We start from the raw sequence: 56429 nt of genomic DNA on the forward strand, positions 1-56429 counted from the left end.
CGCACCTGCGGCGGATAGAGGGGTCCCGGGCACAAGGCCCGGGATGACGGTGATTATTGGTAACGCTACAGCAGAATACTCGCCCGCACGGCCTCGCGGCCCGCGGCGTCCAGGCCCACGGCCTGTTCCAGATAGCCGTCGAGCGAGCCGTGGCGGGCCTTCATCTCGGCCAGGGCCGTGGCCAGGTACTGGGCCTCGACGCCCATGGCCGCGCGCATGGCCGCGTCGGTGGGGCGGCGGCCCAGCTCGGCCTGCAGGCGGTCGGCCAGCTGCGGTCCGCGCCGGGCGAAGCGCTCCTCGTTGTTGGTCAGCAGGTAGTCGTCGACGATGTCGTCGTCGCCTACCCCGGCCAGGTGGTGGGTCAGGGCGGCCAGCAGGCCCGTGCGGTCCTTGCCCGCCGCGCAGTGGATCAGCACCGGGCCGCGCGCCGCGCCCAGGGCCTGGAAGTAGCGGCGGAACAGGTCCAGGTGCCGCTCGGCGAACGGGGCGCGGCGGTAGTACTCGACCAGGTAGCCGCGGATCGAGGCCTCCGACAGGTCGGACTCGCGCAGGAAGGCGTGCCAGGGGTCCTCGCCAGTGACGCCTAGGTCGTTGTCGATCACCTCGGCGGCGAAGCCCTCCCAGCGCCGCGACGGATCGCGCTCGCGCTCGTTGGGCCGGCGCAGGTCGACGATGGTGCGGAGGTTCAGCCCGGCCATGGCGACGAGGTCGTCGTCGGTGGCCTCGGCCTGATGGGCGGCGCGGAACAGCAGCCCCTTCTTCAGCCGGCCCTGGCCGGCGGCGTAGTCGCCGAAATCGCGGAAGTTCTCGACGCCTTGCAGGACGATGTGACGGGTCATGGCGCGCTTGTTAGCGCCCCAGGGTGACGAAAGCGAGACGGCCGTTACGGCACGCCGTCACCCGCCGCGGGTGACCTCGACCGTGCGCCAGGCCGAGCGCGGATCGTGGGCGTAGGCGACCGAGCTCCAGCCGTCCTTTCGGGAGACATGCCAGCCGACGAACGGCCAGCCGGCCGGCTGGGTCAGGGTCCCCTGGTCGTCCGGCCGGCCCAGCGGCGCGCCCAGCACGATCTGGCCCGGAAGCGCGCCCGCCATGGCCCGGACGTCGTCCTGCTGGAAATAGACCCGGCACATCGACGTGCCGCCCGTGTCGCCGACCGCGATGAACGCCGGCCGGCCGCCCAGGGTCACCCGCTTGACCACCCGCCAGTGGTCGGCGCCGTTCCCCCGCACCAGGGCGGGCACGGCGTCGCCGCGCACGGTCTCGCCGACCGAGCGGCGGGCCTCGCGCAGAATCGCGCGGGGCGAGGCCGGGGCGAAGCAGACGTCGCGCACGACGGCGACGGCGCTGGACCGCGTCACCTTGGGCGCGAGGTCGTCCATCCTGTCGGAGGCGAAGCCCACGCCCACGAACACGACGGCGGCGACGGACAGGGCGAGGGAAAGGACGTATCGGGCCATGAACCGGAGGTTGTTCCGGCCCACCCTGGAAATCAAGAGGCTGGACCGTTCGGCCCCGGCCGCGCCACTCTGCCGCCATGACCGACCTGCACCGCTTCCAGAGCTTCGACGGCGTCTCCATCGGCTACCGCGTGCTGGGCGACCCGGCCGGCTGGCCGACCCTGATGCTGCACGGCTTCCTGGCCAGCGCCGAGACCAACTGGTTCCTGCCGGGGATCGCCGCCGCCGTGGCCGGTTCCCTCGCCAATGGCGGCCGACGGGTGATCGCCCCCGACCTGCGCGGCCACGGGCGCTCGGACGCCCCGACCGATCCGGCCGCCTGGCCGCGCGACGTGCTGGCCCTGGACCAGGCGGCCCTGATCGCCCACCTGCATCTGAGGGACTACGACCTGGTCGGCTATTCGCTGGGGGCGCGGACGGCGGTGCGGATGCTGGTGCGTGGGGCGCGGCCCCGCAAGCTGGTCCTGGGCGGCATGGGCGACAGCGGGCTGATGGCGGCCGGGGCCCGGGCGGCGATGTTCGAGGACAGCATCCGCCACGGCGACGCGGCCAAGGACCCGCGCGCCGGCCGCCGGGTCCACGCGATGATGGCGGCGGGCGGACTGAAGCCCGAGGCCATGCTGGGCGTGCTGGCCTCGTTCGTGGCGACCTCGGCGGAAGAGATCGCGGCGATCGACGTGCCGACCCTGGTGGTGGCGGGGCAGCGCGACGACGACAACGGCTCGGTCGAGGGGCTGGCGGCGATGATGCCGGACGCGCGCGGGGTCAGGGTCCCGGGGGATCACCTGAGCGCGGTGATGGAGCCGGCGCTGGCGGGGGTGATCACAAGCTTTCTGGAGGACAGCGGCGGCTAACACTTGCCCCCTACGGACCGCTTCGCGGTCGTCTTCCCCCGGAGGGGGAAGAGCGCTCCGCCCCCTACGGGGGCGGACAGACGGCGAAGCCGTCAGGTGGGGGCAAGTGGGTGAGCCACCTGCCCCCTTCATGATCACCTGAACGGCGGCTCGTCGAACGCCCGCAGTTTCCGCGAGTGCAGGTTCGGGCCTTCTTCCAGCAGCAGCTTGCAGGTCAGGATGCCGATCTGCAGGTGCTGGCTGATCGCCCGCTCGTAGAACGCGTTGGCCTGGCCCGGCAGCTTGATCTCGCCGTGCAGCGGCTTGTCCGAGACGCACAGCAGCGTGCCGTACGGCACCCGGAAGCGGTAGCCCTGGGCGGCGATGGTGGCGCTTTCCATGTCGATGGCCACGGCCCGGCTCTGGTTGAAGCGCAGGGCCGAGAGGCTGTGGCGCAGTTCCCAGTTGCGGTCGTCGGTGGTGACCACCGTGCCGGTGCGCAGGCGCTTCTTCAGCTCGGGGCCGGTGTCGCCGCTGATGGCCTTGGACGCGTCGTAGAGGGCGCGCTGGACCTCGGCGATCGACGGCACCGGGATCTCGGGCGGCAGCACCGCGTCCAGCACGTGGTCGTCGCGCAGATAGGCGTGGGCCAGCACGTAGTCGCCGATGGTCTGGGTGTCGCGCAGGCCGCCGCAGTGGCCGATCATCAGCCAGGCCTGCGGGCGCAGCACGGCCAGGTGGTCGCAGATGGTCTTGGCGTTGGACGGGCCGACGCCGATGTTGACCAGGGTGATGCCCCGGCCGCCCGGAGCCATCAGGTGGTAGGCCGGCATCTGGTGCTTGCGCCAGGTCGACTCCGCCACCGCCAGTTCGGGATTGGCGGTGTTGGCGGTGATCATCAGCCCGCCCGAGCACGACAGCGCCTCGTAGGGCGAGCCCTCTTGGCCCAGCTGCTCGATGCTCCAGCGCACGAACTCGTCCACATAGCGATGGTAGTTCGTGAACAGGATGAACTGCTGCACGTGCTCGGCCGGGGCGCCCGTGTAGTGCTTCAGGCGGGCCAGGGAGAAGTCGGTGCGCAGGCCGTCGAACAGGGCCAGCGGCCGGGCCTCCTCCATCGCCGGGTTCCAGACCCCGTCGGCGATCTCGTCGCCGATGAAGGCCAGGTCGGTGGTCGGGAAGAAGCGGGCGATGTCCTCGCTGCGGACGTCGGCCTGGTTCAGGTCGATGCTGGCGTCCAGCACGTAGGGATAGGGGATCTCCTGGCTGGAGCGGTCGATCTCGATCTCGACGTCGAAATCGTTGAGCAGCAGGGTCAGCTGCTCGACCAGGTAGTCCTTGAACTGCTCGGGCTTGGTGATGGTGGTGGCGTAGACGCCGGGCCGGCTGACCCGGGCGTACGACCGCGCCAGCTTGGGCGGCAGGGCCTCCGGGTCGTAGACCAGCCGAAGCTCGGGATAGGCGAACGTGCCGTCGAACCGCGTCTGCGGGTCGGGCCGGGTTCCATGTTCGAGATAGGCGCGAAGCGCGGTCCGCAGGGCGTCGACGGCGCGTTCGTATTCCTGATTGAGCCGCTCGACCGCGGCGATTGCTTTTTCTTGGTTTGACATGGCGCCCTATATCAGCGTTCCGCCGCCTTTTCCACCCAAGGCGCGACCGGACCCCCGTCGGAGGCTCCAAGGCATGGACGAAGCCCAATTCGTCGGCCACAAGGGGCGCAATGACCCGCACGGGGACGTGAGGAGAAAGGCTTCTCCCACGTCTTACCAAGACGCCAAGACCATACGGTCGAGCCCGCGCGCTCGCCCCGGGAGCCATTTGGGGGAGTCCATGAATAGACGTTTCGCCTTCCTGATCATCGCCGCCATGGTCCTCGGGGTCCTGGTGGGCTGGGCCTGCAACCAGTACCTCGACGCCGCCCAGACCGCCGAGGCGGTCAAGTGGTTCAAGATGGGCACGGACCTGTTCCTGCGGCTGATCAAGATGATCATCGCCCCGCTGGTCTTCACCACCCTGGTGGCCGGCATCGCCCACATGGAGGACGCCGCCGCCGTCGGCCGGATCGGCTCCAAGACCATGGGCTGGTTCATCAGCGCCTCGGCCGTGTCGCTGCTGCTGGGCCTGCTGATGGTGCACCTGCTGCACCCCGGCGCGGGCCTGGTGCTGAACGAGATGACCGACGTGGCCGCCAAGGCCCCGGCCGCCTCGACCGAGACCTTCACCCTGCAGGGCTTCATCACCCACCTGGTGCCGGTGTCGATCTTCGACGCCCTGGCCAAGAACGAGATCCTGCAGATCGTGGTGTTCAGCGTGTTCGTCGGCACCGCCGTCGCCTCGCTGGACAACAAGGCCCCGCAGATCATGGAGCTGGCCGAGCAAGGCGCCCAGATCATGCTGAAGGTCACCGGCTTCGTGATGAAGCTGGCCCCGCTGGCCATCTTCTGCGCCCTGGCCTCGACCATCGCCGATCAGGGCATCTCGATGCTGGTCGTCTACGGCAAGTTCGTGGTCGGCTTCTACGCCACCATGGGCACGCTGTGGCTGCTGCTGTTCCTGGCCGCCCTGCTGGTGCTGGGCAAGCGCGCCCTGCCGCTGTTCGGCGCGATCCGCGACCCGGCCCTGCTGGCCTTCTCGACCGCCAGCTCGGAAGCCGCCTATCCGCGCATCCTGGACGCCCTGCCCAAGCTGGGCATCCGCCGCCGCATCGTCTCGTTCGTCCTGCCGCTGGGCTATTCGTTCAACCTCGACGGCTCGATGCTGTACTGCACCTTCGCCACGGTCTTCATCCTGCAGGCCCACGGCGTGCACCTGACGGTCCAGCAGCAGATCTTCATGCTGCTGCTGCTGATGGTGACCTCCAAGGGCATCGCCGGCGTGCCGCGCGCCTCGCTGGTGGTGATCATGGCCACCCTCACCTATTTCGGCCTGCCCGAGACCTGGATCGCCCTGGTGCTGGGCGTCGACCACCTGCTGGACATGGGCCGCAGCGCCACCAACGTCGTCGGCAATTCGGTGGCCGCCGCCGTAGTCGCCAAGTGGGAGGGCGAGCTGGACGATCCGGAGCCGGAACCCGGGCCCGCAAAGGCCTAGAACCCGTTAGCGTGGCAATTGACTTCGGGGGGGAGAGGACCAATCTCTCCCTCGAGGGACATTCGGTCAGGGAGACCGCCATGAACACCAAGACCATGATCCGGGCCGGCCTGCTGACGACGGTCCTGCTGGCGGCCGCCGCCCCGGCCCTCGCCGCCGACGAACCGGCCGCCAAGGCCCCCGCCGCCAAGCGCAGCTGCTTCTACATGTCCGAGTGGGACAACTGGTCCGCTCCGGACCGCGACACCCTCTACCTGAAGGTCCGCAACCGCGACGTCTACCAGGTGGACCTGTCGCACGGCACCAGCATGCTGACCTCGCCGGGCGTGCACCTGGTGTCGATCCAGCGCGGCGTCGACTCGGTCTGCAGCCCGCTGGACCTGGACCTGCGGGTCTCGGACGGCTGGGGCATGGCCATGCCGATCATGGCCAAGAGCATCACCAAGCTCACGCCCGAACAGATCGCCGCGATCCCGAAGAAGGACCGGCCGTAAGGCGTTCGCGGACGGGGACATGCATTGTGCGTGTCCCCAGGCTTCGAGCGCTTGAGTGGGGACACGCACAAGTGCATGTCCCCGGCTCGGAAACACACCCCTACTCCGCCGCCGCTTCCAGCAGCGCCACCACCATCGCATTGACCGGCGTGGCGATCCCATGACGCGCGCCCAGGCGCACGATCACCCCGTTGCGGGCGTCCAGCTCCATGGGACGCCCCGCCGCGCGGTCGGCGTGCAGCGAGTTGACCCCGTCGGCCGGGCCGGCGCGATAGCCCTCGACCACCGCGTCGGGCAGCTCGTCGGGCAGGTCGGCGCCTTCGGCCCGGCCCACCGCCACGCATTCGCCCACCAGGGCCCGCATGATCCGGGCGATCGGCTCGCGCCGGGCCACGCCCGAGGGCTTGAGGGTCAGGGCGTTGACCGCCCCGGCGCAGTTGAGGGCCAGCTTCTTCCAGGCGGCGGTCTTGAAGTCCGGCGTCGTGGCCACCTGGATCGGCGTGTCGGCGAACAGCTCGACGAAAGCCTCGCCGTCGAATCCCTGCGGAACCAGGATCGAGCCGTCGCGGCGCTGGCGCACGCGGCCGGGGGCGCTGCGCTCGGCCGGGATGTCGACCACGGCCGGGGTGATCCGTTCGGCGGGCACGTACGGCGTGAAGCGCTCGACGTGCTCGACGCCGTTCTGCAGCACCGCCACGCGGGTCTCCGGCCCCACCAGCCGGGCCAGCCAGGCGCCGGTGGCCGCCGCGTCGTAGGTCTTGGTGGTGACGATGGCCCAGTCCACGGGCGAGGCCTGGTCCGGCGCGGTCAGCACGCGCGGCGTCGCCGTCAGCGTCCCGCCGGGCGTCTCCACCTCCAGCCGGTCGAAGGCCGTGCGGGCGCAGACCTCGACCGTCAGCTCCGGGTTCTGGACGAGCCAAGCCGCCACCGTGGCGCCCACCGCGCCGGGACCGATCACCGCAATCCGCATATCCGCACTCCAGACAAAGAAACGCCGCCCTCTCTCGAGGGCGGCGGCATGTTATCCCCGTTGTCCCTGCTCTTATTCTGCCGGCAGGGTGTTCTCAGAGCGCTTTTGCAGCATGGTGTCGAAGCTCGACCACACGCCGTCGGCGCCGTGCCATTGGCCCTGGGTGGCGGCCTTGGAATATTCCGTGGCCCGGGCCTCGAAGAAGTTGGCGTGCTCCACGCCCGACAGCAGCGACTGCAGCCAGGGCAGCGGGTTTTCCTTGATGCCGTAGACTTCCGGCAGATGCAGCTGGCGCAGGCGCCAGTCGGCGATGAAGCGGATGTACTTCTTGATGTCGTCCGGGGTCATGCCCTGGATCTCGCCGGCCTCGAAGGCCAGGTCGATGAACTTGTCCTCCATGGTGACAACGGTCTTGCAGCAGTCGACGATGTCGTCGGCCACGGTCTTGGTCACGGCGCCGGTCTCGGCGTTGAAGGCGTGGTACAGCTTGATGATGCCTTCGCAGTGCAGGCTCTCGTCGCGGATCGACCACGACACGACCTGGCCCATGCCCTTCATCTTGTTGAAGCGCGGGAAGTTCATCAGCATGGCGAAGCTGGCGAACAGCTGCAGGCCTTCCGAGAAGCCGCCGAACATCGCCAGGGTGCGGCAGATGTCGGCGTTGGAGTCGACGCCGAACTTCTGCATGTAGTCGTGCTTGTCGCGCATGGCCTCGTATTCCATGAACGCGCCGAACTCGCTTTCCGGCATGCCGATGGTCTCGAGGAGCAGGGCGTAGGCCGCGATATGGATGGTCTCCATATTGGCGAACGACGACAGCATCATCTTCACTTCGGTGGGTTTGAAGACCCGGCCGTAGCGTTCCATGTAGTTGTCGGCCACCTCGATGTCGGCCTGGGTGAAGAAGCGGAAGATCTGCGTCAGCAGGTTCCGTTCCTTGTCGTTCAGCTTGACGGCCCAGTCCTTGAGATCCTCGCCCAGCGGGATCTCCTCGGGCATCCAGTGCACCTGCTGCTGCTTTTTCCAGAACTCGTGGGCCCACGGATAGCGGAAGGGCTTATACGCGGCGGACGGAGTCAGGAGGCCGGGGGTGGTGATCAGCTTGGCGGACATCGAGGACGGCTCCTGGGCAGGCGGACGCGAATCGGACGGACGATTAGACTCTCTTGGTAGCGCAGTCGTCGGGATCATCTAGTGGCCACGACGTCGCAGCACACAACATGTTGTGGGCAGATTGGGTAACGAAAGATGAATCAAGCTTACACCATCTATGGCGCGCTTGGCTCGGGCTCCGTGCCCGTCGAAGCGACTTTGACGCTTCTGAGGCAGCCCTACGCGGTCGTCGAGGCGCCCACCTGGGAGGGCGCGGCCCAGCAGGCCAAGGTGGCGGAGGTCAATCCGCTGAAACAGATCCCGGCCCTGGTCACGCCCGACGGCGAGACGATCACTGAGAGCGCCGCCATCCTGATCTGGCTGGCCGACCGCCATCCGGAGGCGCGGCTGGCTCCCTCGCTCGATTCGCCCCTGCGCGGCCAGTTCCTGCGCTGGATGGTGTTCGTGCCGGCGGCGATCTACTCGCTGTTCTGGGTGCGGGACGACCCGTCGCGGCTGGCGGGGCCGGACGCCGAGCTCGGCGCGCGGATCAAGGCCGCGACGGCCGACCGGATCGCCGAGTGCTGGGGGATGATGGAGAGCCAGCTCACGCCCGGGCGCTACCTGCTGGGCGACGAGCTGACGGTTCTGGACCTCTACGTCGCCGTCGTCAGCCGATGGGGGGCGCGGCGCAAGCGGTTCTACGAGGTGGCGCCGCGGATGGCCGAGGTGGTGCGGCGGGTGGACGCCGATCCGAGGCTGACGGCGTTCTGGGCGGAGCGGTTTCCGTTCGTGGACGGGTGGGAGAGCCAGGGGGCGGCGGGGTGACGGCATAGGCCAGTCCCTCCCCCTTGCGGGGAGGGTGTCGGCGAAGCCGACGGGTGGGGGATCGGTGCAGGGTTCTGGACATAAGCTGACTTCAAGACTCAGCAGTCCCCCACCCGACCCTGGCTCCGCCAGGGCCACCCTCCCCACAAGGGGGAGGGACAGCCTGAAGGCTACGCCCCCAGCCCCTTCAACAAGAACCCCCGCACCTCGCGCGCCGTGGTCTCGCTCAGCTCGCCCAGCACCCCGCGCGCCTCCACCGGCAGGTGGGCCGCCGGGTCGCCGTCGGCTTCGAACACATAGTGCTCGAACAGGGCCCGCCACGCCTCGCGCTGCGGGATCGGCAGGTGTCGGACATTCTTGAGGGCGTGGACGAAGGCGTCGAACGGCGAGCCGGCCAGGGCGGGCGCCTGGCTCCACCAGTAGTTCACCAGCAGGTTCAGCGCACCGAGCGCCTGGACGTGGTGCCACCACATGGTCGGGATGTAGATCGCGTCGCCCGGCCCCAGCTCGGCGACCAGGGCGTGGTCCATCGCCTCGGCGAAGCGTGGGTATCGCTCAAGGTCGGGTTCTTCCAGCGACACCATGCTGATCGGCCGCCCGGCGGGGGTGAAGTCCAGCGGACCGATATAGAGATTGGCCACCTGGTCGGGCGGGAACAGGGTGAAACGCCGCCGCCCGCCCACCACGCAGGCGAGGTTGTCGGAAAAGTCGTGGTGGGTCTGGATCGTGGTGGCGTTGCCCAGCCACAGGCGCGGCGTGACCTCGGGACCCAGCAGGTCCAAGGCGTTCTCGCGCTCGAAGCCGGGCAACAGCGGCGGGATCGGGGTGGAGCCGACATAGAGGCACGGCGGCGCCGGATCGCCGGCCACGTTGAGCAGGCCGGCCAGCACCTCGCGCAGGGTTCCCTGCCAGGTTTCGAAGTTCAGGCCGCGCGCCGTGTCGTCATAGAAGAACCGCCCCCGGATCTCCGGCTGACCGATCAGGGCGGCCACCCGCGCGCCTCGGTCGAAGCCGGCCAGGTAGCGGGCCAGGCCCATGTCCGTGGCGGCGGCCCGCACCGCCGGCCAATCGGCGACCAGGCCGCGCAGCACCACCGGGCGCTGGGCCGCGACGACCTCGTCGGCGAACCGGGCGGCGTCGATGTGGGCGAGTTCTGGAACGGGACGCAACGGACGCATTGCACGGCTTCGACGCGGGAAAGGCGGCACGCTAGGGCGATGAGCGCATCGCTCGATTGCAGATTGTTTCCGCATGGAAACAACCTTGAGCGTCAACGCCGTCTTCCGATCTGGACCCGCCCGGCCAAGCTGCTAACACCTCTCCCATGCTGACCGATCCCCTGTTCTACGCCGTCGCCATTCCCGCGGTGATCCTGCTGGGCCTGGCCAAGGGCGGGTTCGCCGGGATCGGGGTGGTGGCGGTGCCGCTGATGGCCCTGGTGGTCTCGCCGGTGCTGGCCGCCTCGATCACCCTGCCGATCCTGCTGGTCCAGGACGTGGTCAGCGTCTGGTCGTTCCGGAAGACCTGGGACAAGGGCCTGCTGATCCTGATGCTGCCCGCCGCGGCGGCGGGCATCTTCCTGGGCTGGCTGCTGGCGGCGCGGGTGTCGGTGGCGGCGGTCGAGCTGTCGATCGGCGTGATCTCCATCGCCTTCTCGCTGCAGCGCCTGTGGGCCGAGCGCGCGGTCAAGGCGGCGGAAGTGATCGAGGCCGGGCCGGCGCGGCCCTGGCTGGGCGCCCTGTGCGGGGCGATCGCCGGCTTCACCAGCCAGGTGGCCCACGCCGGCGGTCCGCCGTTCCAGATCTACGTCCTGCCCCGCCGCCTGCCGCGCGACGTGTTCATCGGCACCAGCGCCATCTTCTTCGCCGTGGTGAACTGGATGAAGGTGCCGGCCTATGTCGCCCTGGGCCAGTTCACGCCCCAGGTGCTGACCACGGCGGCCGTGCTGCTGCCCCTGGCCCTGGCCTCGACCTGGGCGGGCGTGTGGCTGGTGCGCCGCGTGCCGGCCGAGGGCTTCTACCGGGTGATCTACGTCCTGCTGATCGCCGTCGGGGCCAAGCTGGCCTGGGACGGGGCCCACGGCCTGATCGGCTAGGGGCGATCCCGGGGCCGCTCGTCGATCGTCCGGCGCTGGGTCACGCTATAGAGCCAGGCCAGGCTGGCCGCCGACACCGCCAGGCCCAGGCCCAGAGCGGTCCGCGTGGGGCCCAGCCACAGCCACGCCCCCAGCAGGCCGACAACGCAGACCGCGAAGCTGGCCAGCAGGGCGGCCGCGCCTTTCCAGTGGATCAGGTTTAGCGAATAGCCCTCGCCCAGATCCCGGATCGCGAACCAAGGTCGTCGGGTCATCAGGTCGCTCCGGCCGCTCGCCCCGACCCTAGCATGCGAACTCTGACGGAATCATCGCGGCCGGACGCGCCTGGCCCTTTCCTCGCCACGATGATCGGCGTTTATATGTCACTGATCGCGCGTAGAGTTGGGGCCATGACCGAGACGACCAGCATCATTCCCGTCACGGACGTCGCCCAGGTTCCGGCGGTCGCGCCCGCGACCCACTATCCGACGGCCGGCGCCAAGTGCGCCGACCTGGTGGTGCACCTGGCCGGCCTGGCCTGCGCCCTGCTGGGCGGCGGCATCCTGCTGGGCCTGGCCTTCGGCCTGGGCTCGCTGAGCCAGGTGGCGGCCATCGCCGTCTACACGGTGGGCCTGATCACCATGCTGTCGCTGTCGACCGCCTACAACTTCTCCAAGGCCCGCTGGCGGCCGCTGCTGCGCCGCTTCGACCACGCCGGCATCTTCGTGATGATCGCCGCCTCCTACACGCCCTTCACCACCCAGAACCTGCACGGCTGGTGGGCGATCGGCATGACCGCCGCCGTCTGGACGGTGGCCGGCGTCGGCGTGCTGGCCAAGCTGTTCCTGCCGGGGCTGGACAAGCGCTTCTGGGTCGGCCTGTACCTGGCCCTGGGCTGGCTGGTGCTGGTGGCCATCAAGCCGATGATCGCCGGCATGGGCTGGGTGGCCCTGCTGCTTTTGGCCATCGGCGGCGTGATCTATTCGACGGGTACGGTGTTCTACCTGATGAAGCGGCTGAAGTTCCGGCGGGCGATCTGGCACGGTCACGTGATCGGCGGCGCCGGCCTGCACTACGCCGCCGTGCTGGTCGGGGTGGTCCTGGCCTCGAGCGGACACCCCTGAGCCTGCCTTGAACACCCCCTCTGATCCCAAAAACGCCGTTTCGAACTTCTTCCGGGATCGCGCCGCCAACAGCCAGCGGGGCAAGCGCCTGCCGGCGCCCCTGACCCAGCCGGACAACCAGGTCGAAGCGCTGGGCTTCCCCGGCGTGCGGCTCAGCGTCGACGAGGCCGACGAGGCCCTGCGCAACGTCGCCGACCGCCTGGCCCCGGCCCGGCCGCTGCTGGGCCGCGACGACTTCAACATCCTGGCCCTGTCGGGCGGGGCGGCCGGCGGGGCGTTCGGGGCCGGCGCCCTGGTGGGCCTGAGCAAGGCCGGGACCCGTCCCCACTTCGCCATCGTCACCGGCGTCTCGACCGGGGCCCTGATCGCCCCCCTGGCCTTCCTCGGCCCCGACTGGGACGACCGCCTGACCGACGCCTATGTCGGCGGCCACGCGGCCGAGCTCCTGAGCCTCAAGCGCCTGGGTCCGACCCTGGGCCCCAGCCTGTTCCGCGGCGACTCCCTGGACGGGCTGGTCGCGCCGTTCATCGACCTGGAGATGATCGAGGCCGTGGCCCGCGAGCACGCCAAGGGCCGCCGCCTGCTGATCGCCACCACCAACCTGGACAGCCAGAAGGCCACGATCTGGGACATGGGGGCGATCGCCACCCAGGGCGGCGACGGGGCCGTGAAGCTGTTCCGCGACGTGCTGGTGGCCTCGGCCACCCTGCCCGGCCTGTTCCCGCCCAAGCTGATCGACGTCGAGGCGCCGGACGGCGAAGGCGGCATGGCCCGCTATCAGGAAATGCACGCCGACGGCGGCATCGCCGCGCCGCTGTTCCTGATGCCCGACGCCCTGCTGCGCTGGCGCGAGCTGGGCCAGCGCCTGCGGCGCGGGCGGGTCTATGTGATCTTCAACACCGTGCTGGATCCCGCGCCCCGCACCACCCAGCCGGGCGTGACCTCGATCATGGGGCGCAGTTTCGAGACCATGCTGCGGTTCTCGTACCGCCAGGCCCTGAGCGTCGCGGCCGGCTTCTGCGCCCGCCACAACCTGCCGCTCTGGTCGGCCTCGATCCCGACCAGCTTCGAGAACTTCAACATGATGAAGTTCGAGACGGCCCAGATGCGCCAGACCTTCGACGACGCCGAGGCCCTGGCGATCAGCGGCCGGCTGTGGTCCAGCGCCATCCCCGCGTCCGAGCCCCTGTGGCGGGGCCTGTTCAAGCGCCAGCCGACCGCGCGGGACCGGACGGTCAAGGACCCCATCCTCGTGCCTTCGGCCGACCTGACGCCGGCGGAGGATCCCGTGGCGAACAGGGGCCCCGACCTGGAAGAGCCTATTTCTTGAGGTAGCGGGCGCGCAGCTTGTCGACGTTCGGCGGCGTGGCGCGGAAGTCGGACGCCAGGCCCAGGCGGGCGTTGCACGACGGGCAGCGCACCGAGTCCGTGTCGGCCAGTTCGGCCGGCGGGTCGAAGCGCGTGCCGCAGGGCTTGCACTTGAAGTCGCCGGTCGGCGGCGGCGCGGGGGCCGGCGGCGGCTCGGGCGCCATCACCACCACGCGCTTCTTCGCGTCCGGCCGCTGGATGCGCTCCAACGGCGGCGGGCCGCCCGGAGCGGCGACGCCGCTCTTCAGGCTCAGGATCTTGCGGGGGCGAGGGGGCTCGCTGTCGCTCATGACGCTTGACGGCTCGGTGAAGGACTTGGGGCGGGAAGGATCGGCGCTAGCTGCATGATCTGGACCCGAAACTCAAGCGCCCAGCGCGCCAATCGCCGCCGACGGCCTACCAGTGCGGCTTCAGACTGAACGAGAAGGCCACCATTTCGTCCTTCTGGGTGGCCATGCCCATGATCTGGTCCTTGGCCCTGATCTTGCGGTGGACATAGCCGAACGAGGCCTGCATCGGGCCCTTGCGCCAGGCCACGCCGGCCTGGCCGTCGCCGACCAGCTTGCTGGAGGTGTCGGTGCTGACCCCGGCCCCGCTCCAGTCGCCGTCGCCGCTGCGCAGCATGTTCATGCCCACGGCCTGGCCGCTGGCGGCGGCGAATAGGTACCAGCGGCCCTGCTGGCCGAACTCGCGGCCGTCCTGGACGCCCAGCGAGTTGACGACCTTGTCGCCCATCTTCTTGCCGAACCGCACCGTGGCGCCCGCCTCGGCCGAGCCGCCGGCCCCGCCGAAGCCGAGGCCCGCGTGCGGGGTGACGTCCAGGGCGTACTTGCCGGCGTCCACCGAGACCGCCGCCGGCCAGCCGCGGGTGACGGTGACGTCGACGTCGCGGTCCTCGAAACTGTCCTCGTCGGGGCGGACCAGCGACAGGGGCCGGGTCCGGCTGGCCGAGGCGACGCTGGCCACCGAGACCCGCACCGAGTCGACGGCGTGCTCGCCCTCGCCGACCACGACGGCGTCGGAGCGGTAGCTGACCGCGCCGCGGCCCGCATAGTAGCGGTTGGCGTCCAGCAGGGCCGCGTCGCCGTAGGCGCCGGCGGGCGACAGGGCGAAGGTCGGATCGGTGGCGCGCTCGGTCCGGGCGGTGGGCGCCTCGGCGAAGCCGACGGCGGCGGGCCGGACGCTGCGGACGCCCAGATCGACCGGCGCGGCGGCGCGCATGTCCACGATGAAGCTCGGCGGGGTCTTGCGGGCGGCCTCGGACGACTTGGCGGGTTTGGACGGTTTCGCGGTCTCAGCCTGCGCGGCGATCGCCACGCAGCTGATGGTCACTCCCGCCACAAATGCCGTGCAAGCACGCATTCCGGTCCCCAGAACCCTTTCCCCACGAAGAGCCTAGCCCGAATTCGGCCGGCGTCCATGGGACAAAACCCCACGTCATCAACATTTCGCACTGGGGTATGGTTCCCGACGAAAAAACGGCGCCGCGGAAGCCGCGACGCCGTGTTTCTTCAAGGAATTCTTAAGGTTTGCCGTCGGCGGCCTATTGGCAGGCCAGGCATTCCTCGTAATCGGTCTTGGCCGGGGCGTCGAAGCCGTTGGCGGGACCCGCCAGCGCCACGTCCGAACCGGCGTAGGCGGCCCGCTGAACCGACTTGGAGCGCAGGTAGTACAGCGACTTCACGCCGCGCTCCCAGGCCTGCCAGTGCAGCATGTGCAGGTCCCACTTGTCGACGTCGCCGGGCAGGAAGATGTTGACCGACTGGCTCTGGCAGATCTCCGGCGTACGGTCGGCGGCCAGTTCGACCACCCAGCGCTGGTCCAGTTCGAAGGCGGTCTTGTAGACGTCCTTGTCGTCCTGGCTGAGGAAGTCCAGGTGCTGGACCGAGCCCTCGTTCTCCAGGATCGAGCCCCACACCGCGTCGGTGTTCTGGCCCTTCTCCTCGAGGAGCTTCTCCAGATAGGGGTTCTTCACCGCGAACGAGCCCGACAGGGTCTTGTGGGTGTAGATGTTGGCCGGGATCGGCTCGATGCCGGCCGAGGTGCCGCCGCAGATGATCGAGATCGAGGCGGTCGGGGCGATGGCCAGCTTGTGCGAGAAGCGCTCCTTGGAGCCGCGCTCGGCGGCGTCCGGGCACGGACCCTTCTCCTCGCCGATGGCGATCGACGCCTTGTCGGCCTCGCGGCGCAGGTGCTTGAACATCCGCATGTTCCAGCTCTTGGCCAGGGCGCTTTCGAACGGCACGTTCTGGCTTTGCAGGAAGCTGTGGAAGCCCATCAGGCCCAGGCCCACCGAACGCTCGCGCATGGCGGCGTAGGCGGCGGTCGAGGCGGCGTCGGGCGCGCGGTCGATGAAGTCCTGCAGGACGTTGTCGAGGAAGCGCATGACGTCCTCGATGAACGTCGGGTGGTCGCGCCACTCCAGGAAGGTCTCGGCGTTGACCGACGACAGGCAGCAGACGGCGGTCCGCTCCTGGCCCAGGTGGTCGGTGCCGGTGTGCAGCATGATCTCGCTGCACAGGTTCGACTGGCGAACCTTCAGGCCCAGCTCCTGCTGGTGCTTGGGCATGGCGCGGTTCACGGTGTCGGAGAAGATCAGGTAGGGTTCGCCGGTCTGCAGGCGGAGCTCCAGGACCTTCTGCCACAGGGCGCGGGCGTCGACCTCGCGCAGGACTTCGTTGGTCTTGGGCGAGCGCAGGCCGAACTTGTGGCCGTCACGCACCGCATGCATGAACTCGTCGGTGATGTTGATGCCGTGGTGCAGGTTCAGGGACTTGCGGTTGAAGTCGCCCGACGGCTTGCGGATCTCGAGGAACTCCTCGATCTCCGGGTGGTGGATGTCCAGATAGACGGCGGCCGAGCCGCGACGCAGGCTGCCTTGGCTGATGGCCAGGGTCAGCGAGTCCATCACGCGGATGAAGGGGATGATGCCCGAGGTCTGGCCCTGGCCCTTGACCTTCTCGCCGATCGACCGGACGCCGCCCCAGTAGGTGCCGATGCCGCCGCCGTTGGCCGCCAGCCAGACGTTCTCGTTCCAGACGCCCAGGATGCCGTCCAGGCTGTCGTTGACCGCGTTCAGGAAGCAGCTGATCGGCAGGCCGCGCTCGGCGCCGCCGTTCGACAGCACGGGCGTGGCCGGCATGAACCACAGCCTGCTCATGTAGTCGTAGACGCGCTGGGCGTGATCGGCGTCATCGGCGAAGGCCGTCGAGACGCGCGCGAACATGTCCTGGTACGACTCGCCCGGCAGCAGGTAGCGGTCCTCCAGCGTGGTCTTGCCGAAGTCGGTCAGCAGGGCGTCGCGCGAGCGGTCGACCTCGACCTTGCGCACCAGCGCCAGCTTGGGGCGTTCGCGCATCTCCGAGGCCGGGCGCGCTGCGGACGAAATCTTGGTCGCTTCACTAGCCGACATGAGCAAAACCCGTTGAATGACGTGCGTTTTCCGGAAGCGTCAGCTTCACTGGAACTCGCTACATATTGTGGGCCTTGAGCCCCCTGAACCCATATATGGGGCCACAGAGACCTCATCTTCGTCAACGGGAAGTAACGCTCTTCAGGCGAGTTTTTCGTTAACAACTCACTAACGCCCCAAGGTTCCTGGGGTCTATCAAGGGGTTGCACCGCAAAGAAAGTTTGGCCCGATTTTTGCGTCACGGCGTTCGCCCAAACGCTCCGCCACCGGAGGGCCGGGGCGTCTCGATTCCAGATTCGAGGAAAGGGGCGCGCGGGAAAAAAGCTGGGGGCCGAAAGGGGACCGATCCGCCTTGCGTTCGCGCCGCCCCGGTCGCCAAATGGCCAGGCTTGAACCGAGGGGACCATCGCCATGCGCCGCGCCCTGCCCGCCCTGCTGCTGGCGGCCCTGCTGGCCGCCCCGGTCGTCGCCGCCGCCGCCAAGGCCCGCGACATCGGTCGCCACAGCACCCTGGCCCAGGTCGACGCGGCGATCCGCAAGGTCGCGCCGGTCGGCGGCGACGTCGATCCGGCCCTGGCCTATCTGCGGGCCAATCATGTCGAGCACAGCGACACCCCCAGGACGCGGACCGTCTACGCCATCGTCCGGAACATCCGGGGCGGATCGATCCTGTCGCTGGTCGAGAAGTCGGCCTCGATCCGCATCCTGTACGACGAGCAGCGGCACGTGACCGAGGTCGACGTCCACGCCGACTACACCAGCCTCTGAGGCGGGACCTGGGCCCGGCGCACGGCGCCGCCCCCTCCGTCACGCCGCGTATCCTCAGCGCGCCGCCTCCCCCGCTGCGCGGGTGAGGACGCAAAGGAAAAGGGCCCGGCCTTTCGGCCGAGCCCTCAACTTCAGTACCGGATCGCGATCTTAGAAGTTGATCGAGATCGTGGAACGGCGGTTCAGCGGTTCCTTCACACCGTCGCCGGTGGCGACGGCCGGGGCGCTTTCACCCTTCCAGTCAACGGCCAGGGTGTCGGCGGCGACACCGGCGCCGACCAGGGCGTCAGCCACGGCCTTCGCACGACGCTCCGAGAGCTTGGCGTTGTACTTCGGCGAGCCCGAGGTGTCGGTGTGACCGACGACCACCAGCTTGGTCGCGTGACCGTCCGTGGCGTACTTCGCGGCTTCCGAAACCACCGACTGGGCTTCCGGCGTCAGCACGTACTGATCGAACGGGAAGTAGACGATGAACTCGCGAGCCTCATACGCCGGCGGAGGCGGCGGGGGAGGCGGCGGGGGCGGAGGCGGCGGCGGCGGGGGAGGCGGCGGCGGCGGCGGGGGAGGCGGCGGCGGCGGCGGCGAAGCGAAGGAGTAGCGCAGACCCACGGTCAGCGATTGGTCCTTGTACTCGCCGGCGAAGGCGCCGGGTTGGATCGCGCTGCTGCCGACCGACTGCCAGCCGTGCTCTTCCGTGGCGAACCAGCGGTAGGTCACGTCGACCTTCAGCTTGTCGGTCGCCTTGATCGAGGCGCCGGCGATGGCTTGCCAGGCGATGGCGATGTCGTCGTCATCGACGGTCAGGTTCTGGATGGCCGGGTTCGAGGCGGTGATCGGGCCCACGCCGCTGAACTGACCCAGGGCGCTGACGTCCAGGCGGTTGATGCCGAGACCGGCGCCGATGTACGGGTTGATCCACGAGTCCGGCGCGAAATCGTACAGGACGTTGACCATCAGCGACCACGAGTCGATCGAGCCCGAGGGGCTGCCGCAGGTCGGCGAAGCGGCCGAGCGGGTCACGCCGGGGGTGCAGAGGCCGATCGGCTGTTGACGGACCGGGTTGCCGCGAACCGAGGTCAGATCGCCGGGGCGATAGCCGCCTTCCAGTTCAGCGCGCCAGTTCGGGTTGAACTGGTAGCCCAGGCGGACGAAGCCGGCCCAGTCGTCGTCCGTCGACCAGGTCCAGTGCGCGTGGGCGCCGTCCCGCAGGTTCAGGTCCGATTCGGTGGAGATGCCCTCGGGCCAGTGGTAGCCGAGGTCGACCGCGCCGTACCAGCCGGTCTCTTGGGCCGAAGCGGCGCCAGCGGCGAACACCGCGGCCAGAGCCACTCCCGCCAGGAGTTGGAGTTTCATATCAAGAGCCCTCTATTGCCCTGCAACGGCCGAGACCGACCGAGCATTGTTATACCAAGGCGCACGATCCGCGAAAGTGTCAGCAGAGCAACACCCGTCCGCTTTCGAGCGCCCTTTAGAGATGACGCCGCGAAAACGTGCCGCCCCCACGAAATCAACTTCCGAGCGTATCCGCTGACTGTCTCGGAAAAAGCGCCAGCATAATATCGGTTCGCACGTGAATCCGCGCAGCGCAAGGCCTTGAGCACGTTTTGGACCTCGCGGCCGCGTAAAATCGTCGCAGCCGTGCACGAACTCCACAGTTCCCGCACACGGGCGCCGGGTACCTCAGTCGAGGGTGCGCCGATAACGCGACATGGCCGCCGCGGCGATCGCCACGACAAATACCGCCAAGGCGACAAGACTAGTCCACAGGTCGTGAACATCCAGTCCTTTAAGTAATGAGCCGCGCACCACCCGCAGGAAATGGGTCACGGGAATCACGGTCCCCAGCATCTGGGCCCAGCCCGGCATGCCCCGGAAGGGGAACATGAAGCCCGACAGCAGGATCGAGGGCAGGATGTAGAAGAACGACATCTGCACGGCCTGCAGCTGGTTGCGGGCCACGGTCGAGATCAGGAAGCCCAGCGACAGCGAGCCCAGGATGAACAGCACCACGCCCAGGGCCAGGGCGTCCCAGCCGCCGCTCATGGGCACCGAGAACAGCACCCGCGCCAGGACCAGGATCACCACCGTCTGGATCAGCCCGACCACGACATAGGGCGACAGCTTGCCGATCATCACCTCGATCGGCCGGGCCGGGGTGGCCAGCAGGCTCTCCATGGTGCCGCGCTCGTATTCGCGGGTCATGCCCAGCGAGGTCATCATCACCAGGGTCATCGACAGCACCACGCCCAGCAGGCCGGGCACGATGTTGTAGGCGGTGATGGCCTCGGGATTGTAGCGCCGGTGGATCACCACCTCGAACGGGTCCTCCCCCGTCTTGGCGGCGGCGCCGACCAGGTCGCGGGAAAGCGCCGTACGCGGAAGGTTGGCCAGGGCGGCGATCGCCCCGCCGGTGGCCCCGGGATCGGAGGCGTCGGCCTCGACCAGGATCTGGGCGTCGTCGCCACGCACCACGCGGCGGGTGAAGTCAGCGGGGATGGTCAGGGCGAACTGCACCTCGCCCCGGGCGATGGCCCGGTCCAGCTCCTCGGGCGAGGCGGCCTCGTGGACGATCTTGAAATAGCCGTTGTGCGCCAGGGCCGAGAGGGCCGAGCGCGCCATCGGCCCGTGGTCCTGCACCAGCACGGCCGTGGGCAGGTCGCGCGGGTCGCTGTTGATGGCGTAGCCGAACAGCAGCAGCTGGACGATCGGCATGACCAGGATCATCGCATAGGTCAGCCGGTCGCGGGTGAGCTGGATGAACTCCTTGGTCAGCACCGCCAGGATGCGGCTGGCGGACAGGCCCCGGTCTGGAGCCCCCGGATCGGACGACCGGGCGCTCATTGAAAGTTGTCCCGCGAGGCGGCCATCAGCTGGATGAACACGTCCTCCAGGGTGGGCGAGACCTCGCTCCAGGTGAACGGCGGCTTGCGGTAGGGGGCGATGGCGGCCTCCAGCGCCGCGCGGTCCCGGCCGCTGACGTGCAGGGCGGCCCCGAACGGCGCGGCCATGGCCACGCCCGGCGCCTTGGACAGCTCGCGGCCCAGGCGGTCGGCGCCCGCCCCCTCGGCGCGGAAGGTGACCAGGCCCGACTGGCCGATCACCTCGTCGAGGGTCCCGCGCGCCATCAGCTTGCCGTAGGCGATGTAGGCGATGTCGTGGCAGCGCTCGGCCTCGTCCATGTAGTGGGTCGAGACCATGACGGTCAGGCCCTCGGCCGACAGGGCGTGGATCTCGTCCCAGAACTCGCGCCTTGCCTGGGGGTCGACGCCGGCCGTGGGTTCGTCCAGCAGCAGCAGGCGCGGCTCGTGCAGCACGCAGGCGGCCAGGGCCAGGCGCTGCTTCCAGCCGCCGGAGAGGCTGCCGGCCAGCTGCTTCTGGCGGTTGGCCAGGCCCAGCCGCTCCAGCGCCTCGTCCACCCGCGCCCGCCGCCGGTCCAGGCCGTAGATGCGGGCGGTGAAGTCCAGGTTCTCGCGGATCGACAGGTCCTCGTAGAGCGAGAACTTCTGGGTCATGTAGCCGGTCTGGCGCTTGATCTCGTCGGCGTGGCGACGGAAGTCCAGGCCCAGCACCGTGCCCTCGCCCGCGTCGGGGGTCAGCAGGCCGCACAGCATGCGCAGGGTGGTGGTCTTGCCCGAGCCGTTGGGGCCCAGGAAGCCGGTGATCTTGCCCGCCCCGACCTGGATGGTCAGGTCCTGGACCACGTGCTTGTCGCCGTACGACTTGTCCAGCCCGCGCACGTCGACGGCCAGGTCGCCGGCCGATCCCTCGATGGGCTTGGCGACGGCGGCGGCGCTCACTTGCCCGCGCCCTTGAGCGGCACGACGTCGACCGGCAGGCCGGGCGGCAGGTCGGTCGGACGATCCGGCAGGGCCTCGACCAGGAACACCAGCCGGTCGCGGGCGTCGCGGCTGTAGATCACCGGCGGAGTGAATTCGGCCCGGGGGCTGACGAAATTGATCCGGGCCTGGAGGCCGCTCTTGCAGCCGTCGCATTCGAAGGCGATCCGGGTCCCGGGGCGGTAGAGCGCGACCTCGGCCTGGGGCACGTAGAACCGCAGCCGCACCCGGTCGTCGGCCAGCAGGGCCACCACCGGCTGGTTGGCCGCCACCCATTCGCCGGGCTGGTAGAAGACGTCCTGCACCCGGGCCGCGGTCGGGGCGCGGGGGCTGATCTGGTCGAGGCGGTCCTGGGCCAGGACCAGCTGGTCGCGGGCCGCGGCGGCCTGGCTGCGGGCGGCGCGGACGGCGTCGGGCCGCGCGCCCAGGGTCCCGACCTCGCGCTGGCGCTCCACCGTGCGGACATTGGCCTGGGCGGTGCGGAGCGTCGCCCTGGCCTGGTCGAGACGGGCCTGGGCGTAGAAGCCCTTGGCCGCGAGCGGCGCCACGCGGTCGTAGTCGGCCTGGGCCTGGGCCAGCTGGGCGGCGGCGGCGGCGCGCTGGGCGTCGTAGACCGCCAGCTCGGCCGGCCGCTGGCCCTTCTCGGCGTCCTGGGCCTGGCTCTCGGCGGCGGACGCCTGCGAGGCGGCCTGGTCGCGGGCGGCGACCAGCTGGGCGGCGTCCAGGGCGAACAGCGGCTGGCCGGCGGCCACCCGCTGGCCGCGCTGGACCGACACGGTGCTGACCGGCCCGGCCGCCGAGGCCCCGACATAAAGCGTCTCGCCCTCGACATAGCCCGACAGCCGCCGGGGATGGGCCGTGCCCGGTCCCCACAGCCGCCAGGCGACGAACCCGACCAGCCCGACCGCGACGACGGCCAGGACGATGCGAACCTGAGGCTTCATGCGCGCCCCTCCCCCGTTTCGACCAGCATGCCCTTCAGGACGGTGTCGGCGTGCTGGGCCAGCAGGGCCTTCAGGTCGATCGGCTTGACCCCGACCGGCTCGAACACCTCGCGCCACAGCACGCCCAGAAGCAGCGGCCCGGCCAGGCTGAACACGTAGAGCTGGGGATCGCCGGGCTTGACCTCGCCCCGTTCCTGGGCGGCGGCCACGGCCCCGCCGACGGCGCCCAGCATCACCGACACCACGTCCTCGTGCCAGACCTTGGCCAGCTCCGGGAAGTTCCGCGACTCGCCGATCACCATCTTGGCCACCGCGCCCAGCCGTCCTTCGGTCAGCACCTCGGCGACGCGGGCGAAGACCAGGCGGATCAGGTGGTCGAACGGCATCTGGCTCTGGCCGACGAAGCCGGCCACGGCCTCGAGGTTCGGGGCGATCGTCTCGCGCACCACCGCCCGGAACAGGTCCTGCTTGGTCTCGAAATAGAGATAGAGCGCGCCCTTGGAGACCCCCGCCCGGGCGGCGATGTCGTCCAGCCGCGCGGCGGCGAAGCCCTTCTCGGCGAACACGGCCAGGGCCGCGGCGATGATCTCGCCGGGCCGGGCCTCGCTGCGTCGTCGCCACTTGGGTTGGCCGGGCTGCATGGGCGGCCTCGATATATAACTGACCCGTCAGTTATATATGAAAGCGGGACGCCTCACAACCGTTCCCCCAGACACTCGAAAAGCCGCGCGGTCAGGGCCGGCCGGGCCGCGTCCGTGGCGCAGGCCGCCACCGGGGCCAGGACGCCGATCTCGCTGGTCGCCAGGAAGGCCGCGTCGCTGGCGTCGCCGCACGCCCAGTCGTAGATCGCGCCCAGATAGTTGGAGTAGATCGCCCGCCCCAGCCGGTCCGGATCGACGGCGCCCGACACCTGGCCGGCGGCCTGGGCCTGGACCATGGCCAGGACGGCGATCTCGGCCGCGTCGCGCCCCAGATGCGTGCCCTCGAACAACACGCGGGGAATGCGGACCAGGACCTGCCGATAGAGGCGCGCGTCGTCGACATACATCCGCGCCGAGACCCGCCCGGCCTCCAGCGCCAGGTCGACGCCGGTGGCGACCGTGCCCGACAGCGCCGCCTCCACCTTGTCCAGCGCCACGTTCATGACGGCCAGGGCGATCGCGTCCAGCCCGCCGATCAGGTTGTAGATGGTCTGGGGCGAGACCTCGGCCGCGGCCGCGATCTGGCTCAGCGGGACCTTGTCGATCCCGTGCTCGCGCCACAGGTCGCAGGCGGCGGCGATGATCTTGGCGCAGCGGCGGGCCTTGCCCCGCGCGCGCAAGGCGAGGCCCAGATGTGGATTGGGGCCCAAATGTGGATTGGGTTCCATTTTCATTGCCGTGGCCATTTTTGGATTGTATTCCAATTTTCAACAAACGGAACCATACGGCGATCCCTGGGACGCCGATTTCGGGAAGCACGTCCTTGGGAATCTTCGACACCCACGCCGGCCTGGCCGCCCGCTATCAGGCCGCGCGCGCCGCCGGCCGCATGCCCACGGGCGTGGTGATGGAGCGGCTGCTGTCGGCCAGCGAGGCGATCATCGACGGCCGTCGGGTGGTCACGGCCGGCACGCACAACTATCTGGGCCTGGCCTTCGACGAGGCCTGCATCGAGGCGGCGGTCGCGGCGGTGCGGCGCGAGGGCACCGGCACCTGCGGCTCGCGGATCGCCAACGGCTCGTTCTCGGACCACGTCGCCCTGGAGCGCGAGCTGGCCGCCTTCCACGGCATGCGCCACGCCATGATCTTCTCGACCGGCTACCAGGCCAACCTGGGGGTCATCTCGACCCTGGTCGGCGCGGGCGACTTCCTGCTGCTGGACGCCGACAGCCACGCCTCGATCTACGACGCCTGCAAGCAGACCCAGGCCGGCGCCATCCGCTTCAAGCACAACGATCCCGACAGCCTGGACGCCCGCCTGCGCCGCCTGGCCGGCGAGCCGGGCTTCAAGCTGGTGGTGGTCGAGGGCATCTATTCGATGCTGGGCGACATCGCGCCCCTGAAGGCGATCGTCGAGGTCTGCCGCCGGCACGGCGCCTACCTCTTGGTGGACGAGGCCCATTCGATGGGCGTGCTGGGCGCGCGCGGCTGCGGCCTGGCCGAACGGGAGGGCGTGCTGGACCAGGTGGACTTCATCGTCGGCACCTTCTCCAAGAGCCTGGGCGCCGTCGGCGGCTACTGCGTTTCCAACCACGACCAGTTCGAGATCCTGCGGCTGGCCTGCCGGCCCTACATGTTCACCGCCTCGCTGCCGCCGGCCACGGTCGCCTCGACCCGCGCCGCCCTGGCCGCGGTCCAGGCGCGGCCGGAGCTGCGCGAGAAACTCTGGAGCAACATCCACCGCTTCCACGACGCGCTGAGCGCCGCCGGCTTCCAGCTGGGCGCCGCGCCCAGCCCCATCGTCGCCGTGCGCCTGGAGTCCGAGGCCGCGACCCTGTCGATGTGGCGCGCCCTGCTCGACGCCGGCTACTACGTGAACATCGGCCTGCCGCCCGCCACGCCTTCGGGCGAAAGCCTGCTGCGCTGCGCGATCTCGGCCGGACATTCGTCCGCCCAGATCGACGGCCTGAGCGCGCGACTGATCAGCCTGGCCCAGGCCCACGGCGTCCTGCCCAACGCTCGACCGAGGGTGGCGCTTGGTCTAGCTTGACCTTATGCGCGCCTTCCCGATCCTCGCCGCCGCCCTGGCCAGTCTCGCCTTCGTCGGTCCCGCGTCGGCCCGGGACGACGGCGAGGCCGCCCGCTGCGCCGGCTACGCCGCGCGGTTGGACGGGTCGCTGGGCGAGCGGTCCGGCGTCGCGGCCTACCGTGCCTGGGCGCTCTTCCTGGACGGCTACAATCCGATCCCGTTCAGCCCCGCCGCCGTCTCCAACGAAGTGGCCCGCCGATGCGGCGACGCGGCCGAGAGGCCCCGCGCCTTGATGTTCCTACAGCATTTCCTGGCGGCGACCGGCGACCTCGACGCCGCCGAGGCGATCGCACGCGAAGCGTTGGCGACCGCGCCGTCCAAAGGGTCGCGCAAGACCCTGGCGCGCCTGCGCCTTCGTCGTGGCGACGAGGCCGGGGCCCTGGCCCTGGTCCGTCCGGACGTCCGGCCCGGGTTCTCGGACCAGCGCATCCTGGCCGAGCTCTACGATGACCTCGGCCGCGAGCTCGGAGGCGACGCCGATCAGCGGGCGACCCTGCCGTTGCTGGCCAAGGGCGAGGCGTACTGGCGCGCGGTGGCGGCCGCCGATCCCAGTCGGGAAAGCCAGATGGGCCTGGCGCGGATCATCAGCCAGCAGGGCTATCCGCTGGAACGCCTGGGGCAGGCCCGCGCCGCCGCGGACGCCTACGGCCGCGCGGCCGTGATCGTCGAGGCGCTGCGCGCCCGTCCGCTCGACCGCTTCGACGAGCAGTCCTTGAGCGCGGCGTTGATGACCCTCTACGTCTCGCAGGCGCGCGCCCTCGCGGACGCGGGCGATCGGGCCGGAACGACGGACGCCGCGACCAAGGCTTCCGCCCTGATCGACGGCGAGGTCTTCGCCCCGCCGGGCAGCGGCCTGGACGGGCAGATCGCGACGGGTCGCTGGGCCGGCGATCCGACGGCGGGCTCCACGGCCGACGCCTTCCGCCAGATCGGCGCGAATCTGGTCAAGGTCGGCGCGCCGGACGCGGCCCTGCCCTTCCTGCGCTTCGTCGCCGACTTCCGGGCCCAGGCCGCCCGGGCGGAGGGCCGCCCCTATGGAGGCCGCGACCTGGTCCGGGTGGCCGAGGCCCAACGGCTGGCGCGCCGACCGGCCGAGGCCATGGCGACCCTCGAAGGCGCGCTGCCCCTGCTGCGCGCGCCCGGGCCCGACCTCATGCCCGGCGTCGGTCAGATCTTCGTCGCCGAAGGCTTGCTGGAGAAGGGCCTGGCCCTCGACGCCCTGGGCCGCGGAGCCGAGGCCTGCGCCGCCTTCCGCGAGGCCCGCGTCACCTTCAGCCCGGAGCCGACCCATTATCCGATGTCGGGCCCGCTGCTGACCCAGCTGGACGAGGCCGTGGCCCGGCCGGCCTGCGCCAAGCCGCTCTAGCTAGCTCCGCCCCGCGTCGCGCAGCCGCTTGCGGCGGCCGCCCAGGGCGTCCGGGCGGTTCAGCACCTTGCGGTATTCGTCGCGGCGCTCGTGGATCGAGGCGATGACCAGGCCCATGGGCACGCCGATGTCGACCAGCACGGCTTCGGACAGCTGGAGCGAGGCCTCGATGGTCTCGGGCACGGCGTCGGTGGCGCCCAGCTCGTAGAGGCGGGCGGCGTGGCGGGCGTCGCGGGCCCGGGCGACGATGGTCAGGTCGGGGCGATGGCCGCGCGCGGCGGCCACCACCGCCTCGGCCGCTTCCGGCGAATCCATGGTCACCACCACGGCCCGGGCGTAGTCCAGGCCGCAGCGCTCCAGCAGCTCGACCCGCGAGGCGTCGCCGAAATAGACGCGGTGGCCGTTGCGGCGGCCCTGCTGGACGAAGCCGGGGTCGCGGTCGATGGCGATCCAGGGCAGGTCGTGGCGGTCCAGCATGTCGCCCACCAGGCGGCCGACGCGGCCGTAGCCCACCACCAGGACCCGGCCCTCGGGCTCCTCGCCCTGGTGCTCGGGGACCTCGGGCGCCTCGCTGACCGGGGCCGCCGCGCGCTTGGCCAGGCGCCCGCCGATCCCCGCCAGCAGCGGGATCAGGAACATGGTCAGGGTGGCGGCCACCAGCACGGCCTGGCCGACCTGGTCGGAGACCACGCTGGCGCCCATGGCGTTGTCCAGGATCACGAAGGCGAACTCGCCGCCGGCCGCCAGGGTCAGGGCCGCCTCGATCGCCGCGCGGCTGGACAGGCCCATCAGCCGGCCCAGCCCCATGACCATCACGCCCTTGACCCCGATCAGCCCGGCGGCGACCGCCAGCACGAAGACCGGCGAGGCGACCAGCAGCGACAGGTCCAGGCGGATGCCCAGCGACACGAAGAACAGGCTGAGCAGCAGGCCCTTGAACGGCTCGATCTTGACCTCGACCTCGTGGCGGTACTCGGTCTCGGCCAGCAGGATGCCGGCCACGAAGGCGCCCAGGGCCATCGACAGGCCCGACAGCGACGCCACCAGCCCCGCCCCGATGATCACCAGCAGGCAGGCGGCCATGAACATCTCTTCGCTCTTGGCCTTGGCGACCGAGCGCATCATCGGCCGCAGGGCCAGGCGGCCGAACAGCACGATCACCCCCAGGCCGATCGCCGCCGGGCCCAGGGCCAGCAGGTCGCCCAGGCTCAGCGCGCCGTCGCCCCGGCCCAGCACGGCCAGGGTGATCAGGATCGGGGCCACCGCCAGGTCCTGGAACAGCAGCACCGAGAAGGTCGCCCGTCCGCCCTCGGAATGCAGGCGCTTGCGCTCGACCAGCACCGGCACGGCGATGGCGGTGGACGACAGGGTCAGGGCCGCCCCGATGGCGAGGGCGGCCACCGGCTGCTGGCCCAGGGCCATGGCGATGCCGCCCAGGGCCAGGGAGCAGCCGATCATCTGCAGGGCGCCCAGGCCGAAGACCAGCTTGCGCATCAGCCGCAGCCGCTCCCACGACAGCTCCAGCCCGATCATGAACAGCAGGAACACCACCCCGAACTCGGCCAGCTGGCCGATCTCCTGCGGGTTGTCGACGGTGACGTAGTCCAGCCACGGGAAGCTGTGGCTCAGGGCCCCCAGGCCGAACGGCCCCAGGATGACCCCGGCGATCAGGAAGCCCAGGATGGGGTTCAGCTTCAGCCGCTTGAACAGCGGCGCGACGATGCCCGCCGTGGCCAGGAACAGCACCAGGTCCTTGTAGTCCGCCGGCGACATCGCGTGGTTCACGTGGTGGGGCCCCCTCTTGGTCGGTTCCTAGCTGGCGAGTTTCAGTCTGACGCCCGCGCCGGCGTCATCGGGCGGGATCAGCGCGACGCCGCCGGTTTCCAGCGCGTCGATCAGCAGGCGTTCGGTGCTATGGTGCAGGGCGTGGCGCTCGGTCTCGAAGTCCTTGACCGTGCTGCGCGAGACGCCGGCCCGGTCGGCCAGGTCGCCCTGCGACCAGCCCAGCAGGCCGCGCGCGCCGCGGCATTGGGCCGGCAGGAGAATTTTTGCGTGGGGCATCTGGCGCTCCCGGGCTTAGTCACCCATATTGGTTGAGTACGCCCGAAAATGTTGACCGTCAAGGAGCGCCTTTGCATCACACGTCCCTGATCGCCACCATCTGCGCGGGCCTCGGCCTCGCCTTCGTGTTCGGCGCCATCGCCAACCGCTTCAAGCTGCCCGTGCTGGTCGGCTACCTGGTGGCGGGCGTGGTCGTCGGACCGTTCACCCCCGGCTATGTGGCCGACACCGAGCTGGCGCCGCAGCTGGCCGAGATCGGGGTGATCCTGCTGATGTTCGGCGTGGGACTGCACTTCTCGGTCAAGGACCTGATGGCGGTGCGCAAGATCGCCATCCCCGGCGCGGTCGTGCAGATCCTGGCGGCCACCCTGATGGGCGTCGGCCTGGCCCACCTGCTGGGCTGGACCCTGGGGGCGGGGATCGTCTTCGGCCTGGCCCTGTCGGTGGCCTCGACCGTGGTGCTGCTGCGGGCCCTGCAGGAGCGGCGGCTGATCGAGACCGACCGCGGCCGCATCGCCGTCGGCTGGCTGATCGTCGAGGACCTGGCCATGGTGCTGGCCCTGGTGCTGCTGCCGGCCCTGTCGGGGATCCTGGGCGGCGAGGCCCCGCCCCCCGGCCCCGGCGGCGTGCTGGGCGCCTTCGCCATGACCCTGGGCAAGGTCGCCGCCTTCGTCGCCTTCATGCTGATCGTCGGCCGGCGGGTGATCCCCTGGATCCTGCACCGCATCGCCCACACCGGCTCGCGCGAGCTGTTCCGCCTGGCGGTGCTGGCCATCGCCCTGGGCGTGGCCTTCGGCTCGGCGGCCCTGTTCGGCGTGTCGTTCGCCCTGGGGGCCTTCTTCGCCGGCATGATCATGGCCGAGAGCGAGCTCTCCCAGCAGGCCGCCAACGAGACCCTGCCGCTGCGCGACGCCTTCGCCGTGCTGTTCTTCGTGTCGATCGGCATGCTGTTCAACTGGTCGGTGGTGCTGCGCGAGCCCCTGGCCGTGCTGGCGACCCTGGCCATCATCGTGGTCGGCAAGTCGGTGGCGGCCTATCTGATCGTCGTCTTCTTCAAGCGCCCCACCAGCGTGGCCCTGACCATCTCGGCCAGCCTGGCCCAGATCGGCGAGTTCTCGTTCATCCTGGCGGGCCTGGGCGTGTCGCTGAAGCTGCTGCCCAAGGAGGGCCAGGACCTGATCCTGGCCGGGGCCATCCTGTCGATCCTGCTGAACCCGCTGCTGTTCGCCATCCTCGACAAGGTGCTGGTCAAGCTGGAGAAGCGCGCCGGAGTGGTCGCCCCCGCCGTCGCGGCCCAGCCGCACGGGGTGCTGGTCGGCTACGGCCGGGTGGGCAAGGCCGTGGCCGAGGGGCTGAAGGGCCGCATGCCGCTGGTGGTGATCGAGGACGAGGGCGAGCGGGCCGACGAGCTGCGCGAGGCCGGCTTCGAGGTCATCCAGGGCAACGCCGTGCGGCCGGAGGTGCTGCTGCAGGCCGGCCTGGCCGAGGCCACCCACCTGTTCGTCGCCGTGCCCAGCCCGTTCGAGGCCGCCAGGATCATCGAACAGGCCCGCGCCGCCAGCCCGGCGGTCAAGATCATCGCCCGCGCCTATACCGACAACGACGTCGACCTGCTGACCCAGATGGGCGCCACCCACGCCCTGATCGGCGAGCAGGAGATCGCCCGGGGGATGCTTGCGTTGGCCCCGAGGAAGGCCCCGCCCCCGGCTTCGGTGCACTGAGGCCCGGGGACATGCCCCTGGGCGTGTCCCCACCCAGCGCCCGGACTTGGGGACACGCCCGAGGGCATGTCCCCGCCCCCCTTAGGGGATCGCGTCGCATTGACCAAAGCCGCGCCAGCCCCTACTGGCGATCTCACCATGAGCCCCCGCCGAGCCCAATCCTGGGACAAGTCCCGGACGACCTGGCCCATCGCCCTGCTGGCGATGCTGGCCCTGCTCGTCCAGGCCCTGATGCCCGCGGCCGCCATGGCCCACGACGCGGCCGGCCAGTCGGTGATGATCTGCACCGCCGACGGCGCCAAGGTCGAGCAGGTCGCCGGAGACGTGATCGGCAAGAAGGACCCCGCCCCAGATTCAAAAGGGGGGTTCGCCGGCCTGCCCTGCGCCCAGTGCCTGGCCGTGGCCCTGGCCACGACCACCCCGCCCGACGTCGCCGTCGCGCCGGTGCTCTACGGCGTCCACGTCGCGCCCGCCCCCGACGCCGCCCTGACCGGCGTCGCCCTGGCCCGCGCGCCCCCGCGCCCGCCGGGACAAGGTCCGCCCACCGCCTGATCGCCTGACCCTCGTTGCGCGCGTCCACGGCCGAACGCCGACGACGCGCGTCGTCACGCCTTCAGACCTCGGGACACCCCATGCCGCCCTCCTTCCGCCTGGCCCTCCTGGCCGGCGCCGCCCTCTGCCTTCCCCTGTCGGCGCACGCCGCCGAAAGCGACGTCGACCAGCGCACCGCCGTCGACTCGGTGATCGTCACCGCCCGCGCCAATCCCGAGGACCCGCCCGTCGTGGCCGCCGCCCGCCGGCGCCTGTCGGAGACCCCCGGCGGGGTGTCGGTGATCTCGCAGGAGGCCTTCATCGACCGCCAGGCCCTGGCCCTGGACGACATGCTGCGCGACGCCCCCGGCGTCTACGCCCAGCGCAAGTGGGGCGGCGACGTGCGGATCTCGATCCGCGGTTCGGGCATCGGCAACGCCAACCACAACCGCGGCCTGCTGCTGGCCCAGGACGGCGTGCCGCTGAACGAGGCCGACGGCTACGGCGACAGCCAGATCGCCGACCCGCTGAACACCCGCTATGTCGAGGTCTATCGCGGCGGCAACGCCCTGCGCTTCGGCGGCGCCTTGCTGGGCGGGGCGATCAACATGGTCACGCCCACCGGCAAGGACGCCGGCTTCGAGAACCAGGTCCGCGTCGACGGCGGCTCGTTCGGCCTGCTGCGCGAGCGCGTCGCCATCGCCCGCCAAAGCGGCGACTGGGACGTCTACGCCGCCGCCACCAACCAGACCGGCCAGGGCTGGCGCTCGCAGAGCCAGCAGAACATCCAGTTCGGGTCCCTGAACGTCGGCCGGTCGTTCGGCCAGGACCGCGAGGTCCGCTTCATCGTCAACGGCTCCAACATCAACCAGGAGATCCCCGGCGCCCTGACCCTGGCCCAGTTCCAGGCCGATCCGCACCAGACCGCCGTCGCCAACGCCAACGGCGACCAGGGCCGCAACCAGCGCGGCGTGCGGGGCTCGCTGCGCACCACCTGGCGGCTGAACGACGGCCTCGTCTTCCAGGGCGCGCTCTATGCGGTGTGGAAGGACCTGGACCATCCGATCTTCCAGGTCATCGACCAGCAGAGCCGCAACTACGGCGCCTTCGGCCGGTTCGACTGGGACGGCGAGCTGGGCGGCAAGAAGGCCGACGCCTTCTTCGGCGCCTGGTACCGGACCGGCGACATGGACTCCAACTTCTACGTCAACGTCCGGGGCGCGCGCGGCGCGCCGACCTCGCGCACCCTGCAGAACGCCGACGCGGTCGACGTCTTCGGCGAGGGCCGGCTGTTCGTGACCGACCGCCTGGCCGTGGTGGCCGGCGCCACCTGGGGCCAGGCGGGCCGCGACTACACCAGCTTCGCCGTGCCGGGCGTCCCGACCACCTTCAACCTCAAGGCCGACAAGATCTACGACTGGATCGCGCCCCGCATCGGCCTGCTGTGGCAGGACGAGGCCGGCGACCAGGTCTTCGCCAACCTCACCCGCTCGGTCGAGCCGCCGAACCTGGGCTCGATGTCGCCGACCAACACCGGCTTCGCCCCGGTCGAGGCCCAGGACGCCTGGACCGGCGAGATCGGCGCGCGCGGCCACAAGGGCCCGTTCACCTACGACGTCACCGCCTACCGCGCGCGCCTGAAGAAGGAGATGCTGCAGTACACGGTCAACGCGTCGATCCCGGCCTCGACCTTCAACGCCGACAGGACGATCCACCAGGGGATCGAGGCGGCGCTGGACTGGGCCGTGGCCCCGCGCTGGCGCCTGCGCCAGACCTGGACCTGGTCCGACTTCCGCTTCGACGGCGACGCCCAGTACGGCGACAACCGCCTGCCGATCGTGCCCGAGACCTTCTACCGCTCGGAGGTCCGCTACGACGACCCGCGCGGCTGGTTCGTGGCCCCCTCGGTCGAGTGGTCGGCCGCCGACCAGTGGATCGACTACGCCAACACCAGGCGGGCGCCGAGCTACGCGATCCTGAACCTGAACGCCGGCTGGAAGGTTACGTCCTCGGTCTCGCTGTTCCTCGACGCGCGGAACCTGGCCGACAAGGCCTACGTGTCCAACACCCAGGCCGCCCTGACCTGGACTGCCGCGACCGCCACCCTATGGCCGGGCGACGGCCGGTCGGTGTTCGGCGGCGTCACCGTGAACTTCTGAGGGAGGAGGACGTCATGAAAGCTCCGATCATCGCCCTGCTGGCCCTGGCGGCCGGCGCCGCCGCCCCCTCGCTCGCCCTGGCCCACGTCGTGGCCGCGCCGGGCGAGGCCAAGGCCGGCTCCTATTCCGCCGTCGCCTTCCGCGTGGGCCACGCCTGCGCGGCCGGCGACGCCACGCTGAAGGTGCGGGTCGAGGTGCCCGACGCCGTCGCCTCGGCCCGGCCCCAGCCCAAGCCGGGCTGGACGATCGCCGTCGAGAAGGACGGCGACAAGGTCACGGCCGTCACCTGGACCGGCCGCCTGCCCGACGACCAGTTCGACGACTTCGCCCTTTTGATGAAGCTCCCGGCTCAGCCCGGCTCGCTGGTCTTCCCGACGATCCAGACCTGCGAGAAGGGCGAGAGCCAGTGGACCGAGATCCCCGATCCCGAACGTCCCGGCGAAAAGCTGACCCGCCCGGCGCCGACCGTGCGCCTGACCCCCGCCGCCACCGACCAGGCGCCCGCCATGCCCGACATGCCGGGCATGAAGCACTAGTGCAGAGTTAGAGCCATGAACCGTTTCGCCCTCGCGGCCCTCGCCGCCGTCGCCGTTCCCGCCCTCGTCGCCCCCGCCTTCGCCGGCGACTACCGCACCGGCGGGATCGAGGTCCGCCGCCCGTGGACCCGCCCCGCCCAGGCCGGCATGAACGGCGTCGGCTACCTGACCGTGGCCAATGTCGGCGCCAAGCCGGTCAAGCTGATGGCGGTCGAGACCCCCGCCGCCCGCTCGGCCACGATCCACCAGTCCAGCATGGCGGGCGGCGTCTCCTCGATGCGGGCCGTCACCGGCGGCCTGACCATCGCCCCCGGCGCCAAGCTCGAGTTCGCGCCCGGCGGCTATCACCTGATGCTGATGGGCCTGAAGAGCGCCCAGACCCTGGGCGGCAAGACGCCCCTGACCCTGGTGTTCGCCGACGGCCGCAAGATGCGCATCGACCTGTCGGTGGAAGCCGGCCCGCCCAAGGCCGACCCGATGGCCGGGATGCACATGGGTCACTGAGGGGGCCCTATGGAATCCCTCTCTCTTAGAGAGAGGGAGGGGCGCGCCGCCGCAGGCGGTGGGAGGGTGAGTGGTTTCACCGTCGGCCGGAAAATCCCGATTCCTTCCGTTGCGCGGTCTCGAAGGGCGAGCTCAAGCTTGTCCCATGGATGCGACCGCCAACGCCCGCCGCCTTCGCCGGAGCCAGACCCCGGCCGAGAAGGCGGTCTGGAAGCTGGTGCGCAACCGCCAGCTGGGCGGCTTCAAGTTCGTGCGGCAGTTTCCCATAGACCGCTACTTCGCCGACTTCGTCTGCGAGGCGGGCAAGCTGATCGTCGAGCTGGACGGCCCGGCTCATGACGGGCGCGAGGACTATGACCAGCGTCGCACGCAGGTGCTGGAGTTGTTCGGATACATGGTCCTGCGGTTTCCCAACGATCGGGTCCTGACCGATCCCGGCGCCGTGGGCGACGACATCCTGGCCGTGCTTCGTTCGGACAGGGTGTAACCACTCACCCTCCCACCGCCTGCGGCGGCGGGCCCCTCCCTCTCTCAAAGAGAGAGGGTGCTAAGAGAGGGGGAAACCCAAACATGACAAAAATGTAAGGGACGAAACGCCCCGGGACGGCCAAGTTGCGATCCACTTCTTCCCGTGGAACGGACTTTCATGAAACGAACCTGGTTCGCAGCCGCCGCCATGGCCGCGCTGTCCCTGTCGGCCTTCGGCGCGCAAGCGCGTGAGGACCACGACCACACCTGCATCGACGACGCCTGCACCGTGCAGTCGCTGTTCGTCGCCGCCGACACCCCGGCCGCCGGCGCCCCGACGATGTCGCTGGAGTCGCCGCGCTACGGGACCTGGGGCTTCGACGCGGCGGGCATGGACCGCTCGGTCAAGCCGGGCGACGACTTCTACAAGTTCGCCAACGGGACCTGGGACGCCAACACCGCCATCCCCAGCGACCGTACCCGCTACGGCAATTTCGACAAGCTGTCGGAGCTGTCGGAGGCCCGCACCAAGGCGATCATCACCGAGGCCGCCTCGGCCAAGAACCCCGACGCCGACACGGTCAAGATCGGCGCCGCCTACACCGCCTTCATGGACGAGGCCCTGGCCGAGAAGCTGGACGCCAAGCCGATCGCCCCGGAACTGGCCGACATCAGGAAGGTCGGGACCAAGGACGACTTCACCGCCCTGATGGGCCGCAGCGCCACCACCGGCTTCTCGGCGATCCTCAACCTGGGCATCGGCGCCGACGCCAAGAACCCGACGCGCTACGCCGTCTACGCCTCGACCGGCGGCCTCAGCCTGCCCGACCGCGACTACTATCTCGACGCCAAGTTCGCCGAGAAGAAGGCCGCCTACGAGGCCTATGTCGCCCAGATGCTGACCCTGATCGGCTGGGACAAGCCCGCCGAGAACGCCAAGGCCGTGGTCGCCTTCGAGACCCAGCTGGCCGAGGCCTCGTGGACCCGGGCCGAGCGCCGCGACCGCGACAAGACCTACAACCCCATGACCCCGGCCGAGCTGCAGGCCCTGACCCCGGGCTTCGCCTGGAACCGCTACCTGGTCGGGACCGAGCTGCCCAACATCGACCGCGTGGTGGTGACCACCAACACCGCCTTCCCGAAGTTCGCCAAGATCTACGCCGACACCCCGCTGGACACCCTGAAGGCCTGGCAGGCGTTCAAGGTCGCCGACGGCGCCGCGCCCCTGCTGTCCAAGCGCTTCGTCGACGCCAACTTCGCGTTCCGCAACAAGACCCTGGCTGGCCAGCCCGAGCTGAAGGCGCGCTGGAAGCGCGGCGTCGCGACGGTCAACGGCGAGTTGGGCGAGGCGGTCGGCCGCGTCTACGTGGCCCGCTACTTCCCGCCGGAATCCAAGGCCAAGATGATCGACCTGGTCGGCAACATCCGCGGCGTCCTGAAGGCCCGCCTGGAGACGCTGGACTGGATGTCGCCCGAGACCAAGGCCCAGGCCGAGGACAAGCTGGCCAACTTCACCGTGAAGATCGGCTATCCCGACAAGTGGCGCGACTATTCCAAGCTGGTGATCAAGGCCGACGACGTCTACGGCAACGAACTCCGCTCCAACGCCTTCGAGTGGCGCCATGACGTCGAGCGCCTGAACGGGCCGGTCGACAAGAGCGAGTGGGGCATGACCCCGCAGACGGTCAACGCCTACTACAACTCGGTCAACAACGAGATCGTCTTCCCGGCCGCCATCCTGCAGGCCCCGTTCTTCCATCCGGACGCCGACCCGGCCGTCAACTACGGCGGCATCGGCGGGGTGATCGGCCACGAGATCAGCCACGGCTTCGACGACCAGGGCCGCAAGTCGGACGGCAAGGGCGTGCTGCGCGACTGGTGGACCGCCGAGGACGCCGCCAAGTTCAAGGCCCAGGCCGACAAGCTGGGCGCCCAGTACGGCGCGTTCGAGCCCCTGCCCGGCGCCAAGGTCAACGGCGCCCTGACCATGGGCGAGAACATCGGCGACATGGGCGGCCTGGCCTTCGCCCTGCAGGCCTATCACGCCTCGCTGGGCGGCAAGCCGGCCCCGGTGATCGACGGCTTCACGGGCGACCAGCGCGTCTATCTGGGCTGGGCCCAGGTCTGGCGCGCCAAGATCCGCGACGACGCGCTGCGCCAGCAGGTGGTCAGCGACCCGCACTCGCCGGCCTATTACCGCGTCAACGGCACCATCCGGAACCAGGACGGCTGGTACGGCGCCTTCGACGTCAAGCCGGGCGACAAGCTGTACGTCGCGCCGGAGGACCGGGTCCGGATCTGGTGATGCGTCGGGGACATGCCCTCGCGGCGTGTCCCCACCCCACGCACGGCCGCCGGACGGCTGGCGTGATCTGATGCTGATGGGGACACGCGCAAGTCCCCCAGCCCGGAAATGCAAAAACGGCGGCCCGCCATGCGGAGCCGCCGTTTTTATCAATTGCGTCAGAAACCCGAAACCAGGGCCCAGAAACACCAAACCCGTCGCGGGGGATAATCGCGACGGGTCCAGCTATTTCTCGATCATTCGATCTAGGTGGGCGTTTCCTCCCCGAAACGCCGAAGGAAGGGAGCTCTCTTTGGGCTCGTTTCTTCCTTGCAAGGGTTAGAAACGGCAAATCCGAGATGGTGTCAACGGCAACGATCCGGATTCCGTAAGGGGAAACGAAAATTTTTGACACAAAACCGTTAGATTGGACCGTCGGGTCAAACTTACCGTCGTTCTCCCACGATATTTTTGACAACTCAGTCAAAACTTACCGATTCAGCGTCTCCCGGAGCTTGACCAGGACGGCCGAGCGCGACTCGAAGACATAGTCGGGACGCGAGACCGTCACCGGCTCGACTCCGGCCGCGCCCAGGGCGGCGGCGGCGTCGAACAGGTCGGCGGCCGCCAGCAGGGCGCCGTTGGCCCGCCGGGCGCCCTGGCCGACGAACGGGGCCACGGCCGCCTGGCCCGCCGCGTCCTGCTCGGCCGGCCACACCAGGGTGGCCATGTTGCGCGCCCGGCCCTTGGCCTCGACCACCGACAGCAGCCGGGCCAGCGACTCCAGCTGGTCGGCCGTCCACGGCGTGATCAGCGAGGCGGTCAGCTGGGCCTGGCTCTTGAGGATCACCCCGTCGCTCAGCACCTTCAGGCCGTTGGCCGCCAGGGTCGCCCCCGTGGTGGTGATGTCGACCACCAGCTCGGCCGCCCCGGCCGCCGGCGCCCCCTCGGTGGCGCCGCTGCTCTCGACGATCCGGTAGTCGGCCACGCCGTGGCGGGCGAAGAAGGCCCGGGTCTGGGTGACGTACTTGGTGGCCACCCGCAGGCGACGGCCGGTCTTGGCGAGATGGGCGTGACCCACCTCGTCGATGTCGGCCATGGTGTCGACGTCCAGCCAGCTCTTGGGGGCGGTCACCACCAGGTCGGCGCGGCCGAAGCCCAGGGCCCGCAGCAGCATGACCCGGGCGTCCATGTCGTCGCCGCGCTCGCGCAGCAGGTCCTCGCCGGTGACGCCCAGGTGCAGCTCGCCGCTGTCCAGGCCCGCGGCGATGTCGCCGGCCGACAGCAGCCGCACCGACACGCCCGGCAGGCCCGACAGCTCGGCCGAATAGCCGCGCGAGCCGCCCGACATCTCCAGCCGGAAGCCGCACTCGGCCAGCCAGGCCTCGACCTGCTCCTTCAGCCGGCCTTTTGACGGGATGGCGAAGATCATTTGAGCGCTCATTCGCCGCCCCCCGCATAGGCTCGCGCCGGGCGCACCATGCAGCCCACGGCGCCGGTCTTGGTCTCGGCCCCCAGCCGGGCCGGCAGGCCGTCGTAGCGGCCTCCGGCGGCCACCGGGCGTTCTTCGTCCAGGGCGGCGCTGCGCACTTCGAACAGGAAGCCGTCGTAATAGCCGAAGGCCCGTCCGAAGGCGGCGGCCAGGGTCATGCGGTCCTCGGGCACGCCGCGCGCGACCAGGCCCGCCAGGCGCTTGCGCCAGCCGTCCAGGGCCGCGTCCAACGCCGCGCGCTCGCGCCCGCCCAGGGCCGAGATGGCGTCCAGGGCCGCGCCCGGACGGTCGCCGACCGCCAGGAAGGCCCGCACGGCGTCGGCCTCGCCGGCCGACAGCGACCCGGCCTTGGCGGCCTGGGCCCGCTCGACCAGGCGATGGGCGATCTCGGCGGGACGGCGGCCGCCCACCGGCTCGATGCCGGCCAGGCTCCACAGCTCCTGCAGCACCGCCGAGGCCTCGGCCTCCGGCAGACCGGCGAGAAGCGCCGCGATCCGGCTTCCCTCTTCGCCCATTGCTTGTCCGAGGGCCGACGATCCGCCCTCCAGCTCGATCTTCAGCTGGCGGGGCTTGGCGAAGGCCCGCTTCAGCCGCGCGCCCAGGGGCGGGGTCAGGCCCAGGCTGTCGACGAAGGCCCCGAACAGACTGACGTCGCCCAGCAGCAGGGTCAGGTCGCCCCGTCCTCCGGCCACGGACGACGCCCAGGCCAGGGCGGCGATCTCGGCGTCGGCGGCCACGGGATCGCCGGCCTCGAAGGCCTCGATCCCGATCTGCAGGAACTCCTCGGCCCGGTCCGAGCCGCGCGGCGCGACGCGGAACGCCTTGCCTTCGTAGAAATACCGTCCGGCCCCGTCACCCGCCGCCAGGTGCTGGCGCGCCACGGCCACGGTGAAGTCCGGCCGCAGGCAGGCCTCCTCGCCTGCGTCTCCCGACACCACGAACAGCCGCGAGCGCATGGCCTCGCCGGCCAGGTCCAGCAGCAGGCCCAGGGGCTGCAGCACCGGCGCGTCGGTCGGCCTGGCGTTCGCCAACAGGAAAGGTGCGCGGATGGCGTCGAGCGCCTCCGCCGGGATGGAACGCTCGAGCCTCATGACCTAGCCCCCGATGATCTTCTGGACCGCCGCGACCAGCTCGCCGCGCGGGATGGTCTGCTGGCCCGGCCGCTCGGCCTTCCAGGCCGCGTTGTCGGCCACGCCCGACGCCAGCTCGCGGCCCAGGTCCAGGTCCTTGATGGTGACCGTGCCGGCGGCGATCTCGTCGCCGCCCAGCATGATCGCCGCCGGCGACAGCCGCCGGTCGGCATATTTCATCTGCGGCCGCATGCCCGAGGTCCCGAGATACACCTCGGCTGGGATGCCCGCCGCGCGCAGCTCGCCGGCCACGGCGAAATATTCGCCCATGTGGGCCTGGTCGAAGGCGATGATCACCACCGGGCCTCGTGCGACCCCTCCGGGTTCGCGTCCTGCCGCCCGCAGCGCGGCCGCCAGGCGCGAGACCCCGAACGAGAAGCCCGTGGCCGGGGTCTGCTGGCCGGTGAACCGCGCCACCAGGTCGTCATAGCGTCCGCCGCCGCCGATCGAGCCGAAGCTGACCTTGTTCCCCTTGTCGTCCGTGGTCGACAGCAGCAGCTCGGCCTCGAACACCGCGCCCGTATAGTACTCGAGCCCACGGACGATCGAAGGCTCGAAATGAGCCTGGTCGTCGGCCACGCCCAGGCTCTTTAGGGCCGCGTCGATCTTGGCCAGCTCGTCCAGCCCCTCGTCGCCCTCGGCCGAACCGCCGATGACGTTGGCGATCTTGGCCAGGGTGTCCGACCGGCCGCCGCTCCCGGCCTGGACGAAGTCCAGCACCGAGTCGACCGCCTTGCCCACCAAGCCCGCGCCCTTGGTGAAGGCGCCGCTCTCGTCCAGCCGGCCCTCGCCCAGCAGCAGGCGCACGCCCTCCACGCCCAGGCGGTCCAGCTTGTCGACCGCGCGCAGCACGGCCAGCTTCTGGCCGTTGGTCTCGACCCCGGCCGCGGTCAGCAGGCCGTTCAGGAGCTTGCGGTTGTTGATCTTCAGCACCGACGCGCCGCGCGGCAGGCCGGCGGCCTGCAGGCCCTCGACGGCCATGGCGATGATCTCGGCGTCGGCCTCGGGACGGGCCGAGCCGACGGTGTCGGCGTCGCACTGGATGAACTCGCGGAACCGCCCCGGCCCCGGCTTCTCGTTGCGCCACACCGGCCCGAAGGCGTAGCGGCGGAACGGCTTGGGCAGGGTCTCCCAGTTCTGAGCCGCGAACCGCGCCAGGGGCGCGGTCAGGTCGTAGCGCAGCGCCATCCACTGGTCGTCGTCGTCCTGCAGGGCGAACACGCCCTCGTTGGGACGGTCGCTGTCGGGCAGGAACTTGCCCAGGGCGTCGGCGTATTCGAACGCCCCGGTGTCCAGCGCCTCGAAGCCGTAGCGCTCATAGACGGCCGACACCGCCTCCAGGATCGCCCGCTCGGCCCGCAGGTCGCGGGCGCGCTTGTCGGCGAAGCCGCGCGGATTGCGGGCCTCGGGGCGGAAGGTGTTGTCGCTGGTCTCGTCGGTCATGGCGCGCGTCGGATCCTTAGAACTTCAAGGTCTCGACGGATGGCGCTTGTGCGTAAAGCCCCATCCGCCTTGGGCGGGGCTCGGGCTGGGCGGTCGCTTTAGAGCGAACGGACCCGGCCGATCCCGCGAGGCGAGGTCGGATGGTGGTGGTGGCCGTGATGGTGCGGCGTGCGGGTCATTGCGGTGGGGCTTGTAGCGGATAGGGGCGGAAGGGGGAAGGGGGAGCGTAGCGAGGCGACGATAAGGACCACGTCCTCCAAGAACCTGGGGCGAAATCGTTCGTTGGGCTATTTTGAAGAGCAACGATCAATGCCGAGCCAAGAGGACAGTCCCCGATTAGAGTGGAGGATCGTTACCATATCCTTCGAGCTGCATACTCCAGACCATGCAACTCTGGCCTTGCCGACAGACCGCTCAAGATAGAAGAATTGGCGCGGGAACAAGGGGGGGAGCGGCGCATGGATCTGCTTTCGGTAACCGTAACCGGTTTCAAACGATTCAGGGCGAAGACCAACCTTCAAACGAACGGCAAGCTTTTGGCCATCCTCGGCCCTAACGAAGCTGGAAAGTCGTCCTTTTTAGAAGCTATAGCCCATCTCGGCCACGATCGAGAATTTGAGGCACGTGAGGTTTCTCGCGGCGTGGAGCCCTCTGCATGCGTCATCATCGGCCGGTTTTTTCTCGACGCAGATGATCTCGAGATCGCCGGTCTTGATGGTCCGCGCTGGATGATCCTCACTAAAAAGAAAAATGGAAGGCGCTCGTTCGGATTTGAGCCTCCAGCTCCTGCCCGTGACATTCGTCATCGCCTCGATTTCCAGAAAAAATTGCGGAACATCCTGGAAAGACCAGACATACAGAATGCAATAAGCCAGGCACCACCTGAACTTATTGCAGGCATACCTGTAATAATCGAGGCCCTTGAGTCCGATGATACCAACATCAGCACCAAGACATTAGACCTTCTACAAACGTTACACACATCCATAAGTTCGATAATAGCGATAGATCCCGGCCCGTTTGAGGAAGGCTTCCTTTCTGATTGGACCGACCTGGTAGCTCTTGAGCGCTCACCATCCCCCTCGCAACAGGCGGTCAACGCCCTTGCGCCGCGTGTACCTGATTTCCTTTTTTTCAATGAAGCAGCTCGCGACCTTAAGTCGAGTTACTCCTTGACTGAACTACGCAACAACATACCGACTGCTCTATCAAACCTTCTTGAAGTAGCAGAACTCGATTTGGGGGAAATATTTCAATCAATCGATTCTGGAGATAACCCGAGGAAAACCACCCTTGAGCGCCGAGCCAGCAGAACCCTAGGAAGGAAATTCAGCTCGGTTTGGCGACAATCTGGAATTGAAGTTAATCTCAGTATTCAGAATGATTTTCTCGAAATTCAAGTCGTCAATCACGACGAAGAACACACATCCCTCGCCGAAAGAAGTGATGGGTTAAGACAATTTGTTGCTCTGCAAATGTTTGCCACGCGAAGGCTTGCGAATAATCCCATATTACTTATTGATGAAGCAGAACAGCGCCTTCATTATGACGCACAGGCTGACCTTGTTCAGATGCTGGCGAAGCAAAATGTTTCATCTAAAGTAATATATACCACCCACTCCGCTGGATGCCTCCCCGAAGATCTAGGTAACGGCGTCCGCATGGTCGCCCCCATAGAAGGGACAGACAATAGTCTAGTTGTAAACCGCTTCTGGGGGCGGGATTCTCGCGGCTTCTCCCCTTTATTGTATGGAATGGGTGCCAGCACACTAGCTTTCTTTCCAACACGACGCGCTGTATTGGTTGAGGGCGCATCAGACATGTTACTTTATCCGACGATCTTCCGAGAAGTTCTGAATCAAACCAACCTCGGTTTCCAATTTGTCCCCGGGCTCTCAAACATCGAACGAACAATGTCTCACGACGCTTTACAGGGCGAGATTGGACTCGTTTACTTGGTGGATGGTGATGAAGGAGGATCAGAAATCGCCACAAACCTAAAGCGCAAAGGCGTCTCCGAAAATAACATTCTAGTAGCACGAAATTCATCAGGAACAGCGGTAGAGCTTGAAGATTTTATTGATCCAAAAGCTTTAGTCAAAGCTGTCAATCGAATAATAGATAAATTTCACAACGGATCCGAGTATATTGATGCTACGAGAATCGGATCAAACAAGCGAATGGCCGCCCTCGAAGCTGCGTTCTTTGCATCAACGGCCGTCAAACTACCCAAAGTGGATCTTGCATACGAGCTGCTAGACCAAATTCATTCCGACCCGACAACGCGCCTAGTGGACGCCCGGCGGCGGCAGACACTAGAAGATTTGGTCCTGCGGATAGCCACTCAACTCGAGCCGCCAAAAGTTGCAAGCAAGGCCGGATAGCCCCCACTACTCACGAGTGCCAGTTAGCTGAAACGCTAATAAGGGGATCGACGCGCGTCGATCCCTGGGCGATCCACCCCAAACCCCAACCCAATCAACGCCCTAAATAATCTCGGCCCGAACTTATCCTCGGCGTCCACGTCGCCCGCATACTAACCCTCGCCCCACCACCGGGGAGGCCGTCCAGCTGGCGACCTGGCGGGTGGCGGGGGCGGTCGAGCGGGTAGCGGTCGTCGGGGTCCTTCGGGGCGCCTTCGCGGCGGTCCCGGGCAGGTTCCTCCCAAGCGGAGGACGAAGCCCGGGCGGCGGAGGATCGGCGGGCGCGGCAGGCGCGGGCTGAAATCGCCCGCGCGGTCCGGATGGGTTCGTCACCCTTCCGCCCGCCGGGGGCCTCTCTCGGGAGCGGGTTAAAACCCCGCACCTCGAAGGCTCACCGGATAACGGCCGCGCGGAGCGTCCAGACCCTGTCGAAACGGTACACTCCAAAACTCCACACCGGGCATGGCCCGGATGCTCCGCCGCCTCCCCAGCCTCAGCGGGTTTCCGCGTGAGATCGAGAACCCGTGCCTGCACCCGCTTGCCCCCACCTGACCGCTTCGCGGTCTGTCCGCCCCCATAGGGGGCGGAGCAGCCCTTCACGGAGACTTCCATGACCAAGTACACACCGCCCGCCAACGATGACCTGGCCGCCTTCCGGGCGGAAAGCGACTTCGACAGCCTCACCGACGCGGAGATCGAGGCTCGTATCGAAGCCGGCCGCAAGGCGCTGGGGCGGGAGATCCAGCTGAGGATCCTGCACCTCCACGAGCGCGCGCGGTCCCGGCCGCCGGCCCAGGCGGCGGGCAAGCCGGGCAAAAGCCGTCATTGAGCTTTCGGGGACACGCCGCGAGGGCGTGTCCCCGGCCGCGTTTCAGTGTTCCCCAGGTTCATCCAAGTCTTAACGACGTCTTTACTGATTTATCCACAGCCGCCTCACAGTCCACGAACATGAACGCCGTGTAATGTGACGGCGATGTAACGCACCTTTCCGGCTTGTAACTTGAGATGAATGTCCGGGGTCGGCAGTTATCGCCTCATCTGAGGGGATGACACGATGACCAAGACCATGCTGCTGGCGAGCGCCGCCGCCCTGTTTTTCACCGCCGGCGCGGCTCATGCCGCCCCTGGCGCCGCTGATGCGCCGCAGGCCGCCCAGGCCCCGATCCCGACCGGCCCGACCGCGACGGCGCCGCTGGACGACTCGGCCCAGAAGGGCGTGCTGGTCTTCACCCCCGACTTCTTCGCCGCCCAGCGCCCGAACACGGCGCTGGACATGGTCGAGCGGGTGCCGGGCTTCTCGCCCGACGACGGGGCCGGGACGCGCGGCTTCGAGGGCTCGGTCGGCAACATCCTGATCAACAACAACCGCCCGGCCTCGAAGAACGACCAGGGCACCGACGTGTTGGAGCGCACGCCCGCCAGCCAGGTGGACCGCATCGAGCTGATCCGCGGCGGCGCGCCCGGCATCGACATGCAGGGCTATTCGGTGGTGGTGAACGTGATCCTGAAGACGGCCGCCAGCCGCCAGTCGATCGTCACCTGGAACGCCTATCTGTTCGACGGCGGCCACGACGTCCAGGGCGGCAGCTACCAGTTCACCGCCAAGAACGGCGAGCGCAGCTGGAGCGTGCTGCTGAGCGACGGCACGAGCACCAGCGACTCCAACGGCTCGGGCCGCGACATCGTCCGCGACGCGACGGGGAAGGTGACCTCCGACCTGCCGTTCGCCAACGACGGTTGGGGCGGCGGCGACTCGATCCGCCTGAACTATTCGGGCCCGGTGGCCGGCGGCAAGCTGGAGGCCACGGCCCAGTACGGCATCCACGACTGGCAGGAGTGGCAGGAGATCGGGGTGACCGGCGGCCCGGACCGCTCGTACAGCGACTACGCCGAGGACACCAAGTCGGGCGAGCTGGGCCTGACCTACATCCGCCCGCTGGCGCCGAAGTGGACGCTGGAGACCCGGCTGATCCACCAGTTCGAGAGCTTCGACGAGGTGGCGACCGGCAGCGGCGCGGCCGGCGGCGTGGCCGAGCCCGACGCCCGGTTCACGGCCAAGGGCGACTCCTCGGAATCGATCGTCCGCGCCCTGGTGCGCCACGAGCGCAGCGCGGCCCTGACCATCGAGGCCGGCGGCGAGGTGGCCTACAACATGCTCGACACCCAGCAGGCCTACAGCGAGGGCGGGGTGGCGATCGATCTGCCCAGCGCCTCGGTCAAGGTGGAGGAGCTGCGCGGCGAGGCCTTCGTCAAGGGCGCCTGGCGGGTGAGCCCGCGCCTGACCCTGGAGGGCGGGCTGCGGCTGGAGACCTCGACGATCAAGCAGTCGGGCGACGCCTCGGCCAAGGAGAGCTTCTTCTATCCCAAGCCGCGCTTCCAGGTGACCTGGACGCCCAAGGCAAACCACCAGGTAAGGTTCCGCTTCGAGCGCGAGCTGGGCCAGCTGGACTTCGGCGACTTCGTGGCCTCGTCCGACTTCGACGACGGCAACGTGCACGGCGGCAATGTGGACCTCAAGCCCGAGCAGCGCTGGATCTCGGAAGTGACCTTCGAGCGGCGGTTCTGGGGCGAGGGCATCGTCTCGATCGGCTACCGCCACGACGAGATCATCGACGTGATCGACCGCCTGCCGCTGGACGGCGGGCTGTCGGCGACGGGCAACATCGGCAACGGCACGCTGGACAAGCTGTCGGTCAACATCGTGGTGCCCACCGACAAGTGGGGGATCAAGGGCGGCCGGTTCACCTTCAAGAACGACTGGAACGAGACCCACGTCACCGACCCGACCACCCACCAGGACCGCCCGATCTCGGACGTGCGCCCGACCCAGGCCAATATCGGCTTCCAGCAGGACATCACCGCCTGGAAGACCCAGTGGGGGATCAACTGGCTGCCGAAGCTGGGCCTGGAGACCTTCGATCCGGACCAGACCAGCGGCTGGCGCGGGGCGGGCTATCTGGAGGGCTTCGTCGAGTACAAGCCCACCCCGACCCTGTCGCTGCGCGCCCAGCTGAACATCTGGGACGACTTCGTGATCCGCCGCACGGTCTATGCCGACCGCGCCCCGCCGCGGCCGGTGGCCTTCACCGAGGAGCGCGACATCAATCCGAACACCTTCGTGACCCTGAAGCTGCGGAAGACGTTCTAGCCGCCTGGACCTGATTGGAGCGCCTCATCTCAAGTTGTCATCCCGGAAGCCTCGAAGAGGCTGTCCGGGACCCAGGGGCCGCCGCACCGCACCGGCCCCTGGGTCCCGGCTCTTCGCTTCGCTACGGCCGGGATGACAACGGATGGACGCTACTGGGGCGGCCCGCCCGGCCCCTGGAAGTCGAAGGCGGCGTCCTTGCGCTTGCCGGCCCCGAAGGTCCAGGCCAGGCTGACGCGGAGCATCCGGGCGTCGACGTCGCGGACCACCAGGCTCTTCAGGGCCGGCGTGTCGATCACCTCCTTGTTGCGGTAGAGGCCCAGGACGTCCTGGACCGTGACCACCAGCGACAGGCGATCGTCGATCTTGCGGCGATAGCCCAGGTCGATGCCGGTCGAGGACATCGTGTAGCCCTGGGCGGTCAGGCGCTTGCCGTTGACGAAGCCGTTGACCTGCAGCAGGTCCTTGGCCGTGGCCTGCCAGCTGAGGCTGGCCCGGCCCGAGGCGGCGGTCATCGAGCGCTTGTCGGCGAAACCCAGATTGGCCGCGTCGATCTCGGACCAGAACAGGTTGGAGCTGAGATTGTAGGTCAGGGTCTTGGAGAGCTTGCCGTTCAGCACCAGCTCCAGCCCGCCGTTGCGGCTCTGGGCGACATTGGCCTTGGTGGTGACGAACACCCCGCCGCCGACATCGGCGACCACGTCGCTCATCACCTTGTCGTTCAGGCGGTAGTACAGGGTGGCCATGGCCAGCAGCGGGGCCTTGCGGTACTGCCAGCCCAGCTCGAACGATCGCGTCTCCTGGGGCTTGAGGTTCGGATTTCCGATCCGGTAGTTGAGCGGGTCCAGCATGAACGGGACGGGGCTCAGGTCGAACGGGCCGGGGCGCTGCAGGCGTTCGCTGTAGCTGGCGGTCAGCTTCTGGCGCTCGCCCAGCGGGTAGGACAGGTGCAGGCTGGGCAGCCAGTCGGCCGTATCGTTCTCGTCCCGGCGGTCGGGCGTGGCCAGGTCCAGCTGGGACTTCTCGTAGCGCAGGCCGGCCAGCACCGTCAGCGCGCCCACCGGCCGCTCGTAGGTAGCGTAGGCCTGGCTCAGGGTCTGCTCGTACAGGAAGATGCTGGTCAGCAGCGGGTCGGGGACCAGCGCGTCGAGGGCCGCGCCCCGGAAGCCCCGGTTGGTGTAGCCGTTGTCATCGAACTGCAGGTCGAACCCCAGCTTCAGCGTCCGCCCCTCGCCCACCGGCCGGACATAGTCGCCCTTCAGGTCGGTCTGGCGGACGTCGTAGCCCAGGCGCTGCTGGTCGAAGGCGCTGGAGGCCGCCGGCAAGGTGTTGACGGTATGGCCGGTCCGGACCCGGTTGTCGTCCGTGACGTCATAGCTGAGCTTCAGGGTCAGCTCGTGGCCGTCGCCGTCGAACTTGCGGCGCAGGTTGCCGCTGACCGAGGCGTTGTCGCGCCGCTGGCGGACGGTCAGGTCGCGGTCATAGGCCTGGGTCGGATCGCCGGCGCCGTCCTGGCGGTCCGTGCTGGACCGGGTGTCGACCGCCAGGTCGAAGCGCGACAGCCGCGCCTCGCCGCCCAGCCGCAGTTTGTCGGTCAGATCGTAATCGACCGAGCCCTGGCCGGTGACGCTCTCGAAGTCGAGCTGGCTCGTCCCGCGCGTCTCGCTGTCGAGATCGGCCTGCCGGCGATGCTCGTATTCGACTTGGTCGGTGGCGTCGCGGCGATAGCCCAGGTCGCCCGAGGCCGACAGCTTGCCGCCGTTGTAGCCGACATTGCCGCTGATCCCGCCGCGTCCGGAATCGCCGGTGGTCAGGCGCAGCCCGCTGGTGCGGCCGGCCCCCTTGGCCTTCTTGGTGATCAGGTTGATGACCCCGCCGGTGCCGTCGCCCCGGAACTCGGCCGAGGGGTTGGTGCTGACCTCGACCCGGTCGACGCGGTCGGCGGACATCTGCTGCAGCGCCTGGCCGCGCCCTTCGCCCTGGAACAGGCTCGAGGGCTTGCCGTCGATCAGGATGGTCACCGACGAGTCGCCGCGCAGGCTGACATTGCCCTGCAGATCGACCTCGACCGACGGGATGTTGCGCAGGGCGTCGGCCACCGTGCCGGCCTGGCTGGAGAGATCGCTGGAGACGCTGTAGCTGCGCCGGTCGATCGAGGTGCGGACCTGGGGCGCGTCGGCCTTGACTTCCACGGCGCTGACGCCCGTCGCCGCCTCGGCGGGCTTCGGCGGCGCCGCGACGGGCGTGGACGCGGGAGTCGCCGCCGGAGCGGCTTGAGCGGCGGCGAGCGCCGCCCAGACGAGGCCGATATGCACGTGAAGATCCCCCTGGGAAAGCCGCTGGCGGGCGCGGCGGAATGGCTTATGATACAGCTGTACTTTCGATCAGAATACAAATGTACTTTCGGTAATGGAGGCGGCACGTGCGGATTTCGGGCGCGGAGAGCCAGGTGATGGAAGCGCTGTGGCGATGCGGACCGCTGACGCCGGACGGCGTGGTGGCGGAGGTGGGCGAGGCCCACGACTGGGCGCCGGGCACGGTCAAGACCCTGATCACCCGCCTGCTGCGCAAGGGCGCCATCGCCGGGTCGCGCGAGGCGGGCGGCTATCTCTATCGCCCCCTGATCACGCGCGACGACTATGTGCAGTCCGAAAGCCAGGGCCTGGTCGACCGGCTGTTCGGCGGCGAGGTGGCCCCGCTGGTCGCCCATTTCGCCCAGCACCAGGCGCTGACGGCCAAGGACGTCCAGCTGCTGAAGGACCTGATCGCGGAGATCGAGGACGATGGCTGACCTGCCGGAGCTCGGAGAGATCCTGCTGCGCGCCAACCTGGCCCTGGCCGTCGCGGTGGCCGGGGTGATGGTCCTGCGCCTGCCCGTCCGGCGGCTGTTCGGCGCGCGGATCGCCTACGGCCTGTGGATCCTGCCGCCGCTGGCCGTCCTGGCCATGCTGGTTCCGGCGCGGGTGGTGACGGTGCGCCTGGCCGCCGCCGCGATGGAGGCCACGGAGACGGCGCTTCCCTCGGCGGGAACGGTTCCCGGCGCCGCGCCGTTCGACGCCCTGCCGTGGCTGGTCGGGCTGTGGCTGGCCGGCGTGGCCGCCTGCCTGGCCTGGCAGACCTGGCGCCAGCTGCGGTTCGCCCGCGCGGCTCGGGCCGGACGGGCCGGGCCCGCCGTGGTCGGCCTGCTGCGGCCGCGCGTCGTGACCCCGGCGGACTTCGCCCAGCGCTACACTCCGGCCGAGCGCGAGGTCGTGCTGGCCCACGAGCAGGTCCACCTGGAGCGCGGCGACCCGGCGATCAACGCCGGCCTGGCCCTGCTGACCTGCGTGAACTGGTTCAATCCGGCGGCCCACGCCATGTCGCACTGGCTGAAGATCGACCAGGAGCTGGCCTGCGACGCCCGGGTTGTCGCCGCTCATCCCAAGGCCCGCAAGGCCTACGCCCAGGCCATGCTGAAGACCCAGCTGGCCGCTCGCCCCATACCGCTGGGCTGCCACTTGTCCAGCCACCCCCTGGCCGAGCGCGTGCGGCTGCTGACCCGCCCCGCGCCCAGCCGCGCCCGACGCCTGGCGGGGGCCGGCCTGACAGTGACCCTGGCCCTGGCCGGCGCCGTGGGCGCCTGGGCCGCGCGTCCGGCCCGGCTGGCCCTGGTCTACGAGACCCCGGCGGCGTCCGCCCCGGAAGGCGCGGCGATCCAGCGCGCGGCCTATTCGCCGTCGGCTCCGCGCGCGCCGTCGCCGCCCGCCCGGCCCGCCAAGCCGCGCGGACCGGCGGCCCGGACCGAGGCGAAGGCGACCGCCGAACCCCTGGTCGCGGCCGCCGCGCCGACCCTCGAGCCGATCCGCCCGCCGGGCCTTCAGCGCCCGGCGCGCATCATCCAGGCGGTGGCCGACCGCTCGCTGGTCCAGCCCGGCTCGGCGGTGCGGGTCGTGGCCAGCGGCCTGGCGCCGGACGGGATCGCGCTGTGGTCGGACTTCACCGCCTTCGGCTCGCAGCGGCTCTATCGCAAGGGCGCCTACGAGCGGGGCGGCAGCCGCTATTCGGTGTTCACCAGCGTGGTCCAGGAAGGCGAGCGCCTGCGGGTCACGGTCAGCCTGGGCCGGGCCTTCCGGCCGGAACTGACCGGCTCGATCGATCTCCTGCCTGGCCAGACGGGTATCGTCCGCATGCCGACCGGCCAGGCCATGGTCGTCACCGCCACCGTCCGCCCCGAGACGCCGGAGGAGGTCGAGGAAGGCCGCCGGATGATCGAGCACGGGGACGCGGGTTGGGGGTGACTTCCAACCCGCTCATCCCGGCGAATGCCGGGACCCAGATGGAATGGCGGTGAGGCTGACGCCAAGAGCGCCGAGCTCTTCCAATCAGCCACCCCGTTTTAGGATCTGGGTCCCGGCATTCGCCGGGATGAGCGGATCGAGTAGGGACTGATCCCTACTTCTTCAGCCGCGAGATCAGCGCCGTCGTCGACGGATCGTGGCTCCCCACGGCCCCGCTCTCCAGCTCCGGCAGGATGCGGCCGGCCATCACCTTGCCCAGCTCCACGCCCCACTGGTCGAAGCTGTTGATGCCCCAGATCACGCCCTCGACGAAGGTCTTGTGCTCATAGAGGGCGATCAGGGCGCCGAACGCCTGGGGCGTCAGGCGGTCCATCAGCACCAGGGTCGAGGGCCGGTTGCCGGCGAAGGTGCGCTGCGGGGCCAGGGTCGCGATCTCGGCCTGGGAGACGCCCTTGGCGGTCAGCTCGGCGACGACGTCCTGCGTGGTCCGGCCCACCATGAAGGCCTCGGCCTGGGCCAGCAGGTTGGACAGCAGCTTCTCGTGCATGCCGGCCGGGCCCTCGTCGGACTTTGCCACGCCGATCAGCTCCATCGGGGTGATGTCGGTCCCCTGGTGCATGCACTGGAAGTAGGCGTGCTGGACGTTGGTGCCCTCGTCGCCGAACACCACCGTGGCGGTGCCGCGCTTGACCGGCTTGCCGTCCGGACCGACCGACTTGCCGTTGCTCTCCATCTCCAGCTGCTGGAGGAACGAGGCCAGGCGGCGCAGGCGGTGCGAATAGGGCACGACCGAGCGGGCCCGGCGGTCCAGGCCGTTGCGGTTGAAGATCTGGGCCAGGGCGATCAGCACCGGGGCGTTGACCTCCAGCGAGGCGGTGCGGAAGTGCTCGTCCATGGCCGCCGCGCCGTCCAGGAAGCCCTGGAACACGTCCCAGCCGCAGGCCACGGCCACCGACAGGCTGACCGACGACCACAGCGAATAGCGGCCGCCCACCCAGTCCCAGAAGCCGAACACGCGGTCGTCGGCCACCCCAAAAGCAGCCGTCTTGTCCAGCGCCGTGGAGATGGCGGCCAGGTGCTGGTTGGCGCCGGTCTCGCCCAGGGCCGCGGCCAGCCAGGCGCGGGCGGCGCCGGCGTTGGCCAGGGTCTCCTGGGTGGTGAAGGTCTTGGAGACGACGATGACCAGGGTCTCTTCAGGGTCCATGTCGGCCGTGGTCAGGGCGAACTCGGCGCCGTCCACATTGGCCACAAAGCGCAGGTCGATCGACGGCTTCACCGGCCGCAGGGCGTCCCACAGCAGGCGGGGACCCAGGTCCGAGCCGCCGATGCCGATGTGCAGGATGGCCTTGAACGGCTTGCCGGTGGCGCCCTTGATCGCGCCCGAGCGGACGGCCTCGGCGAAGGCCTTCATCCGGCCGCGGACGGCCTCGACCTCGGCCATGACCGGGACGCCGCCGGCTTTCACGTCGGCGTCGGCCTTGGCGCGCAGGGCGGTGTGCAGGACCGCGCGGCCCTCGGACGAATTGATCGCCTCGCCGCCGAACATCGCGGCCCGGGCGCCCTCGACGTCGGCCGCGTGGGCCAGGTCGAGCGCGGCCTCGAGGCCGGCCTCGTCCCAGGCCTGCTTGGACAGGTCGACGTGCAGGCCGGCGACGTCCAGGGTCAGGGTTTCGAGACGCCGGGGCTCGGCCTCGAAGAACTCGACGATGCGCTTTTCGCCGGCGGCCTTGGCGGCGGCTTCCAGGCGGTTCCAGGCGGCGTCGAGATCGGCCATGCGGCGTTCCTTCACACTGAGTCGATGCGGTTTGGTAAATCGGCGTTTACCCGGGCGGGCTTAGCAAACCCCTGCCGCCACGTCATGGCAGACCAATGACGTTTTTTGCGGGAGGTCCCCATGTCGTGTGACGCCGTCGCCTTTTCGGCCATGCTGTTGTTCGCTTCGTTCAGTCCGGACGCACAGGCAAACGCCGCCCCGGCTGTCGTCCAACAAGGCCAGCCCCCAGCTTCAGTGGCTGGCGAGCCGCTGTTCGTCGACATCGTCGGCCGGGCCAGGAAGCTGAAGGCCCAGACCGAGGCCTACCGCGCCGCCCTGCCCAAGGACCCCGCCGCCGTCGCCGCCGCCCTGAAGGGCTGGGACAGGTTCGGGGTGAAGATCGGCGAGCTGTCGGACCTGGACATGAAAGGCCACGTCACCCTGAAGGAGCGCGGCGCGGTCGACGACCTCAAGTGCATCCTGCGCGGCATCAGCCAGGACCTGCCCGAGAAGCTGAAGGCGGTGACCGAGGCCAAGACCGTCAAGGACCAGGACCTGGCCCTGCGCGACATGGTCTATCTGCTGAACGACAACGTCGAGGTGATCACCGCCCCGCCGCAGCCGGCGGCTTAAAGAACCCGCTCATCCCGGCAAATGCCGGGACCCAGATCCCAAGGCGTGGGGTCTGACGGGATGGGCTCACAGCGCAAGGAACCCACCACTCCGCTATTCCATCTGGGTCCCGGCATTCGCCGGGATGAGCGGGTCTATGGGAAACCTAAGCGTCCTTGTACTTCACCGAGCACCCGTACGGCTGGCTGTAGGCCACCGCCACCTTGCGCCCCGCCTTCACGTCGTTGAGCGCCGCGGCGACGTAGTTCTTGGCCGTCTTCAGGTCCTCGACCTTGGCGCTGGGCGTATCGTCGATCGCGCCCTCGTAGACGATCTGGCCGTCGCGATCGATGACGAACATGTGCGGTGTGGTCTTGGCCTTGTAGGCCGTCGCCACCGTCCCCTGCGGGTCCAGCAGCAGGGTGGTCGGCTTGGCGCCCTTGGCGTTCATCCAGGTCCTGGCGGCCGCGCCGTCGGGGAAATAGCCCTGCTTGCCCGGCGCCGACGAGGCGATGGTCAGCCAGACCACGCCGTCGGCCGTGGCCGCCTGCTGCAGGCCCTGCATGTTGCCGGAGTAGTGCTTGCGGACGTAGGGGCAGCCCTCGTTGACCCACTCCAGCACCACGACCTTGCCCTTGAACTCGGACAGTGAGCGGGTCTTGCCGTCCACGTCGACGGCGGTGAAGGCGGGGGCGGCCTTGGCGTGGGCCAGGGACGGGATCGCCAGCATCAGCGCGGGCAGGCCGGCGGCGACGAGACGGCGGGTGATCGGCATGGCGTTTCTCCCAGGATGAAACCCCTCCGGGGCGGAGGATTCCACAAAACCCCGTTCCGCGAAAGACTCGCAAAAACTCCACGCCGCCTGCACGGCTCATCGCCGCACCTTCGCCATCGACGCTTGATAAGGCGAAGCTCGTTGTCCAGAAGACCGACCATGCCGCCGAAGTCCAAGATCTCCGCCGTTCTCGTCACCCTCGGCCTGGCCTTGGCCGGCTGCGCCACCGAGACCAAGACCACGGTCTTCGTGCCGGTCGTGGCGCCCACCCCGCCCAGCTCGCTGACGCCGCAGCCGGTGATGCTGTTCAACCAGACCAAGGACGGCCGCAAGCTGTTCACCCTGGACGCCGAGTTCCCCTATTGCGACGTCGAGACCGGCAAGGTGATCGTGGTGCCGCGCTGGTACGTCACCGACTTCGCCAGCGTGCCCTGGTACGGCCAGGGCTTCGTCGACCCGCAGGGGCCGACGGCGCGGGCGGCCATCGTCCATGACTGGCTCTACACGATCGGCGAGCCGGGCAAGCGGCAGGAGGCCGACGACATCTTCCTGCGGGCGATGCTGAAGTACGGCGTGCCGCCGTTCCAGGCCAACATCGCCTACAAGGCCGTGCGGATCGGCGGCGAGAAGGGCTACGGCCTGCCCACGGACTGGCGGTTCACCGATCCCAAGCGCCAGGACCTGTTCCAGCCCGCGCCGTTCGCCAAGCCCAGGACCGGGGCCGTGCGCGTCATGCCGCGCTGCCAGGGCTTCGGCGCCCTGATCCAGTCGGGCTGGCGGGCCTATCCCCTGCCGGTCCAGGTGACGGCCCCGCCGCCGCCCGTGACGGTGACCCGCACGCCGCTGGACCAGGTGAAGGAACGCCTGCCGTTCGGCGGCAAGGGCGATAAGAAGAAGTAGGATCGAGGCTCACCTACTTGCCCCCACCTGGCGGCTTCGCCGCCTGTCCGCCCCCTTAGGGGGCGGAGCCACTCGCGCGGCGGCGGCGGCAGGGCTCTTCCCCCTCCGGGGAAGACGACCGCGAAGCGGTCCGTAAGGGGCAAGTGTTCGCCGCTCTAACCCTTGGCCGCTTTTTCGATGGCCTCGATCACCAGTCCCTCGGTCAGCAACTGCGGCAGCACCACCGGCTCGCCGCTCCCCTTGGGATAGACCAGGTACAGCGGCACGCCCGCGCGGCCGTGCTCGGCCAGGGCGGCGGCGATGGTCGCGTCGCGCTTGGTCCAGTCGGCGCGCAGCAGCACGGCGTCATGGGCCTTGAAGGCGTCGACCAGGCGCTGGCCCTTCAGGGCCGTGCCCTCGTTGACCTTGCAGGTCACGCACCAGTCGGCGGTGAAGTCGACCATCACCACCTTGCCCTGGGCCTGCAGCGCCTTGACCTTCTCCGGGCTCCAGGCCGCGGCGGCCAGTCCGGGACCGGCCGCGCTCGAGGCCGGCGGCCGCTCGTCATGGATGGGGGTCACCTGGGGCTCGCCCCGGGCGGCGACCCAGACCAGGGCGATCACCCCGGCTAGGCTGACCAGGGCGATCACCAGAGGCGCGACCTGGCTCTTGCCCAACGCGCCCCGCGCCTGGGCCAGGCCATAGAGCCAGGCGGCGAAGGCGATCAGGACGGCGGCGGCGAATATCATCGCCAGCGGAATCGGCCCGGTCTGCTGGCTGAACACCCAGGCCAGCCAAGCGGCGGTGGCGTACATCGGGAAGGCCAGGCCCTTCTTCAGCACGTCCATCCACGGACCGGGGCGCGGCAGGCGGCCCAGCAGGCCGGGGATGAAGGCCAGCAGCACGAACGGCGCGGCGAAGCCCAGGGCCAGGCCCAGGAAGACGGCCAGCGACAGCAGCGGCGGCTGGGTCAGGGCGTAGCCCAGGGCCCCGGCCATGAACGGCGCGGTGCAGGGGGCGGCGACCAGCACCGCCAGGGCGCCGGTCAGGAACGAACCGGCCACGCCGTCGCCGCTCGCGCCCGCGCCCGAGGCCGCGTTCTGCACCGAGGCCCCGACCTCGAACACGCCCGACATGTTCAGCGCCACCAGCAGCATCAGCAGGGCCAGCCCCGCGACCACGGCCGGCGACTGCAGCTGGAAGCCCCAGCCCACGGCCGCCCCGCCCGCCCGCACGGCGATCAGCAGGCCGGCCAGGGCCAGGAAGGTGACGACCACCCCGACCAGGAAGGCCAGGCCCTGGACGCGGGTCTTGCCGGCGTCGTGGGCGTGGGCGGTCAGGCTGGCGGCCTTCAACGACAGGATCGGGAAGACGCAGGGCATCAGGTTCAGGATCAGGCCGCCCAGGAAGGCGAAGGCCACGGCCAGGGGCAGGCCCAGGCTCGCGCCCCCATCGGCGCTATTGGCGGTCCCGCGGGCCTTGGCCGGTGCGGCGGGCGGCGCGCCCAGGCCGCCGGCTTCGGCCGGGATCGTCCCGGGCGTGGCGGTGACCTCGTAGGCCACGCCGTTCAGGGCCAGCACGCCGGACAGCTCGGTCGGCTTCTGCTCGGCCTGGGTGAAGTCGTAACCGGGGGTCAGCGACAGGGTCAGGCCCTCGGGACCGCGCTCGATCGCCTGTTCGGGCGGATGCTCGATGGCCTTGCCGGAATAGGGATAGAAGAACGCGCCCGAGACGTCGGCGCCCTTCAGCGGCGCGCCGGTCACGGCCAGCTTCAGCACCGAACCCTGCAGCTGGAACACCGCCTTCAGCCCGGCCGGCTTGGGGGCCTTGGCCAGGGTCTCGGCGAC

48 protein-coding genes and 1 pseudogene (1 of these 49 running past the window's edge) are annotated in these 56429 nt (G+C 69.5%); 24 read left to right on the forward strand and 25 right to left on the reverse strand.

The window, feature by feature from the left end; all coding sequences use genetic code 11:
• Positions 1-65 precede the first annotated feature (65 nt).
• Both WAE60_RS04370 and WAE60_RS04375 read right to left on the reverse strand, forming a co-directional pair.
• Positions 66-839 carry a tyrosine-protein phosphatase gene (locus tag WAE60_RS04370; protein WP_337685183.1) on the reverse strand — a complete coding sequence of 258 codons (774 nt, stop codon included), beginning with the start codon at positions 837-839 and terminating at the stop codon, positions 66-68.
• Between the two features lie 57 nt (positions 840-896).
• The gene (locus WAE60_RS04375) at positions 897-1460 is read right to left on the reverse strand and encodes a hypothetical protein (protein WP_337685184.1); all 564 of its coding nucleotides are present in this window, start codon (positions 1458-1460) and stop codon (positions 897-899) included.
• A gap of 77 nt (positions 1461-1537) precedes the next feature.
• Here WAE60_RS04375 and WAE60_RS04380 point away from each other — a divergent pair, with 77 nt between their 5' ends.
• The gene (locus WAE60_RS04380) at positions 1538-2314 is read left to right on the forward strand and encodes an alpha/beta fold hydrolase (protein WP_337685185.1); all 777 of its coding nucleotides are present in this window, start codon (positions 1538-1540) and stop codon (positions 2312-2314) included.
• 134 nt (positions 2315-2448) lie between these two features.
• On the opposite strand, the gene WAE60_RS04385 is transcribed toward WAE60_RS04380, so the two are convergent.
• Entirely contained in the window at positions 2449-3903 is a 1455-nt protein-coding gene (locus WAE60_RS04385) for an AMP nucleosidase (protein ID WP_029908937.1), read from the reverse strand.
• 220 nt (positions 3904-4123) lie between these two features.
• Here WAE60_RS04385 and WAE60_RS04390 point away from each other — a divergent pair, with 220 nt between their 5' ends.
• Positions 4124-5383 carry a dicarboxylate/amino acid:cation symporter gene (locus WAE60_RS04390; protein WP_337685188.1) on the forward strand — a complete coding sequence of 420 codons (1260 nt, stop codon included), beginning with the start codon at positions 4124-4126 and terminating at the stop codon, positions 5381-5383.
• 80 nt (positions 5384-5463) lie between these two features.
• Entirely contained in the window at positions 5464-5877 is a 414-nt protein-coding gene (locus WAE60_RS04395; protein ID WP_337685189.1) for a DUF6491 family protein, read from the forward strand.
• Positions 5878-5977: 100 nt separating this feature from the next.
• Here the strand turns inward: WAE60_RS04395 and WAE60_RS04400 are convergent, their stop codons facing one another.
• Both WAE60_RS04400 and WAE60_RS04405 read right to left on the reverse strand, forming a co-directional pair.
• Positions 5978-6847 (reverse strand): 2-dehydropantoate 2-reductase, encoded by an 870-nt coding sequence (locus tag WAE60_RS04400; protein ID WP_337685190.1) that lies wholly within the window; start codon positions 6845-6847, stop codon positions 5978-5980.
• 72 nt (positions 6848-6919) lie between these two features.
• Complete coding sequence (locus WAE60_RS04405) at positions 6920-7960, reverse strand: ribonucleotide-diphosphate reductase subunit beta (protein WP_029908947.1); 1041 nt, start codon at positions 7958-7960, stop codon at positions 6920-6922.
• 135 nt (positions 7961-8095) lie between these two features.
• Here WAE60_RS04405 and WAE60_RS04410 point away from each other — a divergent pair, with 135 nt between their 5' ends.
• Positions 8096-8767 carry a glutathione S-transferase family protein gene (locus tag WAE60_RS04410; RefSeq protein WP_337685191.1) on the forward strand — a complete coding sequence of 224 codons (672 nt, stop codon included), beginning with the start codon at positions 8096-8098 and terminating at the stop codon, positions 8765-8767.
• A gap of 170 nt (positions 8768-8937) precedes the next feature.
• Here WAE60_RS04410 and WAE60_RS04415 read toward each other — a convergent pair whose 3' ends face one another.
• A complete protein-coding gene (locus WAE60_RS04415; protein WP_337685192.1) occupies positions 8938-9945 on the reverse strand; it encodes a cupin-like domain-containing protein in 1008 nt (335 codons plus the stop codon).
• A gap of 146 nt (positions 9946-10091) precedes the next feature.
• Between WAE60_RS04415 and WAE60_RS04420 the strand changes: the two genes are divergently transcribed.
• Positions 10092-10862 (forward strand): sulfite exporter TauE/SafE family protein, encoded by a 771-nt coding sequence (locus WAE60_RS04420; protein WP_029908952.1) that lies wholly within the window; start codon positions 10092-10094, stop codon positions 10860-10862.
• Here WAE60_RS04420 and WAE60_RS04425 read toward each other — a convergent pair.
• A complete protein-coding gene (locus tag WAE60_RS04425) occupies positions 10859-11116 on the reverse strand; it encodes a hypothetical protein (RefSeq protein WP_337685193.1) in 258 nt (85 codons plus the stop codon). The two genes, WAE60_RS04420 and WAE60_RS04425, sit on opposite strands and share 4 nt — an antisense overlap.
• Before the next feature lie 135 nt (positions 11117-11251).
• Here WAE60_RS04425 and WAE60_RS04430 point away from each other — a divergent pair, with 135 nt between their 5' ends.
• Both WAE60_RS04430 and WAE60_RS04435 read left to right on the forward strand, forming a co-directional pair.
• Entirely contained in the window at positions 11252-11965 is a 714-nt protein-coding gene (locus WAE60_RS04430; RefSeq protein ID WP_029908956.1) for a hemolysin III family protein, read from the forward strand.
• A 7-nt stretch (positions 11966-11972) separates the two neighbouring features.
• Positions 11973-13295, forward strand: a complete 1323-nt coding sequence (locus tag WAE60_RS04435) for a patatin-like phospholipase family protein (protein ID WP_029908958.1) — start codon at positions 11973-11975, stop codon at positions 13293-13295.
• Here WAE60_RS04435 and WAE60_RS04440 read toward each other — a convergent pair.
• The 3 genes from WAE60_RS04440 to WAE60_RS04450 all read right to left on the reverse strand — a co-directional run bounded on the left by WAE60_RS04440 (position 13285) and on the right by WAE60_RS04450 (position 16745).
• Positions 13285-13623 carry a zinc ribbon domain-containing protein gene (locus WAE60_RS04440; RefSeq protein WP_029908960.1) on the reverse strand — a complete coding sequence of 113 codons (339 nt, stop codon included), beginning with the start codon at positions 13621-13623 and terminating at the stop codon, positions 13285-13287. The two genes, WAE60_RS04435 and WAE60_RS04440, sit on opposite strands and share 11 nt — an antisense overlap.
• Positions 13624-13729: 106 nt before the next feature.
• The gene (locus WAE60_RS04445; RefSeq protein ID WP_337685194.1) at positions 13730-14695 is read right to left on the reverse strand and encodes a lipid A-modifier LpxR family protein; all 966 of its coding nucleotides are present in this window, start codon (positions 14693-14695) and stop codon (positions 13730-13732) included.
• Positions 14696-14876: 181 nt separating this feature from the next.
• A complete protein-coding gene (locus WAE60_RS04450) occupies positions 14877-16745 on the reverse strand; it encodes a ribonucleoside-diphosphate reductase subunit alpha (RefSeq protein ID WP_029908965.1) in 1869 nt (622 codons plus the stop codon).
• A gap of 411 nt (positions 16746-17156) precedes the next feature.
• Here WAE60_RS04450 and WAE60_RS04455 point away from each other — a divergent pair, with 411 nt between their 5' ends.
• A complete protein-coding gene (locus tag WAE60_RS04455) occupies positions 17157-17513 on the forward strand; it encodes a hypothetical protein (RefSeq protein WP_337685195.1) in 357 nt (118 codons plus the stop codon).
• Between the two features lie 150 nt (positions 17514-17663).
• Here WAE60_RS04455 and WAE60_RS04460 read toward each other — a convergent pair whose 3' ends face one another.
• From WAE60_RS04460 to WAE60_RS04485, 6 genes are all read right to left on the reverse strand, one after another.
• On the reverse strand, positions 17664-18866 hold the full coding sequence (locus WAE60_RS04460) for an OmpA family protein (RefSeq protein ID WP_029908968.1): 1203 nt from the start codon (positions 18864-18866) through the stop codon (positions 17664-17666).
• Positions 18867-19193: 327 nt separating this feature from the next.
• Entirely contained in the window at positions 19194-20354 is a 1161-nt protein-coding gene (locus tag WAE60_RS04465; RefSeq protein ID WP_337685196.1) for an ABC transporter permease, read from the reverse strand.
• Positions 20351-21310 (reverse strand): ABC transporter ATP-binding protein, encoded by a 960-nt coding sequence (locus WAE60_RS04470; protein ID WP_337685197.1) that lies wholly within the window; start codon positions 21308-21310, stop codon positions 20351-20353. Before WAE60_RS04470 ends, WAE60_RS04465 begins: the two co-directional genes overlap by 4 nt.
• Positions 21307-22293, reverse strand: coding sequence for an HlyD family efflux transporter periplasmic adaptor subunit (locus WAE60_RS04475; protein WP_337685198.1), 987 nt, complete (start codon positions 22291-22293; stop codon positions 21307-21309). Before WAE60_RS04475 ends, WAE60_RS04470 begins: the two co-directional genes overlap by 4 nt.
• A complete protein-coding gene (locus WAE60_RS04480; protein ID WP_029908975.1) occupies positions 22290-22934 on the reverse strand; it encodes a TetR/AcrR family transcriptional regulator in 645 nt (214 codons plus the stop codon). Before WAE60_RS04480 ends, WAE60_RS04475 begins: the two co-directional genes overlap by 4 nt.
• Positions 22935-22987: 53 nt before the next feature.
• Positions 22988-23614 (reverse strand): TetR/AcrR family transcriptional regulator, encoded by a 627-nt coding sequence (locus tag WAE60_RS04485; protein ID WP_337685199.1) that lies wholly within the window; start codon positions 23612-23614, stop codon positions 22988-22990.
• A gap of 143 nt (positions 23615-23757) precedes the next feature.
• Here WAE60_RS04485 and WAE60_RS04490 point away from each other — a divergent pair, with 143 nt between their 5' ends.
• Both WAE60_RS04490 and WAE60_RS04495 read left to right on the forward strand, forming a co-directional pair.
• On the forward strand, positions 23758-24984 hold the full coding sequence (locus tag WAE60_RS04490; protein ID WP_337685200.1) for an aminotransferase class I/II-fold pyridoxal phosphate-dependent enzyme: 1227 nt from the start codon (positions 23758-23760) through the stop codon (positions 24982-24984).
• 4 nt (positions 24985-24988) lie between these two features.
• Positions 24989-26389 (forward strand): hypothetical protein, encoded by a 1401-nt coding sequence (locus WAE60_RS04495; protein WP_337685201.1) that lies wholly within the window; start codon positions 24989-24991, stop codon positions 26387-26389.
• On the opposite strand, the gene WAE60_RS04500 is transcribed toward WAE60_RS04495, so the two are convergent.
• On the reverse strand, positions 26390-28174 hold the full coding sequence (locus WAE60_RS04500) for a cation:proton antiporter (protein WP_156035600.1): 1785 nt from the start codon (positions 28172-28174) through the stop codon (positions 26390-26392).
• Positions 28175-28201: 27 nt separating this feature from the next.
• Positions 28202-28450 (reverse strand): helix-turn-helix transcriptional regulator, encoded by a 249-nt coding sequence (locus WAE60_RS04505; RefSeq protein WP_029908985.1) that lies wholly within the window; start codon positions 28448-28450, stop codon positions 28202-28204.
• A gap of 71 nt (positions 28451-28521) precedes the next feature.
• Here WAE60_RS04505 and ybaL point away from each other — a divergent pair, with 71 nt between their 5' ends.
• The 7 genes from ybaL to WAE60_RS04540 all read left to right on the forward strand — a co-directional run bounded on the left by ybaL (position 28522) and on the right by WAE60_RS04540 (position 36674).
• Positions 28522-30171: a YbaL family putative K(+) efflux transporter gene (gene ybaL, locus WAE60_RS04510; RefSeq protein ID WP_337685202.1), complete on the forward strand. Its 1650-nt coding sequence runs from the start codon at positions 28522-28524 to the stop codon at positions 30169-30171.
• Between the two features lie 138 nt (positions 30172-30309).
• Positions 30310-30723, forward strand: coding sequence for a DUF2946 family protein (locus WAE60_RS04515; RefSeq protein ID WP_337685203.1), 414 nt, complete (start codon positions 30310-30312; stop codon positions 30721-30723).
• Between the two features lie 80 nt (positions 30724-30803).
• Positions 30804-32861, forward strand: coding sequence for a TonB-dependent receptor (locus tag WAE60_RS04520; protein ID WP_337685204.1), 2058 nt, complete (start codon positions 30804-30806; stop codon positions 32859-32861).
• Positions 32862-32875: 14 nt separating this feature from the next.
• A complete protein-coding gene (locus tag WAE60_RS04525) occupies positions 32876-33397 on the forward strand; it encodes a YcnI family protein (RefSeq protein ID WP_337685205.1) in 522 nt (173 codons plus the stop codon).
• Positions 33398-33412: 15 nt separating this feature from the next.
• The gene (locus tag WAE60_RS04530; protein ID WP_337685206.1) at positions 33413-33901 is read left to right on the forward strand and encodes a copper chaperone PCu(A)C; all 489 of its coding nucleotides are present in this window, start codon (positions 33413-33415) and stop codon (positions 33899-33901) included.
• Between the two features lie 145 nt (positions 33902-34046).
• A complete protein-coding gene (locus WAE60_RS04535; protein ID WP_337685207.1) occupies positions 34047-34388 on the forward strand; it encodes an endonuclease domain-containing protein in 342 nt (113 codons plus the stop codon).
• 159 nt (positions 34389-34547) lie between these two features.
• Positions 34548-36674: a M13 family metallopeptidase gene (locus WAE60_RS04540; RefSeq protein WP_337685208.1), complete on the forward strand. Its 2127-nt coding sequence runs from the start codon at positions 34548-34550 to the stop codon at positions 36672-36674.
• A gap of 469 nt (positions 36675-37143) precedes the next feature.
• On the opposite strand, the gene hisG is transcribed toward WAE60_RS04540, so the two are convergent.
• The 3 genes and pseudogenes from hisG to hisS all read right to left on the reverse strand — a co-directional run bounded on the left by hisG (position 37144) and on the right by hisS (position 40718).
• Complete coding sequence (gene hisG / locus WAE60_RS04545) at positions 37144-38097, reverse strand: ATP phosphoribosyltransferase (protein ID WP_337685209.1); 954 nt, start codon at positions 38095-38097, stop codon at positions 37144-37146.
• A pseudogene (locus tag WAE60_RS04550) lies at positions 38094-39256 on the reverse strand (ATP phosphoribosyltransferase regulatory subunit); the annotation flags it as partial. The pseudogene WAE60_RS04550 and the gene hisG, both read right to left, overlap by 4 nt.
• A complete protein-coding gene (gene hisS / locus WAE60_RS04555) occupies positions 39240-40718 on the reverse strand; it encodes a histidine--tRNA ligase (protein WP_337685210.1) in 1479 nt (492 codons plus the stop codon). The pseudogene WAE60_RS04550 and the gene hisS, both read right to left, overlap by 17 nt.
• Before the next feature lie 458 nt (positions 40719-41176).
• Between hisS and WAE60_RS04560 the strand changes: the two genes are divergently transcribed.
• The 3 genes from WAE60_RS04560 to WAE60_RS04570 all read left to right on the forward strand — a co-directional run bounded on the left by WAE60_RS04560 (position 41177) and on the right by WAE60_RS04570 (position 46289).
• The gene (locus WAE60_RS04560) at positions 41177-43102 is read left to right on the forward strand and encodes an AAA family ATPase (RefSeq protein WP_337685211.1); all 1926 of its coding nucleotides are present in this window, start codon (positions 41177-41179) and stop codon (positions 43100-43102) included.
• Positions 43103-43751: 649 nt separating this feature from the next.
• Entirely contained in the window at positions 43752-43970 is a 219-nt protein-coding gene (locus WAE60_RS04565) for a hypothetical protein (protein WP_337685212.1), read from the forward strand.
• A 225-nt stretch (positions 43971-44195) separates the two neighbouring features.
• The gene (locus tag WAE60_RS04570; RefSeq protein ID WP_337685213.1) at positions 44196-46289 is read left to right on the forward strand and encodes a TonB-dependent receptor; all 2094 of its coding nucleotides are present in this window, start codon (positions 44196-44198) and stop codon (positions 46287-46289) included.
• A 149-nt stretch (positions 46290-46438) separates the two neighbouring features.
• Here the strand turns inward: WAE60_RS04570 and WAE60_RS04575 are convergent, their stop codons facing one another.
• On the reverse strand, positions 46439-48601 hold the full coding sequence (locus WAE60_RS04575; RefSeq protein WP_337685214.1) for a TonB-dependent receptor: 2163 nt from the start codon (positions 48599-48601) through the stop codon (positions 46439-46441).
• A 107-nt stretch (positions 48602-48708) separates the two neighbouring features.
• Between WAE60_RS04575 and WAE60_RS04580 the strand changes: the two genes are divergently transcribed.
• Together WAE60_RS04580 and WAE60_RS04585 are read left to right on the forward strand one after the other, a co-directional pair.
• The gene (locus tag WAE60_RS04580) at positions 48709-49077 is read left to right on the forward strand and encodes a BlaI/MecI/CopY family transcriptional regulator (RefSeq protein WP_337685215.1); all 369 of its coding nucleotides are present in this window, start codon (positions 48709-48711) and stop codon (positions 49075-49077) included.
• Entirely contained in the window at positions 49070-50563 is a 1494-nt protein-coding gene (locus tag WAE60_RS04585; RefSeq protein ID WP_337685216.1) for a M56 family metallopeptidase, read from the forward strand. The genes WAE60_RS04580 and WAE60_RS04585 overlap by 8 nt, the downstream gene beginning before the upstream one ends.
• 154 nt (positions 50564-50717) lie before the next feature.
• Here the strand turns inward: WAE60_RS04585 and pgi are convergent, their stop codons facing one another.
• Positions 50718-52337 (reverse strand): glucose-6-phosphate isomerase, encoded by a 1620-nt coding sequence (pgi, locus tag WAE60_RS04590; protein WP_337685217.1) that lies wholly within the window; start codon positions 52335-52337, stop codon positions 50718-50720.
• 120 nt (positions 52338-52457) lie between these two features.
• Here pgi and WAE60_RS04595 point away from each other — a divergent pair, with 120 nt between their 5' ends.
• Positions 52458-52949 (forward strand): hypothetical protein, encoded by a 492-nt coding sequence (locus tag WAE60_RS04595; RefSeq protein ID WP_337685218.1) that lies wholly within the window; start codon positions 52458-52460, stop codon positions 52947-52949.
• A gap of 145 nt (positions 52950-53094) precedes the next feature.
• Here the strand turns inward: WAE60_RS04595 and WAE60_RS04600 are convergent, their stop codons facing one another.
• A complete protein-coding gene (locus WAE60_RS04600) occupies positions 53095-53703 on the reverse strand; it encodes a thioredoxin family protein (RefSeq protein WP_029909026.1) in 609 nt (202 codons plus the stop codon).
• A 159-nt stretch (positions 53704-53862) separates the two neighbouring features.
• Here WAE60_RS04600 and WAE60_RS04605 point away from each other — a divergent pair, with 159 nt between their 5' ends.
• Positions 53863-54603, forward strand: coding sequence for a DUF1353 domain-containing protein (locus WAE60_RS04605; RefSeq protein WP_337685219.1), 741 nt, complete (start codon positions 53863-53865; stop codon positions 54601-54603).
• 155 nt (positions 54604-54758) lie between these two features.
• Here WAE60_RS04605 and WAE60_RS04610 read toward each other — a convergent pair whose 3' ends face one another.
• Positions 54759-56429 carry the 3' portion of a thioredoxin family protein gene (locus WAE60_RS04610; protein ID WP_337685359.1) on the reverse strand. Its footprint extends 522 nt past the window's final position, so only the last 1671 of its 2193 coding nucleotides appear in the window; its start codon lies off the right edge, out of view — the gene reads right to left on this strand; the stop codon is at positions 54759-54761.

It is taken from the genome of Caulobacter sp. CCG-8 (assembly GCF_037402475.1).
Lineage (GTDB): Bacteria > Pseudomonadota > Alphaproteobacteria > Caulobacterales > Caulobacteraceae > Caulobacter.

Excerpts from the sequence above, each read along its gene's own strand:
- WAE60_RS04375 (WP_337685184.1), bottom strand. The coding sequence starts at position 1,460 with ATGGCCCGATACGTCCTTTCCCTCGCCCTGTCCGTCGCCGCCGTCGTG.
- hisG (WP_337685209.1), bottom strand. The coding sequence starts at position 38,097 with ATGAGCGCTCAAATGATCTTCGCCATCCCGTCAAAAGGCCGGCTGAAG.
- WAE60_RS04410 (WP_337685191.1), top strand. The coding sequence starts at position 8,096 with ATGAATCAAGCTTACACCATCTATGGCGCGCTTGGCTCGGGCTCCGTG.
- WAE60_RS04540 (WP_337685208.1), top strand. The coding sequence starts at position 34,548 with ATGAAACGAACCTGGTTCGCAGCCGCCGCCATGGCCGCGCTGTCCCTG.
- WAE60_RS04400 (WP_337685190.1), bottom strand. The coding sequence starts at position 6,847 with ATGCGGATTGCGGTGATCGGTCCCGGCGCGGTGGGCGCCACGGTGGCG.
- WAE60_RS04505 (WP_029908985.1), bottom strand. The coding sequence starts at position 28,450 with ATGCCCCACGCAAAAATTCTCCTGCCGGCCCAATGCCGCGGCGCGCGC.
- WAE60_RS04480 (WP_029908975.1), bottom strand. The coding sequence starts at position 22,934 with ATGCAGCCCGGCCAACCCAAGTGGCGACGACGCAGCGAGGCCCGGCCC.
- WAE60_RS04495 (WP_337685201.1), top strand. The coding sequence starts at position 24,989 with ATGCGCGCCTTCCCGATCCTCGCCGCCGCCCTGGCCAGTCTCGCCTTC.
- WAE60_RS04425 (WP_337685193.1), bottom strand. The coding sequence starts at position 11,116 with ATGACCCGACGACCTTGGTTCGCGATCCGGGATCTGGGCGAGGGCTAT.
- WAE60_RS04605 (WP_337685219.1), top strand. The coding sequence starts at position 53,863 with ATGCCGCCGAAGTCCAAGATCTCCGCCGTTCTCGTCACCCTCGGCCTG.
- WAE60_RS04475 (WP_337685198.1), bottom strand. The coding sequence starts at position 22,293 with ATGAAGCCTCAGGTTCGCATCGTCCTGGCCGTCGTCGCGGTCGGGCTG.
- WAE60_RS04565 (WP_337685212.1), top strand. The coding sequence starts at position 43,752 with ATGACCAAGTACACACCGCCCGCCAACGATGACCTGGCCGCCTTCCGG.
- WAE60_RS04560 (WP_337685211.1), top strand. The coding sequence starts at position 41,177 with ATGGATCTGCTTTCGGTAACCGTAACCGGTTTCAAACGATTCAGGGCG.
- WAE60_RS04595 (WP_337685218.1), top strand. The coding sequence starts at position 52,458 with ATGTCGTGTGACGCCGTCGCCTTTTCGGCCATGCTGTTGTTCGCTTCG.
- WAE60_RS04600 (WP_029909026.1), bottom strand. The coding sequence starts at position 53,703 with ATGCCGATCACCCGCCGTCTCGTCGCCGCCGGCCTGCCCGCGCTGATG.
- WAE60_RS04530 (WP_337685206.1), top strand. The coding sequence starts at position 33,413 with ATGAACCGTTTCGCCCTCGCGGCCCTCGCCGCCGTCGCCGTTCCCGCC.
- WAE60_RS04455 (WP_337685195.1), top strand. The coding sequence starts at position 17,157 with ATGCGCCGCGCCCTGCCCGCCCTGCTGCTGGCGGCCCTGCTGGCCGCC.
- WAE60_RS04420 (WP_029908952.1), top strand. The coding sequence starts at position 10,092 with ATGCTGACCGATCCCCTGTTCTACGCCGTCGCCATTCCCGCGGTGATC.
- WAE60_RS04415 (WP_337685192.1), bottom strand. The coding sequence starts at position 9,945 with ATGCGTCCGTTGCGTCCCGTTCCAGAACTCGCCCACATCGACGCCGCC.
- WAE60_RS04390 (WP_337685188.1), top strand. The coding sequence starts at position 4,124 with ATGAATAGACGTTTCGCCTTCCTGATCATCGCCGCCATGGTCCTCGGG.
- WAE60_RS04515 (WP_337685203.1), top strand. The coding sequence starts at position 30,310 with ATGAGCCCCCGCCGAGCCCAATCCTGGGACAAGTCCCGGACGACCTGG.
- WAE60_RS04570 (WP_337685213.1), top strand. The coding sequence starts at position 44,196 with ATGACCAAGACCATGCTGCTGGCGAGCGCCGCCGCCCTGTTTTTCACC.
- WAE60_RS04520 (WP_337685204.1), top strand. The coding sequence starts at position 30,804 with ATGCCGCCCTCCTTCCGCCTGGCCCTCCTGGCCGGCGCCGCCCTCTGC.
- WAE60_RS04395 (WP_337685189.1), top strand. The coding sequence starts at position 5,464 with ATGAACACCAAGACCATGATCCGGGCCGGCCTGCTGACGACGGTCCTG.
- WAE60_RS04465 (WP_337685196.1), bottom strand. The coding sequence starts at position 20,354 with ATGAGCGCCCGGTCGTCCGATCCGGGGGCTCCAGACCGGGGCCTGTCC.
- hisS (WP_337685210.1), bottom strand. The coding sequence starts at position 40,718 with ATGACCGACGAGACCAGCGACAACACCTTCCGCCCCGAGGCCCGCAAT.
- WAE60_RS04370 (WP_337685183.1), bottom strand. The coding sequence starts at position 839 with ATGACCCGTCACATCGTCCTGCAAGGCGTCGAGAACTTCCGCGATTTC.
- WAE60_RS04535 (WP_337685207.1), top strand. The coding sequence starts at position 34,047 with ATGGATGCGACCGCCAACGCCCGCCGCCTTCGCCGGAGCCAGACCCCG.
- WAE60_RS04445 (WP_337685194.1), bottom strand. The coding sequence starts at position 14,695 with ATGCGTGCTTGCACGGCATTTGTGGCGGGAGTGACCATCAGCTGCGTG.
- WAE60_RS04450 (WP_029908965.1), bottom strand. The coding sequence starts at position 16,745 with ATGTCGGCTAGTGAAGCGACCAAGATTTCGTCCGCAGCGCGCCCGGCC.
- WAE60_RS04380 (WP_337685185.1), top strand. The coding sequence starts at position 1,538 with ATGACCGACCTGCACCGCTTCCAGAGCTTCGACGGCGTCTCCATCGGC.
- WAE60_RS04430 (WP_029908956.1), top strand. The coding sequence starts at position 11,252 with ATGACCGAGACGACCAGCATCATTCCCGTCACGGACGTCGCCCAGGTT.
- WAE60_RS04525 (WP_337685205.1), top strand. The coding sequence starts at position 32,876 with ATGAAAGCTCCGATCATCGCCCTGCTGGCCCTGGCGGCCGGCGCCGCC.
- WAE60_RS04385 (WP_029908937.1), bottom strand. The coding sequence starts at position 3,903 with ATGTCAAACCAAGAAAAAGCAATCGCCGCGGTCGAGCGGCTCAATCAG.
- WAE60_RS04440 (WP_029908960.1), bottom strand. The coding sequence starts at position 13,623 with ATGAGCGACAGCGAGCCCCCTCGCCCCCGCAAGATCCTGAGCCTGAAG.
- pgi (WP_337685217.1), bottom strand. The coding sequence starts at position 52,337 with ATGGCCGATCTCGACGCCGCCTGGAACCGCCTGGAAGCCGCCGCCAAG.
- WAE60_RS04585 (WP_337685216.1), top strand. The coding sequence starts at position 49,070 with ATGGCTGACCTGCCGGAGCTCGGAGAGATCCTGCTGCGCGCCAACCTG.
- WAE60_RS04405 (WP_029908947.1), bottom strand. The coding sequence starts at position 7,960 with ATGTCCGCCAAGCTGATCACCACCCCCGGCCTCCTGACTCCGTCCGCC.
- WAE60_RS04460 (WP_029908968.1), bottom strand. The coding sequence starts at position 18,866 with ATGAAACTCCAACTCCTGGCGGGAGTGGCTCTGGCCGCGGTGTTCGCC.